The following is a 57,269-nucleotide window of genomic DNA, read 5'->3' on the forward strand; positions in this document are numbered from 1 at the left end:
ATGTCGTCGGCGATGTCAGCGTCGCAACGGATGTCGCTTCCGCCATGGGGGAACTTCTGCCGGAAGGCATTGCCACCAGCTGGTCGCCGCCAGATATGGAAAGCGACATTCCGCAGAAGCTGCGCGATCCGCTCGTTGTCGTTTCGGATCCGCATGTGTGGACCTACAATACCGAGAAATACGACAAATGCCCTGTTACCAACATATGGCAACTGACGGAGCCGCGTTGGAAGGGCAAGCTTGCCATGCTCGATCTGTTCGACAAGCCGCTTTATGCCGACTGGTTCAACCAGATCGAAACCCATCACGATGCCGATGTCGCCAAGGCCTATGAGAACCTTTACGGCAAGAAGCTGGAAACAGGCGAAAAAAGTGCGACGGCCGCCTGGGTGAAGGCCTTTGCAGAAAACGCTCCGCTGCTGACGGATTCGAGCACGGTTGCGGATGCGGCGGGCGCTCCGGGGCAGACCGATCCCTTTTTCGTCATAACCTCGGCAGCGAAATATCGGGACAATGAGGCCAAGGGACTAAAGCTTGGTCTTTGCAGCGGTGTCAAACCGTTTTCCGGTTTCCTCTACCCAGGCTTCGGTCTGATTGCCGGGCAGACCAAAAGCCCGAATGCGGCGAAGCTTTTCCTTCACTATCTGATGACGGAAGAGGGCATTGCGCCACAGACGGTCGACGGCAAAATCTCTGGCAACAAGAAAATCGGCCTGCCGGTAGACGAACCCTCACGGGTGGCCGATCATCTCGACGAGTTGATGGCTTTCGATGCCGCGACGGCGGCCGACGATCTCGACAAGCGCGAAGGCTGGCAGGATTTCTGGCGTGTGAACTACAAAAAATAACGGCAGGGCGGCCGGGAGCCTGCCGTGCCTTTTCCTTGGGAGGGGAACGATGAAAAGAAGCAGCTTTTTACCGATGACGGCGATGGCGATCGCTATTGCTATTGCGGGCTTATCCGCAATGGGCGCTGCAGCTGAAGAAACTTTCGATCTCGATGTAATCTTGGCAGCGGCGAAGCAGGAGAAGCCGATCAATATCTACGACAGCACCGGCAAGATCGTGGAAATGGCCGACAAGTTCAGCGCCAAATACGGGCTGAAGGCGACAGGCGTGAAGGTTTCCGCCAACAGCCAGCTGGAAATGATCATTCGCGAAAGCCAGTCCGGCAACGTGCAGGGCGATGTGGTGCTGATCACCGACGCACCATCGGCGCTCGCGCAGCTTCTGCCGGCGGGATTTGTCAAGAATTACCTGCCGGACGACATGGCGGCGAAAATCCCGGCGCAGTTCCAGAACCCGCTGGCAATCTCCACCAACGCGAATGTCTGGGCCTATAATACGGAAGCCTATGACAAATGCCCGGTGACCAATATCTGGGAACTGACCGAGCCGAAATGGAAAGGCAAGGTCGCCATGGTCGATCCCTTGAGCAAGAGCACCTATACGGACTGGTTCAACCAGCTCGAAGCCCATGGCAACGAAAAAGTGGCCGCGGCCTACAAGGCACATTTCGGCAAAAATATCGAAAAGGACGCGGCCGCAGCCTGGATCAAGGCACTGGCTCAGAACGGCCCTCTTGCTACGGATGGCGACGACCCGGTGGCAGAGGCCGTGGGTGCGCCCGGACAGAAGCAGCCCTTCTTCGGCCTGCTCAGCTCGGCGAAGTTCCGCGACAATGCCGACAAGGGCTACAAGCTCGGCCTCTGCACCGATCTCGATCCGTGGGTGGGCTGGACCTACATCAAGCTTGGGCTGATCGCCTCCAAGACCAAAAGCCCGAACATGGCGAAACTCTTCGTCCACTACATACTGACGGAAGAGGGCATCGCACCGCAGATGAAGGACGGCAAGCTGCCGACCAATATCGACATCAAGATGCCGGCGGACGAGCCGTCGAGGCTGATGAAGGTTGCCGACAAGCTTATGGCCTATGATTCCGCTACCGGGCTCGCTGATTTCGATCGTCGCGAGGAATGGCAGGATGTCTGGCGCGTCAACTACAGGAAATGATCTTGGCTGGCGCGGCGCCAGCCGCGCCTGTCTCTCCTTTGTGAACAAACAGACTGGATACGCTGATGCAAAGCCCTTCTTCGACCGAACATGAACCTGAAAACGAGGAGGCGTTTTCCCGCTCGGTGTGGCTGATGAAAATCGCCGAAGCGGCTGCTCGCGCCGTGCGCGATCCGCTGCTTGCTGCATTCCGCTCCGATATGGCCGTAGACTACAAGGTCGATCTCCACGACATCGTAACCATTCATGACAAACGCGCCGAAGCTGCGATCCGCGCCGTCATTCTCGAACGGGAGCCCAATTCGGCAATAATGGGTGAAGAGGGCGGCCAGATTGGCAGCGGCGAGGTGCAATGGTATGTCGATCCCATTGACGGTACGGCAAATTTTGCCCGTGGCCTTGCCTTCTGGTGCGTGTCAATCGCCGCCGTCATCGGCGGTGAAGCCGTTGCCGGTGTGGTTTACGACCCCGTGACCGACCAGATGTTTTCCGCCGACCTCAAGTCTTCTTATCTCAACGGCGACAGGCTGCGCTCACGCAGCGTTGCCGATGAAACCCGGGCGACACTGATCACAGGCTATCCGGTCTCGCGCGATTTTCGGCTGGATGGACGGGACGCAGCGCTTTCCAATTTCGGTGCGCTTGTCGAAACCTTCTCGACGCTGCGCCGGCCCGGCAGCGCTGCCCTCAGCATTGCCCATGTGGCGGCCGGCCGCACGGATGCCGCCGCCGGTTTCGGCGTCAATGCCTGGGATGTGGCAGCAGCTATCCTCATTCTCAAGAATGCGGGGGGAACATATGAGCCGCTGACCCTCGGAAAAGTGGTGGAGGGTTCGGCCGATTTTCTCTGCCCCGGCTATATCGCCACGGGCGAGGGGGCGAATTACCCGACATTGCAGCGGGTGGCGCGATCCATATCCGCAAGCCGCGTCGCCAAGGCAGCGATCCCGCCAAGCCAGACGGCCGCAAACGCCTGAACAAGCAAAGACATGACGGCCGCCACATCGGCGCCTACGGAGACAAGACATGCCGCAACCGGAAAAGACCTTATCCCGAGAACAGGAAGCCGGCGAATTGCCGAAGCTCAGCCTTATTTATAAGCGGCACCCGCTTTATGGCGTCGATCTTTTCATTTCAGGCAAGGAAGGCGCCAGCGATCTCACGCTTTTGCGTGAAAACGGCATCACAACCGTCGTCAATTGTGCCGTCAATCTCGACTTCAACTTCGTAGAGCAGCCGCAGATCGTTTCCGATCACGAAGGCAGCATCTATGGACCCGGCGAAATCCGTTATTACAAGATCGGTCTGATCGACGGCGACGGAAATCCCGATACCCAGATGGTTGCGGCCCATTACATCCTGCGGGCAGCGCTGGAACAGATTTTGCCCGACAAGCCCTCCTATCCCCGGCGGGAGCGCGGCAATGTGCTGATCAATTGCCGCGGCGGCCGTTCGCGCTCCGTCGCCGTTGTTGCGCTCTTTCTGCACCTGACATTGCCGGTGGAATTCCCGACGCTCGATGATGCCATCAGCTTCGTTCGCGTGAAGCGCGAGTTGCAGGAAAACGAATGGTACAAAGCGCCGAAACCCGTGCTTGCGGACGCCGCCCGCCGTGCCGCCGGCTGGATCTCCGCGATCGATACTGCGAGTTGAAGATGTCATGCATGGCGTCGTGTTGACGCAATTCGCTTGGCAGAGCTTAAGCATCCACACAAGCCCGAGATGATGGAGAAAAGGTCTCTACATTTTGTGAGAAGCCATGCTCCATGGCTTGTCCGGCGCATCACTTCGTCATTCCGAAGTGAGCCCAGCTTTTCCCGGCTCATGTTTCCGGCAGAACACTGTTTCATGCCCGGACCTTTTTCGATGTTCCTGTCCGAACGGGAAACGATCTCGAATTCGACCCGTCCCCCGACCACACGCTCACCCATCTCCGGAAGACGGCTGAGGCGCCAAAGGATGTAGCCCGCAACGGTGGAATAACGATCGGCCTCGTCCACCAGATCGATATTCACGAGATAAGACGTTCTTCTGACATCGACGGTGCCGTTACCGCGATTTCCCACCAATATCCGAGGTCGTCCGTTTATCGACGGCCTTGCCGTCGAGAATGTTTCTCAGAGCATCAAGGCGCTCGTTGATCAGCCATCCATAGTAGTTTTCGACCGGCAGCAGCTTTTTTGCGCCGGCATCTACTGCCACCCGCAGACGTTCGGCACGCCGGCGCGGTTGGCCGACATTGTAGAGGGTTGCGGTGATGCCGGGATTGCCGGAAATATCGAAACCTTTTTCCCTGTAGGCGTCGATGGAATCTCTTAGAATGGCGGCGATGTAGATGATGCTTCGGTCGGGATCCATGACGTCGCGGTAAATTTCCTTCGGCCTGTCTGCGGAGAGTTTCGGCAGGCCGCTGGTCCTGTTCACCAGATCGGTGACCTGCAGGGCCGTCAACGGGCTGATCTGGCCAAGGCCAAAGGTCTGTCCGGCATAGAAAGGCTGAAAGAAGGCCCGCTGGAACGAAAATGCCTCATAGGTCACGCCATCGACGGTCTTGCCCCGAAAACTGGCGTCCCAGACAGTATCTCGGCAGCTCCATTGCTCGGAAGTCGTCGGTAGAGCCTCGCAGGAGCCGAATTCCGGCCGTTCGAGAAATGTCTTCAGGGAAACGCCCTGATAGCTGAATTTTATATCGAGTTCCGCATAGGAAATGGCCTTGACGTAATATGTCTGCAAGCGGTCCACGGCCGTGACGTTGAAAGTGTGTTCCCCGACGATGGCGCCGACAATGTGGATCGGATCGATGCCGTAGGCCGCCGCCGCCTTCCTGATCTTGCCGAGAAGACCCGGCTCGCTGTTTAGAAGGTCGACCGTCTTGCGGAATTTTTCCTCATAGGTCGTGGAGAACGCCCTGGTCCTGATCGCCGAAGCCTGGGGTATTTCCGGTTGTTCGGCCGACCTGTTTCCGGCAGGCACGACGATCATCTGCTGCGCTGCGGCATATGAAGGCAGGCAGGCCAGCGCCAGAATGACAGCGGCCGCGCGGGTGGACTTCGCAAACAGGCTCATGCAGCGTTCTCTATGATGTGGAGTGTTGTTGCGGTGACGGGCCTTTAATAGGCAGGCCGTCCGCGCGTGACAAGTTCACGTCGCTCACTTTCCCGTTGTTGGCCGTTCCAATGCCGCCGCTTCACGCACGATCTTCCGGCAGGGCCACGCTCTGCCGGAACCGTGAGGACCGGAATTATCGGGTTCGTTAAAGGTCGAGCATTTTGTTTCATTGGACCTCAAACCGCCGCCGATAGGTCATGTCGTCAGGAGACGAACATGACCTATCTCATCAAATTGCTGCAAGCATGTTTCATTCTGGCCGTTGCAGGTTTGGCTGCGCCGGCGCAGGCATCTTTTTCGATGCAGACGGGCAAGATCACGTCGCAGCCCATCGGGCACTACGACTTCTGCCAGCGGCATTCGGCTGAATGCCGGCCGATGAAGGCCGTGCCGCCGCTTAATCTTACCCCCGATCTCTGGGCGACCTTCGTTTCGGTCAACAGTTCCGTCAATGTCGAAATCGACCAGCGTACCGACATGGAAGTGTGGGGTTACGAGGACTACTGGGAATACCCTTATAACGGCGCCGGAGACTGCGAGGATCTAGCGCTGGAGAAGCGCAAGCGGCTTATGGAAGCAGGTTTGCCGGTTTCCGACCTCTTGATCACGGTCGTCCGGGACGAACGGGGTGAGGGTCACGCCGTCCTCACGGTCAGGACGGATAGGGGAGATTTCATCCTCGACAATATGAAAACGAAGATTTTTCGCTGGGACGAAACGCCCTATACCTACCTCAAGCGTCAATCCACGGAACATGCCGGTCGGTGGGTGGATATTGATGGCTCCGGTTCGCCCGCCATCGCTGCCCGTGAAGTTGGCCGGGCCACCGCGACCGCCGCGACCGCGCGTCGGAGTATTCTCGACATAGTCATGGGGCGCTGAACCTTTTGCCTCATCGCGGACGCTCACTGGTCCGCGATGAACAATTTGATCGCCTGCGTCCGGCGGTGCAAGGGATCGGCGCTCCGGCCGTAAAACCGGCTCCGATCCGCGTGCCTGGTGTCTTCGGTTCACCGGCCTCCGAGACCGGCCCCCGTTTCTTCATCGAACAAATGCATGTCGGACGGGTTGATATCGAGGCCGATGACTTCACCGGCTCTGACCTCACTGCGTCCCTGTATCGCGATGACCACTTCGGTCGAGGTGCCGAGCGTGAGGAAGGTGGCCGAACCGGTCGTTTCCACTGCCGAAACGGGCAATGTCAGCGCCGCTCCGGTTGCTGTTACGGGCCGGATATGTTCCGGCCTGATGCCGACGATGACGCGTTTGCCGGGTGGCAATGAAGTCGGGCTTTTGATGGGCTGCTCCGGCTCGTTTTCGCCGAAACGCAGCTGAAGCGAAACGCCGTCCGCGCTGGCCGTCGCCGGAATGAAATTCATGGCCGGCGAACCGATGAAGCCTGCGACAAAACGATTGACGGGGCGGTCGTATAGTTCCAGCGGCGTACCCTGCTGCTCGATCACGCCGTCCCGCATGACGACGACGTGATCAGCCATCGTCATCGCCTCTATCTGGTCATGGGTGACATAGACCGAGGTGGCGTGCAGGCGGTCGTGGAGCGCGCGGATTTCCTTGCGCATATGCACGCGCAGCGCCGCATCGAGGTTGGAGAGCGGTTCGTCGAACAGGAATGCCTGCGGATTGCGAATGATCGCCCGGCTCATGGCAACGCGCTGACGCTGGCCGCCGGAAAGTTCGCGCGGGTATCGTTTCATCAGCTTTGAGAGGCCGGTTGTGACGGCAACGTCCTCCGCCGCCTTGCGGGCTTCCGCCTTAGCCACGCCGCGCATGCGCAGCGAATAGGTCAGGTTCTCCTCTACCGTCATATGGGGGTAGAGCGCGTAGGACTGGAACACCATCGCCACATCGCGCTTGCGCGGCGGCACGCCGTTCATCAGCGTGCCTGCAATGCGCATGTCGCCGCTCGATATGGTCTCCAGCCCCGCCAGCGAACGCAACAGGGTGGATTTTCCGCAGCCGGACGGGCCGACCAGGGCGACGAAGGTGCCTTTCTCTATCGAAAGATGGATGTCCTTCAGCGCGTGGAAGGCACCGTAATATTTGTTTACGCCGGAAAGTTCGATCTGAAGGGTCATTTTAGCGCTCCCGAGGTCAGGCCGGAAACGATGCGGCGCTGCAAGAGAATGAACAGGGCAAGAATGGGTGTCACATACATGGTCGCATAGGCCATGATGTTGTTCCATTCGCTGGTGTTGGGGCCCATGAAGGAATTGAGGCCGACGCTGGCAGGCTGTAGTTCAGCCGCTTGGATCATCGATTTCGAATAGACGAATTCCCCGAAAGCCTGCATGAAAATGAGGATGGCGCTGACGAGGATGCCGTTTCTGGCAAGTGGCAGCACGATGTTGAAGAAGGCGCCGACGCGGGAGTTACCATCCACCAGGGCTGCTTCTTCCAGTTCCTGCGGAACCGCCATGAAGGTTGCGCGCACCAGCACCACGAAGAAGGGCATGCTTTTCGCCGCAATGGCAAGGATGACCGACAGGCGGGGATAATCCAGCAGCCCCACTTGCGAGAAGCCGACGAAGATCGGCGTGATCATCAGGGATGCCGGCAGAACCTGCAGCATGAGGATGAGGAACAGGCCGATATCCACCCAGACGTTGCGATACCGCGCCAGCACATAGGCGCAGCCGACGCCGAGCACGGTAATCAGCGCCACCGCACTTGTGGCGATGAGCACCGAGTTCCAAAGATAACGCCCCATATTGCGGCTTTGCCACACATAGGCAAAGGTCTGCCATTGCGGATCGGCCGGCCAGAAGCCTGGCGGGTTGGCGAACATTTCTGAGCCGCTCTTGAGCGAAGTCAGGTACATCCAGTAGAGCGGAAAGAGATAGATGATGGCAAGCGCGATGGCGATCGCCAGCATCAACCGGTTGCGGGTCGCGATACTCATCCGCGCACCTCATGCCGTGTCGAGCGCACATAGACGACGGACGCCAGCATGACGAAAACGATCATGATGACGGAGATCGTCGCACCCCTGCCGAAATCATATTGCCGGAACGACAGATCCCAGGCCCAGTATTGCGCCACGTTTGAACTGTTGTTGGGTCCGCCATCGGTGATGGCGGCGAAAAGATCGAATTGCTGAAGCGTGAAAATCAGGCCGAGCGAAACGATCGCACCGATTGTGGAGCGCATCATCGGCAAGGTGATGGTGTAGAAGCGTTGCCAGGCACTGGCGCCGTCCAGTTCAGCCGCCTCGTAAAGATCGCCAGGAATGGAGGCGAGGCCAACCGAGAGAAGGATCATGTTGAACGAGGTGCCGAGCCAGATATTGGCGATAACGACGGCCCAGAGCGAAAAATTCGCGTCCGATCGCCAGAAGATGTTTGCGGAAATCATGCCGCTTTCGCGCAGGAAGAAGTTCAGCACGCCGAAATCGCCTGACAATATCCAGTTCCAGATTGCACCGACGACGAGCCCGGGCATGACCCAGGAGACGAGGAACAGCCCGCGCAGCCAGCTGGCGCCGGGGAAATTCACCCAGAAGAACAGCGCCAGGCCGAAACCGATGGCGAATTGCCCGGCAATGGAGGCGACAACGAAGGTGACGGTGTTGAACAGGATCGGCAGGGTTTCAGGCTGCCGGAACAGATCGACATAATTGCGGAAACCGACAAACGGGCGCACGAAGGTGCCCAGACTGAACATGTCGACTTCCTGAAAGCTCATGACGATGTTGTAGATGAGCGGCAGCCCCGCCATCACGAACAGGAAGCCCAAAGGAAAAGCGACGAGGATGAGGTCGAAACCACGACCGTCGCTGACGCTGGAAAACAGTTTTTTCATGAAACATCCTCTCAAGCTCCGATCGGGGCCGCCGCTGCATATCACAGCAAGCGGCCCCCCCGGGAGGAACCCCGTGGATGGGAGGCCGGATGAACCCGGCCTTCCGCCCAGATAGATCAGCCTTCGATCAGCTTTATCTTTTCAGCGGCCTGATCAAGCGCGGCCTTCGGTGTCATCTGACCCGACAAGGCGCCCTGGATGGCGTCCTGGATGGCCTTGGAAATCTTCGGCCATTCAGGCGAGGGACCGCGCGGCTGCGCATATTTGAGCTGCTCGATAAAGGTCTTGAGCGCCTCATCCTTCAGTGCATTGCCGGTGGGCGGAACCGGAATATCGGAACGTGCCGGCAACTGGCCGAAGTTCTTGAACATATCCTTGTCCTGCGAGGCGAAGAACTCGATCGCCTTGAAGGCCTCGGCCGGATGTTTGGTCTTGGAGAAGATCGCCCAGTTATAGTCGCCCATGGCCGAAGACCGCGGCGCATCCGGTGTCGGAACCGGCAGCAGCGTAACGCCCCAGTCGAACTTGGCGTCCTTCAGCATGCGGTCGATTTCCCATGGTCCGGAGATCGCCATGGCTGCGTTGCCGGCGTTGAAGGTGGCAGTGGAATCCCACTGGCTGCGCGTCAGCGTGTCCGGCGAGGCCAGTTTCTCGGTCAGCAGAAGCTTCCACGTATCAAGCGCCTTTACCGCGCCATCGGTATTGATGTTCTTGTAGGTGGCGCCGGCCATCTGCGCCCAGGGCAGGAACTGGAAGGTGCCTTCCTCGTTGGCCTTGGCGCTGAAGCTGATGCCGTAAACATTCTTGGCAGGGTTGGTGAGCTTGCGGGCAGCGTCCACCAGCTCCTCCCAGGTCTGCGGCGGTTTTGCCGCATCGAGACCGGCTGCCTTGAACAGGTCCTTGTTGTAGTAGAGGGCAATCGTATTCGTCGCTTTCGGAACGCCGAAATATTTGCCGTCCCAGGTCACGGATTTCAGCGGACCCGGAAAATAGTTTTCGGTCTTGATGACATCCGACTTGGCGATCATATCCGTCACGTCGAGAAAGGCGCCGCGTGCGGCGAACATGGCGTGGTTGGGATTGTCGATGGCGATGATGTCGGGTGCGTTGCCGGTCGAGTAGGCACGCATGGACTCGCTCACCACATCATCGAACTGCAATTGCCTATATTCGATCTTGATGCCGTTATTGAGCTTGTTGAACTCGTTAACGAGGTTCGGCGCCGGCTGGATATCCCTGTCCAGCGACCACAAGGTCAAGGTCACATCTTCCGCATGTGCCGTCATCGCACCGGCGGATACGCTCGCCAGAACAAGCGCACCGGCCATCATGCATTTCGCGATACCCATAATAATCTCCTCCTCTTGGTTATCGTCTCTGCAACTGCTGGAAGCCTTCTCCCAAAGGCTTCCGTTCTTTCAAGTGGGATCGACGACAAATTCGCCGCCCCGGCAATGTTTCAGATAGTTCAGGCCGTGCACCTGTCCCGTCATTTCCAGATCGTCGCGGTAGACCGGGTCATGCCAGCCTTCGATGTCGATCGAGCCGGACCAGCCGGCCAGACGCAGTTCCGATATAACGTCCGTCCAGTTGCTGTCGCCGAAGCCCGGCGTGCGCATGAAAACGAATTTTTCCTTGCCGAAAATACCGTGCTCGCGAATGACATCCCAGCGGATGGTCGCATCCTTGCCGTGCACATGGAAAATCTTGTCGGCCCATTTGCGGATCTGCGGAAGCGGATCGATGAGATAGACCATCTGGTGGCAGGGCTCCCACTCGATACCGATATTGTCATCCGGCGTTTCGTTGAACATCAGTTCCCACGCGTCGGGATTATGGGCGATGTTCCAGTCGCCGGTCTGCCAGTTGCCGTCCATGGCGCAATTTTCAAAAGCGATCTTCACGCCCTTGTCCGCTGCCCTCTTGGCAAGCTCGCTCCAGATTTCCTTATAACGGGGCAGGCTCTCGGGCAGCGGCTTTCCGCGCAGCCGGCCGGTGAAACCCGCAACGCAGGTTGCGCCGAAATGATGGGCGTTGTCGATGCAGTCTTTCCAGCCCTGCAACGTCTGGAGGTCGATCTCGGTCTCCTCCAGCGGGTTGCCGAACATGCCGAGCGTGCCGATGGTGATGTCGCGGTCGCCGATCGCGTCAAGGCAGCGCTTGCCGAGATCGGCAAGGTCCTGACCGTTGGTCGTCTGCCAGAAGAACGGTTCGAAGCTTTCGAAACCGAGATCGGCTATCTGCCCGATGCGTTCAGCCGCCTGCCCTTTGGTGGCGCTGACCATGGTGCCGATGCGGATGGATTTTGCCGGATTGCTCACGTCTGTCGGTCCTTATGCTGCGATGGAAACACGCTGGCCGATGCGGGCGCTTTCGATCGCGCCGATTACCATGGCCAGGCTGTTGATGTTGTCGAATGAGGCCGTTTCCGGCATCTCGCCGGTGCGGATGGATTGAAGAAACGAGAGTATGACGCTGGTGTGCCCGTGCGTATCCTTCTCGGAAATACTATCGGAAACGTTTACGGTCTTGAATCCACGCAGAAGACCGGGCTCTTCGCCGGCCACGGAAGCCGAAAAATTGTCTTCCCCGTCCCAGAGGATCATGCCCTTGGAGCCGATCAGCCGCCAGCGGGCTTCCCAGCTGGTTCTTTCGCCTTCCGCGCACCAGGAGCCGCGATAGGTGAAGATTACATCGTTGGAAAATTCGAATATGGCATTGGCGCTTGCTCCGTGTGCGTACCAGGAGCCGGCCGGATTTTTCTCCACGCAATATACGGAGAGAGGCTTTTCATCGGCAACGAAACGCGCCGCATCGAAGGTGTGGATCGCCATGTCGAGAAGGAGAACGTTCTTCATCTCCTCGCGGAAGCCGCCAAAATGGGGGCCTAAGAAAAAATCGCAATGAACGGCTGTCAAATCGCCAATGACGCCATCTTCCACGGCACGGCGCAACCGTCTGATGCCGGAGATAAAGCGCCGGTTTTGCACCACGGCATGAATCTTACCGGCTTTTTTCGCCAGTTCCACCAGTGTTGCAGCCTCTTCCATCGATGCGGCAAGCGGCTTTTCGCTAAGCACATGGCACCCGGCTTCAAGACCCGCTGCGACAACGGCGAACCGTGCCTGCGGAATGACGATATCGAACAGGATGTCGGCTTTCGTCCGTGCGAGAACGTCGCGAAGATCGGTGCCGGTGATGACATCGGTGAGGGCGAATTCTTCGGCAAGCGCGCGTGCCGTGTCTTCGTTCAGATCGACCAGGCCGACGATCTTGATCGCGCCAAAAATCTCCGGCGTCGAATGAATGGCGCGCAGCCAGCCTTTGGCCATCGCTCCGCATCCGCATAAAACGGCATTGTATATCATCTTCTCTCCCCGGTCTCTGGGCAAAACTCCTCTTTGCGCAGAGCGTCGTAAACGTTTACGACACTAGGCTGAGCATGTTAGATATGTCAATACCGTTATCGGGGACGCAGATTGCGTACCCGGCTCAGGAGGGGGAGTGCATGAAAGGAATTCGTCAGCTTGCCGATTATCTGGAGATATCGATAGGCACCGTTTCCCGTGCCTTGAACGGTAAGCCAGACGTTAACGAGGAAACACGGCGGCGCGTTCTGGAAGCGGCGGAAAAGCTTGGATATGTCGCCAACCAGTCCGGCCGCAGCCTCCGGCAGGGGACCACCAACGTTATCGGCCTGATGACTGGCAGCGACGCGCAGACGGTGGAAAACTCCGACAACTTCTTCATGGGGGTGACGGATGGTTTGCAAAGCGTGTTTTCCGCTCACAATCTTGATCTCATCGTTCTGCCATGCCCAGGCGATGAAGACCCGGACGAATATCTCAAGCGCATGGTGGCGCGCCGCATAGTGGATGCGATGATCATTTCTTCGACCCGCCGTGTCGACAAGCGTATCGATTTCTTAAAACAGACCCGCTTGCCTTTCGTCACGCTCGGTCGCACTTCCTCCAGCGCCGACCATGCCTGGATCGATCTCGACTTCGAAGAGGTTGCGCACAGCGCTGTCAACCGGCTCGCGGCCGCCGGCCATCGCACCATTGCGGTTGCCGCACCCGATAGCGATGTCAATCTCGGTTATGTTTTCATGGAAGGATACAGGCGCGGACTGGAGGAGAACGGCATCGTTTACGATCCGTCTCTGGTCATCCGGGCGAAATCGAGCGAGCAGGGCGGATATCACGCCGCCAGCGAATGGCTGCAGATGCGGCCCCGGCCAACCGCGCTTGTGCTGATCTATGAAATGATGGCGCTCGGCCTTTATCGCCGTCTGGCGGAAGTCGGTCTGAAACCGGGGCGGGATCTCGCGGTTATCGGTTTTCGCGATGGTCCGCGTGGCCAGTTTCTGGAGCCGAGATTGACCAGTTTCCGCATGTCCCTGCATGATCTCGGCGTGACGGTCGCCCAGACCCTTCTATCGACCATGCCGGCTTATGCGCCGTTTTACCCCGATCAGGCGCGCGATTGCATCTGGCCCATGCAGCTTGTGCCGGGAGAGAGCGACCCGGCACCCGCGATAGCCGCAAGCTTCCCCGCGGGGCGTCAAAGCTTATAGTCTTGGATGGTCGCGACACCGAACGGATTGAATTTATACTGGTCTTCCTCGTACCGCGTGTCATCGGACAAGTCGGCATGACGATCCTTCAAGGCCGTTTCAACGCCTTCACGGGTCATTTGATCGGCGATATCATCGATCAGCGCGGCGATCTTCAGCTGCTCGGTGTTGTTTGAGGGCTGCTCTTCATCTTTTCGGATAAAATGTACCTCCACGTCGGGCAACCCGACCAGATGAAAGCCGACGCTCCCCATCCCGTCGGAATCGCCGCCGATGGGGCGCCGTGCGAAAGAGAGACGGCAGGTTCTGGCGAATGCCAGTGCGTCGTTTGCGGCTGCGTCACGGCGCGATTGCTCGAAGAGTTCCTTCCACCGCTGCACGCCATGGGCAACGCCTGCACTTTCACCCTTTACGGCGACTGCGCCGTTATCGAGCATGTACTGCACGAACATCAGGGCTTTCCCGCATGTCGCCACGGCCGTTTCCGTCGCCATTGACGGACCAAGCACATAAAGAACCGAGCCGTGTCCGGCGACTGCCTCCTCGTCACTCTCCTGATAGGCGTTCGGGTCGACACGATCCCAGCAGACATTGAAAGACCGTTCCATCCGGTCGTCCGGCTCATCCTGCGAATAATCCTCGTCGAGGCTGAAATCGGCCGCAAATTTATCGATAGCGGCGCGAGCGCTCTGTTGCAGCGCCGCCAGACCATTTTCCGGGCCGAGAAAACAAAGGACATGGCGGGGTCTGTATTCGGAGCGGGATTCGGCAACTGCCGGGAGGTTATTCGCAGCCTTGCCGACGGACGGCCTTCCCAGCACAAGACCACCTAAAAGCGCGAGAACGCCACGACGCTCCGAATTCATCCCATGCCCCACGGTTTCCATCGACAGGATGAGGATATTTACACCGGGATGCGGAGTTCTGGCTATATCGCGTTCACTTAATTTTTGCGGCATCTGGCCTTTTGGTGGGCAAACAGAACGCACTCAGAGTTGAGGCAACAGCACGCCGACGGCGAACTCCTCGTCGGACGCCGAGTGGCCTATCTGCGTCTTGCGATATTCGCTGGGGCTGAAGCCGCGCTCGGCGCGGAGTGTGCGTGAAAAGTGTGGCGCGTCGCAAAAACCGGTGGCGAGCGCAATCTGGGTGATCGAGTCGCGCGTGGTGCGCAGAAGGGAAAGGGCGCGATCCAGCCGAAGCTCGAGATAGACCTTGGAGGGTGTCGCCTTGAGGTCTCCGAGAAAACGCCGTTCGAGGCTGCGGCGGCCAAGGCCGAGATCGCGCGCGAGTTCCAGCACGGTTCTCGGAACCTCGATGTTCTGCTGCATCCGCAGAATCGCCTTTCTAACCACGGGATCTGTTGCCGTTCTGGCACTCTGCTGGCCGGGCTGGGGCTTTTCGCCGCTCAGCGCACTGTCGATCATCATGATGTTGAGACTCTTGATGGCGGCCGACTGGCCGACATGGCGCTCCACAAGGAACGCCGCCAGATGCGCCGCGCCATGCCCGCCAGAACAGGTCAGGCGATTGCGGTCTATGACGAAAAGCTGGTCGGAGACCATTTGCTCGGCGTGGAAGCGGTCGAGAAAATCCTGATGGTGGAACCAGCTCACGCAGCAGCGATAACCGTCCAGCAGGCCCGCCTCATGCAGAATGAAAACGCCGGTACAGAGCCCGACGATGGGAATGCCGGCCGCCGCGCGGTCTTTCAGGAACCGCAGCGCCTCCGGCGACAGGGCGCTGTGGTCGCTGATCAATCCGCCGACAACCACGATATAGTCGTAATGCGTGGCGTCGATGAGCCTCGTATCCGGCTGGACCTTGACGCCGCAGCTCGATTGCACATTGCCGAGCGTCGCTGACAGCACCGACCATTCGCACAGAATCGGCCGGGAGCGATCGGCCTCGTCGGCGGCAAGGCGCAGGACATCGACAAAATTTGCGAAAGCCGACAGCGTGAACCGGTCGGCAAGCAGGAAGGCGACGCTGAGGCGTTTCTTGGCGCGTTGAGAGACCATGACGCAAATATTCATCCAAAGAGACGCGATTGTCCAGCCCGACCGGGATAAATGTCCGTAGGCTTTTGAATACCGAGATTTTCCAACCAGTAGGCCCGCTCATGACGCGTTTTAATGCCTTCAATCTATTGCGGAATGCCCTGACCGGCCACAAGAACTGGGAAGAGCAATGGCCCGACAGTCAGCCCAAGGCCGAATACGACGTGGTGATCGTTGGGGCGGGTGGCCACGGTCTTGGTGCTGCCTATTATCTGGCCAGCCAGCACGGCATCACCAATGTCGCGGTCATCGACAAGGGCTGGCTCGGCGGCGGCAATACGGGCCGCAACACCACGATCATCCGCTCCAACTATCTCTACGACGAAAGCGCCCGTCTTTACGACCACGCAGTCGATCTGTGGGAGAACCTGAGCCAGGAACTGAACTACAACGTCATGTATTCCCGGCGCGGCGTGCTGATGCTGGCGCATAATGTGCATGACGTGCAAAGCTTCAAGCGTCACATTCATTCCAACCGTTTGAACGGCGTCGACAATCGCTGGCTGACCGCTGAAGAGTGCAAGGAATATTGCCCACCTTTGAGCATTGCGCCGAATGCCCGCTATCCGGTGATGGGCGGTGCACTTCAGGAACGTGCCGGCACGGCGCGCCATGATGCCGTTGCCTGGGGTTATGCGCGCGGTGCCGCCGCCCGTGGCGTCGATATCATCCAGAACTGCCCGGTCACCGCCATTCGCCGCAACGCCGACGGTTCCGTCGCGGGCGTCGAGACGGCGAGGGGCTTCATCAAGGCGAAGAAGGTCGCAGTTTCGGCCGCCGGTCATACATCGGCGGTGATGGATACCGCAGGCGTTCGCCTGCCGCTCGAAAGCTATCCGCTGCAGGCTCTGGTGTCGGAACCGATCAAGCCGATCTTCCCCTGTGTGGTGATGTCGAATGCGGTCCATGCCTATATCAGCCAGTCCGACAAGGGCGAGCTGGTGATCGGTTCGGGCACGGACCAATACACCTCCTATTCTCAGCGCGGCGGCCTGCCGCTGATCGAGCATACGATCGCCGCCATCGTCGAGATTTTTCCGATCTTCAACCGCATGCGGATGTTGCGCAAATGGGGCGGCATCGTCGATGTCACGCCGGATCGCTCGGCCATTCTCGGCAAGACGCCGGTTGACGGGCTTTACGTCAATTGCGGTTGGGGCACGGGCGGCTTCAAGGCCACGCCGGGCGCTGCCCACACCTTCGCCTGGACCATTGCCAAGAACGAACCGCACCCGATCAACGCGCCGTTCACGCTGGAGCGTTTCCGCTCCGGCCGCCTGATCGACGAGGCAGCCGCCGCTGCCGTGGCGCACTGAGGAGCTAACCCATGCTGCTGATCCGTTGCCCCTATTGCCACGAAACGCTGCCCGAGGCCGAGTTCACCTATGCCGGGCAGGCCCACATCACCCGTGTGGCTGATCCGTCGTCGCAGACCGATGCGCAGTGGGAGGAGTTCCTGTTCATCCGGGAAAACGCCAAGGGACCGCATTTCGAACGCTGGCGGCACCTGCATGGCTGCGGCCGCTTCTTCAACGCCGTGCGCGACACGGTGAGTGACCGTTTCCTGACGACCTACCGGGCGGGCGAACCTCGCCCTGAGCTTGCCTCCCTTTCCAATATTGCCAGCTCCGAGGTGTCGAAATGAACTCCTATCGCGTTTCCGGCCGTGGCCGGGTGGATGTCGCCCAGCCGGTGATCTTTACCTTCGATGGCAAGATCTATCGCGGCGTAAAGGGCGATACCGTCGCTTCCGCACTTCTGGCCAACGGCGTACATCTGATGGGCCGCTCGTTCAAATACCACCGCCCGCGCGGCCCTGTAGCGGCGGGTTCCGAGGAGCCGAATGCGCTGATCGGCACCCGTCGCGGTTCCGGCCGCTTCGAGCCGAACACCCGCGCCACAGTGCAGGAAATCTGGAACGGGCTGGAAACCAACTCGCAGAATAAATATCCGAGCCTGAAATTCGACGTGGGCGCGGTCAACGACATGGCCTACATGCTGTTTTCGGCCGGCTTCTACTACAAGACCTTCATGTGGCCGAAGAGCTTCTGGAACAAGGTCTATGAGCCCTTCATCCGCGCGGCGGCGGGTCTCGGCGTTTCGCCAACCGAAGAAGACCCCGATACCTATGCCTCGCGCAACCTGCATTGCGATGTGCTGATCGTCGGCGCCGGTCCTGCAGGTCTTAGCGCAGCGCGCGCGGCGGCGGTCGATGGCCTCAAGGTCGTTCTGGTTGATGAAAATGCAGAAGCCGGCGGCACATTATTGTCCGAACCGCAGGCGCAGATCGACGGCCAGCCGGCATGGAACTGGCTTGCGTACGAGTTGAAGGCGCTGAAGGATCTCGGCGTCAGGATCATGACCCGCACGACGGCGATTGCCTATTACCACCAGAACATGATCGGCCTCTGCGAAAAGCTGACGGACCATCTCGAAACGCTGCCGCAGGATGTGCCGCGCGAACGCCTGTGGCGGGTCCGTGCGCGCCATGTGGTGCTGGCGCAGGGCGCGCTCGAAAAACCGCTGGTCTTCCATGGCAACGACCGGCCGGGCGTGATGCTGGCCGGCTCCGCCCAGACCTATCTGAACCGCTATGGCGTCAGGGTCGGCAACAGTCCGGTGGTGGTGACGAGCCATGACAGTGCATGGTACGCGGCGTTCGATCTGCACAGCGCAGGCGCTCGGGTTCAGGCGATTGTCGATACCCGCACTCAGGTGCGGGAAGAACTGGTGAACGAAGCCCGCGCGCTCGGCATTCCCGCGCGGCTGTCGCACACGGTCACGGCGACCTCGGGGCGGCTACGTGTCAAATCGATCCGCGTTAACCCGGTTAACGGATCCACGGTCGGTGTGGGGCAGGAAATCGCCTGTGACGCGGTGCTGATGTCTGGCGGCTGGACGCCGTCCCTGCATCTGTTTTCCCACACGCAGGGCAAGATTGCCTGGGATGACGAACGGACCACCTTCCTGCCGGCCACGACCAATGAGGATTGCGCCATTGCCGGTGCCGGGCGCGGGCTTTGGGGCATTGCGGCGGCGCTGAAAGATGGTGCCGAGCAAGGCCGGAAGATCGCTGCGGCGCTCGGCAAGTCGGGCGATGTCAGCAATTATTCGGTGGAGCACGACCGCACCGGTAGCGGCGTATCGCTGACGGAACTGCCCAGCGACCGCGATGCCGGCAAGGCCAAGTCTTTCGTCGATTACCAGAACGACGTGACCGCCAAGGATCTGCGGCTGGCCGTGCGCGAGGGCATGCGCTCGATCGAGCACGTCAAGCGCTACACCACCAGCGGCATGGCGACCGATCAGGGCAAGATGTCCAACATCAACGGCCTCAACATCGCGGCAGAGGCGCTCGGCAAGCGCCAGCCGGAAGTGGGTCTGACCACCTTCCGGCCACCCTATACGCCGACGACATTCGGGGCCTTCGCCGGTTATCATCGCGGCCAGCATTTCGAGGCGACCCGCAAGACGCAGATCGACCCGTGGGCGGAAGTGCATGGCGCGGTTTACGAGCCGGTCGGCCAATGGCGTCGCGCCTGGTATTTCCCCAAACCGGGCGAGGATATGGACGCCGCCGTCGGTCGCGAATGCCGCGCGGTGCGGGAAAGCCTCGGCATGTTCGACGCTTCGACGCTCGGCAAGATCGAGGTCGTCGGTCCCGATGCGGTCGAGTTCATGAACCGCATATACACCAACCCATGGTCGAAGCTTGCGCCGGGCCGCTGCCGCTACGGCCTGTTGCTGGGCGATGACGGTTTCATCCGCGACGACGGCGTCATCGGCCGCATGACCGAGGATCGCTTCCACGTGACCACCACCACCGGCGGTGCCGCGCGGGTGATGAACATGATGGAGGATTACCTCCAGACCGAGTGGCCCGATCTCAACGTCTGGCTGACCTCCACCACGGAGCAATGGTCGACCATTGCGCTCAACGGCCCGAATGCGGCAAAGCTGCTCGCGCCGCTGGTCGAAGGCATCGAGCTGACGGAAGAGGCTTTCCCGCACATGTCCTGCGCGGAATGCACGGTGGCCGGAATACCGGCGCGGCTGTTCCGGGTCTCGTTCACCGGCGAGATCGGTTTCGAGGTCAACGTACCGGCCCCGCTTGGCTACAAACTCTGGGAAACCCTGTGGGAAGCCGGCCAGCAATACGGCATCACGCCCTACGGGACCGAGACCATGCACGTGCTGCGCGCCGAAAAGGGTTACATCATCGTCGGTCAGGACACCGACGGCACTGTCACGCCCTATGATGCCGCGATGGGCTGGGCCGTGGGCAAGACCAAGCCGGATTTCGTCGGCAAGCGCGGTCTGGCGCGTCCAGATCTCGTCGCCAAGGGCCGCAGGCATCTCGTTGGCCTTCTGACGGAGGATCGTTCGAAGCTGGAAGAGGGGGCGCAGATCGTCTTTGATCCGAAACAGCCGATCCCGATGAAGATGGTCGGCCATGTCACCTCGTCCTACCATTCGGACGCGGCCGGCCAGCCGATTGCGCTGGCGCTGGTCGAAGGCGGCCACGAGCGGATGGGCGAGACCGTCTACATTCCTATGCCAGAGCGTACCATTGCCGCGAAAATCACCGGCATGGTGTTTGTCGATCCCGAAAACACCCGCCTGAAAATCTGACCCGGAGATGAAAATGAATATGCGCGTTTCCTCCCCCGCTTCCGGGATTCTGGCCGAAAGCAAAGCCGCCCGGGTCAGCATCGTGTCCGCGCAAGGGCGCCTCGCGCTGCGTGCGCGCGGCGATCTGGCACCGCTGAACGCCGCCCTCGGTCTCACCTTGCCGGACCGGATCGGCAACCGTGCCTCTGCTGGCGAAACTGAGGCCGTGTGCCTCGGTCCGGACGAATGGACGATCCTTACGCCTGTCGGTGACGTCGACAGACTGATCGCGGCCTGCGCGGGCGTTTATGCCGGCCACCCGCACAGCCTTGCCGATATTTCCGGGCGGGAGGTGACGTTTCAGATTGAGGGGCCGCAGGCCAGCGAACTTTTGACGCTCGGCTGCGCCCGCGACATCGACACCATTCCGGTTGGGCAAGCGCGCCGAACGATTTTCGACGGCGTGACCGTAGTGCTGTGGCGCGATGCGCCTGACCGGTTCCGCATGGATATCTGGAACAGTTTCGCGCCGCATCTTGGCCATTTGCTTGAAACCGGCTGCAAGGAACTTGCCGCCGAAACCGCCTGATCCTGGAGGAGAAAACAATGCTCAACCGTCTGTCACACAATGCCGTTTCCGATACGGTGATTGCCGATGCCATCGCCGAGGAACTCGACCGTCAGAAGACCCAGATCGAACTGATCGCTTCGGAGAACATCGTTTCCAACGATGTTCTTATCGCTCAAGGCTCGGTGCTGACCAACAAATATGCCGAGGGTTATCCGGGCAAGCGTTATTACGGCGGCTGCGAATTCGTCGACAAGGTCGAGCAGGTCGCCATCGACCGTCTGAAGCAGGTCTTCGGCGCGGAATTTGCCAATGTGCAGCCGCATTCGGGCGCGCAGGCCAATCAGGCGGTGTTTCTGGCGCTTCTTCAGCCCGGCGACCGTATCATGGGGCTTTCCCTGGCCCATGGCGGCCACCTGACCCACGGCTCGCCGGTGACCATGTCGGGCAAGTGGTTCGATGTCGTCTCCTATGAGGTCGATGCCGAGACGCATCTGATCGATATGGAAAAGGTGCGTGCAAAGGCACTGGAAACGAAGCCGAAGCTGATTATCGCAGGTGCCTCGGCCTATCCGCGCCAGATCGATTTCGTCGGTTTCCGCAAAATCGCCGACGAGGTAGGCGCCTGGCTGATGGTCGACATGGCCCACTATGCCGGTCTGATCGCCGGCGGCAAATATCCGAACCCGGTGCCGCATGCCCACGTCGTCACCTCCACCACCCACAAAACCCTGCGCGGCCCGCGTGGCGGCTTTATCCTGACCAATGACGCGGATCTGGCGAAAAAGCTGAACTCGGCCGTTTTCCCCGGCAATCAGGGCGGCCCGCTCATGCATGTCATCGCCGCCAAGGCCGTTGCCTTCGGTGAAGCGCTGCGCCCGGATTTTGCCGATTACGCCGGTCAGGTCATTGCCAACGCACGGGCTCTGGCCAAAGTGCTGGCGGATGGTGGTCTGGGGATCGTTTCGGGCGGCACCGACAGCCACATGGTTCTGGTCGATCTGCGTCCGAAGGGCGTGACCGGCAAGGTGACCGAAATCGCACTGGAGCGGGCGGGCCTTACCTGCAACAAGAACTCCATTCCCAACGATCCTGAAAAGCCCTTCGTCACCTCGGGCGTCCGGCTCGGCAGCTCGGCCGGCACCACGCGCGGTTTCGGTGAAGCCGAATTCGAGAAGATCGGTACGCTGATCCTGCGTGTCATCGACGCGCTTGCCGTCAACGCCGAAGGCGACGCCGCAGTCGAGGCGGAGGTGCGGGCCGAGGTTGCAGCACTTTGCGACGCTTTTCCGATTTACGGCGCGTAACACGCCATTATCGGTCTCGTTAGCCATGATCGGGCAGGGCGGCATCGCCGCCAATCTGCCCGACGCTGATCCATCAAAGGGAGCAGGATTTGAGCAGCTATGTCATGAAAGTCTCGTGCCCGGCACGCAGCGGCATTGTTGCCGCAGTATCCGGATATCTCGCGCGGTCGGGTTGCAACATCAACGACAGTTCGCAATTCACCGATCTGCAGACGGGCCGCTTCTTCATGCGGCTGAGCTTCGTCTCGGAAGAGGGGCTGGAGCCCGCTGCTCTGGTTGCCGGGTTCGCTTCCACCGCCGCCGACTTCGACATGGAATACGACATCCACGATCTCTCGCGGAAAACGAAAGTCGTGATCATGGTGTCACGCTTCGGCCATTGTCTGAACGATCTGCTGTATCGCTCCCACATCGGTGCGCTGCCCGTTGAGATCGTCGCGGTAATTTCCAATCACCTCGAATACCAGAAGCAGGTAGTGAACGAGGATATTCCCTTTCACCACATCCGTGTCACGCCGGAGACGAAACCGGAGGCCGAGGCGGCCATCCTGCAGGTGGTGCGCGATGCAGGCGCGGAACTCGTCGTGCTGGCGCGTTACATGCAGGTTCTGTCGGACCGGCTCTGCCAGGAAATGTCCGGCCGTATCATCAACATCCATCACTCCTTCCTGCCTTCCTTCAAGGGTGCCAACCCTTACAAGCAGGCCTATGAGCGCGGCGTGCGGCTGATCGGCGCGACCGCCCACTACGTCACCGCCGATCTTGATGAAGGCCCGATTATCGAGCAGGACACGATCCGCGTCACCCATGCCCAGAGCGGTATGGATTATGTGAGCCTTGGGCGCGACGTTGAAAGCCAGGTTCTTGCACGCGCCATTCATGCCCATATTCACCACCGGGTCTTCCTCAACGGAAACCGGACCGTGGTGTTTCCCGCTTCGCCGGGAGAATATGTGTCCGAGCGGATGGGTTAAGGTTAGGTCGCGATTGCGGGTATCACAACCGATCCGGTGAAGAGATGGTGTAGAATTCGGCCCTGTGATTGATAATCTCCGGTGGCGCGATGCGGCACTTCCGCGATACCGGAAAACGAAGTCTCGACATGGCCTGTTACGCAAAACGCCGTGCACCCCTTCAGGCGCACGGCGCTCTCAATCGTGAAACCGAATTGCCGTTATGCCGCAACCCGGTTCCGTTTGTGCCGATACGTCAGCCGATCTGCGCGTTGTCGTCACGCTTGATGGCGATGAGGGCGGAGCGCGGCAGCTTGCCCTCGCCGTCCGGGAAGGGGGCGTCGGGGTGCTGGATGCCGACGAAGTGGGTGCGCTTGTCGCCGGACCATGTCTGGCCGGTAACTTCGGAGCCCTTCGGCGCGGTCAGGAAGCGCTCGATACGGCCGGTGGCCGGATCGCCTGCCAGCATCTGGTTGTTGCCCTGGCCGGCGAAGTTGCCTTCATTGCTGTCTTCGCCGTCGGTCTGGATCCAGAGGAGACCGGTACTGTCGAACATCATGCCATCAGGCGAGTTGAACATGTTGCCTTCGTTGATGTTTGCGGAGCCGGCGAAGGCGTCCTTGTGAACGGAAGGATTGCCTGCCATGCAGAACAGGTCCCACTTGAATTTGCCGTCCGCATGGTCGTCGTTTTCCGGATACCAGCGCACGATTTGGCCGTATTCGTTCTTCTCGCGCGGGTTGGCGGCATTGATGGCCATGGCGTCACCGCCGGCATTGGCGCGCAGCTTGCCGTCCTTGACTTCGCCGCGACGGCTATTGTTGGTCAGCGCACAATAGGCCTCGATGGCGACGGGATTGATGGCGACCCATTCCGGGCGGTCCATCGTCGTTGCACCCACCTTGGAAGCCGCCTGACGGGTGAAGACGTAGATCTCGTCGATCTTCATGCCCGTGGTTTCAGGCGTCAGAGCCAGCCATTCACCGGCGCCGTCGTCCGAGAACTTCGCAACGTGGAGCGTGCCTTCGTCGAGCAGCTTCGAGGTGTCGCCACCTGGAACATAGATGCCGTTGGAGACGAATTTGTAGAGGAATTCGCCACGCTCGTCGTCACCCATGTAAACGACCACGCGGCCGTCACGGGCCACCACCACTGCGGCGTTTTCGTGCTTGATGCGGCCAAGTGCGGTGCGCTTGATCGGGGTGGAGGAGGCGTCTGAAGGGTCGATCTCGACCACATAACCTGCGCGGCGCGGCTCGTTCGGGTTCTTGGCGACGTCGAAGCGTTCGTCGAACTTCTCATAGGCGTAACGGGTCTCGGCGACGATGCCGTAGCGCTTGTAGTCATCCGGCAGCTTGAAGGCGGCGTCGGTGGTTCCGAAATAGCCGTTGAAGTTTTCTTCACAGGTGAGGTAGGTGCCCCACGGCGTGCGGCCGGCGCCGCAATTGTTGAAAGTCCCGAGACAGTCGATGCCCTTTGGGTCTGCGGCGGTCTTGACGAGGTCGGAGCCTGCGGCCGGGCCGGAAAGCCTCATCGGCGTGTTGTGATGGATGCGGCGGTTGAACGGGCTGTCGAGAACGATTTTCCAGCCTTCGGTGCCTTCCGCGACTTCCATGACGGTGACGCCCTGCATGTTCTGCAGGATCTTCACGTCTTCGGCCGTCTTCGGATTGCCCTTTTCCGTGTGCGGCAGGTTGATTTCCGGGTTCACATATTCGTGGTTGACGGCGATCAGCTGGTGGCCGCCAACCATGAACAGTTCCATGCCATCGGTGTTTTCGCCGAAGACCTTGTCGGAATTTTCAACGCTGACGCCCTTGGCGGGGTCAAGATCGGGAACGTTGGAGAAAAGCGGCTGACCCCATTTGGCCACCGGTTTCCAGCTGTAGCCTTCCGGCACATGGATGGTGTGGTCGGTCGCGGCAGCAACCGGCTTGAAGGGGAAGCGGCCGGCGGCGGCTTCCTGCGCCTCAGCCGAAGTGCTGGTCATCAGGTTGCCGAGCGTGCCCAGGGCTGCTGCAGCCGAGCCGAAGGCAAGCACGCCGCCGAGAAAGCCGCGTCGGGAAATGGCGGCTTCGACCACACGGTCGAAATCGGTTTCGGCCGGCGGCGGGTTTTGCAACTCGTCCCACTCGTCCCAGGAAAGCTTGCTCGTATCGATGTCGGTCATATTTGTATCTCCACCGTTGCGTGTCTGGAATCATTCCAACAAGCTGCGTACCGTTTCTGTGTTGCACTCGGATGACGGGAAGAAGGCTCTAATTTTCATTTTCGGCGGACCGTATGCGGTGGAGGCTGACCGGTGGTCCGGGCGTTGGCGTCAGGGATACATTTTGAGCCATTACCTGAGTTGGAAAGCAAAGAGGCCTCCGAAACGATATTCGGAGGCCTCAGACTTCTGGCAAACTTGCCTCACACTCGTCGTCATCTTCGGGCCTGTTCCGAAGATTCAGCCAGCCTCAGAAAAACGCCTGAATGCCCGTCTGCGCCCGGCCGAGGATCAGCGCGTGGACGTCATGCGTGCCCTCATAGGTATTGACCGTTTCGAGGTTCTGGGCGTGGCGCATGACGTGATATTCGATCTGGATGCCGTTGCCGCCGTGCATGTCGCGGGCCTGACGGGCGATATCCAGCGCTTTGCCGCAATTGTTGCGCTTGATGATGGAGATCATTTCCGGCGCCATCCTGTGCTCGTCCATCAGCCGGCCGACCCGCAGGGAGGCCTGAAGGCCAAGCGCGATTTCGGTCTGCATGTCGGCGAGCTTCTTCTGGTAAAGCTGCATGCCGGCCAGCGGCTTGCCGAACTGCTTGCGGTCGAGACCATATTGCAGGGCGCGGAACCAGCAATCTTCCGCCGCGCCCATCACGCCCCAGGAAATGCCGTAGCGGGCGCGGTTGAGGCAGCCGAACGGGCCTTTCAGGCCGGAAACATTCGGCAGCAGCGCATCTTCACCCACTTCCACGCCGTCCATGACGATTTCGCCTGTTATGGAGGCGCGCAGCGAAAGCTTGCCGCCGATCTTGGGGGCGGAGAGACCCTTCATGCCCTTTTCCAGCACGAAACCCCGGATCTGGTTGTCATGGGCTTCCGATTTGGCCCAGACGACGAAGACGTCGGCGATCGGCGCGTTGGAAATCCACATCTTCGAACCGCGCAGGCGATATCCGCCCGCGATCTTTTCAGCGCGGGTCTTCATGCCGCCCGGATCGGAGCCGGCATCCGGCTCCGTCAGGCCGAAACAGCCGATCAATTCGCCGGAGACGAGGCCGGGCAGATATTTTTTCTTCTGCTCGTCCGAGCCATAGGCGAAGATCGGGTGGATCACGAGTGAGGACTGCACGCTCATCATCGAGCGGTAACCGCTGTCGATGCGCTCCACCTCGCGGGCGACGAGACCATAGGCCACGTAGCTGGCGTTGGCCGCGCCATATTCTTCCGGTAGCGTAATGCCGAGAAGGCCGGTTCGGCCCATCAGGCGAAACAGCTCCGGTTCGGTGGTTTCGGAGAGATAGGCCTCGGAGATGCGCGGCAAAAGTTCGGATTTGCCAAAGGCGGCGGCGGCGTCGCGGATCATCCGCTCGTCGTCGGTCAGTTGGTCTTCCAGCAGAAAAGGGTCCTGCCAATTGAATGCTGCGCGTTCGCTCACGTTATGCCTCCAGATTTGCTGGCCGGATTATTCGTACTCAACCCTGATAGCACAAGCCATGTTTACTCATTTTTGCATTACATATAGTAATGGCTCATGACGTCTCTCAGCCGCAAACTCCTGCCTTCCACCAGTGCGCTCGCCGCTTTCGATTCCGTTGCGCGGCTTGGCAGCTTCTCTGCCGCTGCCGAGGAACTGGCGCTGACGCAAGGGGCGATCAGCCGGCAGGTTATGTCATTGGAAGAACAGCTTGGCGTGCGCCTGTTCGAACGTGGCGCGCGCGGCGTGGCGTTGACGACCGAGGGGCGTGCTTACGCAAAATCGATTGCCACAGCCCTTGGAGAAATACGTTCCGCCTCATTGCAGATCATGACCAAAACGCATGGCAACACGCTCAACCTTGCCATGCTGCCCACATTCGGCACCCGCTGGCTTTTGCCGCGCATTCCCGATTTCGTCTCCAGCCACCCGGAAATCACCATCAACTTCGCCACCCGCATCGGGCAATTCGATTTTGAGCGCGAGCAACTGGATATGGCGATCCATATCGGCCAGGCGGACTGGCCGGGGGCGGAAAGCACCTTTCTGATGCATGAGATGGTTGCGCCGGTGTGCAGTCCCGAATTCCTGAAATTGCATCCGGTCGAAAAGGGTGAGGATATTGCCGCCCTGCCGCTTCTGCACATGGCCTCGCGGCCGGGTGCATGGGGCCATTGGTTCGAGAGCCTCGGTCTGTCGCTCGCTCTGCCGCAGGGCATGCGGTTCGAGCAGTTTTCCAGCGTGGCGCAGGCCTGCATCGCCGGGCTTGGCGTGGCGCTGATGCCGCTTTTCCTGATCGACAACGAACTGAAATCGCGGCAACTGGTCAAGCCCTTCGATCATCAGGCCCGAAGCCCAAGCTCCTATTATGCCGTCGCACCACTTTCTCGCGCCAACCATGTTCCCGTCGTGCTGTTTCGCGACTGGCTGGTGCGGCAGGTGGAGGCATATCGTGCGTCGGGTAATCCACAGCTCTAAAAAATAATCGCACTTTTTTCGGGCATTTAGACCTTGTGCCTCGGTTTTCGCCCTGTTTTCCCTTTACCCGGACTCGACAGGAGAGTTTCGCTCGACTATCGTGATTAAACGTTTAATCAGCCCTTTCGGACCAACATGGCGTCTTCACGGCCTGCCACCAATCTGAGCGCGATAGCAGCGGCACTCGGCGTGTCGGTAGCAACCGCGTCCAATGCGCTGTCGGGCAAGGGCCGCGTTTCGCCGGAACTGGTGGAGCGCATCCGTAAAACCGCGAGCGAACTCGGTTATGTGCCGAGTTCGGCGGGCAGGGCGCTGCGCACCGGCAAAAGCGGTGTTCTGGGGCTGGTTCTGCCTGACATTGCCAATCCGCTCTTTCCACAGATCGCGCAGGCCATCGAAAAGGCGGCCGTCAATGCCGGTTACGGTGTTCTGATCGCCGACTCGCGCGGCGAGATCGCCATGCAGACGGACGCCATCAACCGGCTGATCGAGCGTGGGGTGGATGGCATGGTGATCGTTCCCCGTCGTGGCACACGTATCGCGGATGTCGATTGTCCTGTCGCTGTTATCGACAGCCCCTCGACACCCGGAAACACTGTTGCCGCCGACCATTGGGATGGCGGTCGGCAGATCGGCGAATATCTGGCAGCCCTTGGCCACGACAAGGTGGTGCTTATCGGCAAGAACCGGGATTCCAACGTGCAGAACGACCGCCTCGGCGGCATTCGCGACGGTCTCGGCAAGGCCTGCGTAACGGAGACGCTGTGGGTGGACGCCATTGAAAAGGCTGATGGCGCGGGTTGCCGGCTTGGCCTTGCCGACAGGGTCACCGAGGGTTTCACCGCTTTCGCCGCCGTGTCCGACCTGCATGCGTTGCGCGCGCTCACCGAGTTGCAGCGCGAGGGCATCGAGGTGCCGGAAGAGGCGAGTGTCACCGGCTTTGACGATCTGATTTTTTCGGCCGTTGTGACGCCGCCGCTGACGACTATGCGCATGGATATGGGCCGCATCGCCGATCTGGCCGTGGATGCGCTGTTGCGCGCGATCGATGGTGATTCCGGTTTCGAAAACGGCTTAGCGGCCGAGGTAACAGCAGAAATCTCGAAAGTACCGATGGCGCTGATCATGCGCGGCTCCACGGCCAAAAAAAAGCATGATGCGATTGAAGCCAAAAACACGACAGTAGGAGAACTCATACCATGAAAAAAATCATTCTTGCATCGGGCGCCGCCCTGATGCTGACAGTGGGTGCAGCACAGGCGCAGGACAAGACGCTGACGATCTCGGTCTACGCCTTCGCGCAGGACGAATTCAAGGAACTGGTCTATACGCCGTTCGAGAAGCAATGTGGCTGCAAGCTGGTTGTCGAGACCGGCAACAGCGTCGAGCGTCTGGCCAAAATGGAGGCCAACAAGGCCAATCCGGTGGTCGATCTCGCCATCGTCTCCATGGCGGATGCGCTTTCCGCCACCCGCAAGGACCTGATCCAGAAGATCGACGCCTCCAAGGTTGCGAATATCGACAAGCTCTATGACATCGCCAAGGATCCGAACGGCGACGGCATGAGCGTCGGCGTCAACTTCTACGCCACCTCCATCGTCTATCGCACCGACAAGATGAAGATCGATAGCTGGGCCGATCTGCTGAAGGAAGGCGTCGTCGATCACGTCGCCTTCCCGAATGTCACCACCAATCAGGGACCGCCCGCGCTCTACATGCTCGGCAAGGCCATCGGCAAGGACACGCCGGATCTTGCCGGGGCCATCGAGGCTGTGGGCGAAAAGAAGGACGATATCGTCACTTTCTACGTCAAGTCCTCGCAGCTTGTGCAGTTGATGCAGCAGGAGGAAATCTGGGCCGCCCCGATTGGTCGCTTCTCGTGGGCCCCCTTCACCAAGCTCGACCTGCCACTTGCCTGGGCGACACCCAAGGAAGGCCAGACCGGCGGCATGAACGTGCTCGTGGTGCCGAAGGGCACGAAGAACGAGGAGCTTGCGCTGCAATTCATGGATTTCTGGCTTTCGACCGACGTTCAGAAGGCGCTGGCCGAAAAGCTGGTGGACAGCCCGACCAATAAAGAGGTCAAGGTTTCCGACGAGGTGGCAAACAACATAACCTATGGCGACGAAACCGCAAAAAGCCTGCAACTCATTCCTTCCGACGTGACGCTTGATAACCGCGACAAGTGGCTGTCGGAGTGGAACGCGAAGGTCGGGCAGTAATCCTTATCAAGGTTTGGAATGGGGCATTTAAACCGTCTAAAGGGCGGCTCTATTCCCGGAAAAGCGGTTCGGTCGTCCCCTGACCGCTTTTCCACCTCTTAATTCCGCAAGCTGGCCCTGGCCGGCTGCAGTAACAATCGGCCGCAGGCCGTTCAGGGAATAAAGCGATGTTTCAGAACCGGGCCGAAGCGCTGGCGCTTGCCTTGCCCGCCGCGATTTTTGCGGCGGCGGTCTTTCTTGTACCGGTCTTCATGCTTCTGTCGGAGGGCTTTCACACCACTGACGGCTGGACATTGTCCGCTTACGCCGATTTCTTTTCCGATCCGCTGAACCGGGCGGTTTTCCTGCGCACCCTGAAGCTCGGCGCGATGGTGACAGCTGTCTCGGCGGTGGTGGGCTATGCGGCGGCGTTCGCTATCGTTAACCTGCCGTCGGGGTGGAAAGGCCATGTCGTCAATCTGGTCGTGCTGCCGTTGATGATCTCGCCGGTTGCCCGCACCTATGCCTGGATTGTCATTCTGGGCAGAACCGGCATCGTCAATCAGGCGCTTCAGGCGGTCGGCCTGAGCGACGCACCGATCCGCATCCTGTTTTCCGAAACGGCTGTTTTTATCGGCCTTCTGCAATTGTTCCTGCCGCTGATGATCATCTCGCTCATCAGCGCGCTGGAGAACATGCCGAAGGATACGATCGCGGCTGCCCGTGTTCTCGGCGCAAACTGGTTTCAAGTGTTCTGGAAGGTCATTCTGCCGCTCACAAAAGAAGGGCTGGTCGTCGGCGGCACGCTGGTCTTCACCGGATCGCTCACGGCCTATATCACGCCCGCCATTCTTGGCGGCTCCAAGGTGCTGATGCTGGAAACCCTGCTTTACCAGCAGGTGACGGTCTCCAACAATTTTGTCGCCGCCAGCGTCATCGCCTTCATCCTGATCGTCATGAGCTTTGCCGCCAATATCCTGCTGAAGCGCATCGCCACCGCGAGGAACAAGAAATGACCCGGCAGCTCTTCATTCCACTCACGCTCCTTCTTGTCGTCGGTTTCCTCATCGGACCGTTCCTTATCATCGTCGCGGCTTCCTTTTCGGCCGGCGATACGCTTGCCTTTCCGCCACAGGGCTTTTCGCTGAAATGGATCGCGAAGGTCTTCACCGTGGAAAGTTTCCGCGAAAGCTTTGCGATGTCGATGTTCCTTGCCATCGGCGGCACGTTCACGGCGCTCATCCTTGGCATTCCGGCGGCCTACGCCATGTCGCGCTACAAGCTGCCTTTTGCGGAAACCGTGCGTACCATCGTTTCCGCGCCGATCATCGTGCCTGGTATCATTGTCGGTCTGGCACTGTTGCGTTATTTCGTCGTGCCCTTCGGCATAGGCATTACGCTTGCCCTGTTTCTCGCTCACACCGCGCTCATCCTGCCCTATGCGGTGCGGGTGGTTTCGGCCAGCCTCAACAATCTGCGCTCGGATATCGAGGAGGCGGCGGTGCTGCTCGGCTCGTCACGCTTTGGCGCATTTTTCCGTGTGGTGTTGCCCAACATTCGCGGCGGCATCCTGTCGGCCTTCATTCTCGGTTTCGTGACGAGTTTCAATCAGGTGCCGGTGTCGCTGTTCCTGTCGGGTCCGGGCGTGCGTACACTGCCAATCGACATGTTGGGCTACATGGAAATCGTCTTCGATCCGTCTGTTGCCGCACTTTCCTCGCTGCTCGCCTTCCTTTCCATCGGCATTGTCTTTATGGCCGAACGTTTTCTGGGGTTCTCCCGTTATGTCTGACGCAAATTACCTTTCGCTCCAAAAAGTCTCGCTCGCCTATGGCAGCAGCATTGCCGTCAGGGATCTCGACCTTGACATCCGTAAGGGCGAACTTCTCGCCCTGCTGGGTCCTTCCGGCTGCGGCAAGACCACCACGATGCGCGCGATTGCCGGGCTGATGCCGGTGGCGGGCGGTCGCATCGATCTCGATGGCGCGGATATCACCCGTGTCGCGGCCAACAAACGCGCTGTCGGGCTGGTGTTCCAGTCCTATGCGCTTTTCCCGCATCTGACGGTCTACGAAAACGTCGCCTTCGGCCTGAAACTCAAGGGCATGAGCGGCAAGGCGCTGGACGACAAGGTGGCCTCTGGCCTCAAGTCGGTCGGGTTGTCGAGCTTCGCTTCGCGCAGGCCGGCAGAGCTTTCCGGCGGGCAGCAGCAGCGTGTGGCGCTGGCGCGCTCAATGGTGATGGAGCCGAAGGTGCTGCTACTGGATGAGCCGTTGTCCAATCTCGATGCGCGGCTGCGGCTTGAAATGCGCACCGAATTGCAGCGTGTGCAGAAGGAAACCGGCGTGACGATGATCTTCGTCACCCATGATCAGATCGAGGCTCTGGCGCTGGCAGATCGCATTGTCGTCATGAAGGGCGGCAAGATCGAGCAGATCGGCACACCGGAAGACATCTACAATGCACCGGTTTCCGCCTTCGTGGCGGATTTCGTCGGCTTTGAAAACATCTTCGCGCTGGAAGGCGGCGCGCTGAAAACCGCAAACGGTACAACACCGCTTACCGGACCAGTCCCTTCAGCATCTGGACTGGCCTGGCGGCCGCGCATGGTGACTCTTGGTTCAGGTCCTTTCCAGGGAACCGTGCGCGGCACATCCTTTGCCGGCAACACCCGCGAATATCTGCTCGATACGCCGCTTGGCGCCATCAAGGCGGAAACCGATGCTGCGCTGACTGCCCATACGATCGGTGATACGCTCGCCTTCGACCTGCCGGTTGCAAAGGCGGCAAGCCTGAAGGTGTTTGGCTGATCATGGGTGTATGGATCGATACCGATATGGGCTTTGACGATATCGCCGCCATCATGGTGGTGCAGTCGTCCGGCCTTGCCATTGACGGCATCTCGCTGGTCTTCGGCAATGCGACGCTGGATGCTGTCTGCCGCAACGCCGCCGGGGCAGTCGCTGCCTTCGGCTGGTCGATGCCCATCCATCAGGGTCGTGACATGCCGGTTCTCGGCGCGCTCGAAACCGCTCAGTCTATCCTCGGCGATAGCGGTATTCCGACCGTTGGCCGCAACCTGCCGGATGCGGCACCCTTGCAAAAGAGCGATGCCTTTGTTGCCCTCTGTAATTGGCTGTCGGATGGAACAGGCGAGAAGCGCATCCTCACGCTCGGCCCGCTTACCAATATCGCCACACTTTGCCTTGCCCGGCCTGATCTTGCCGCCAGAATTTCCGACCTCACCTGGATGGGTGGCGGTGTGACCAGCGGTAACCACACGGCATCCGCCGAATTCAACGCCTTCGCCGATCCGGAAGCGCTGGCCATTGTGCTTTCCCACGGCCTGCCGCTGCGCATGGTCGATCTGGATGCCTGCCGCGCGGTCACCGCCGCGCCTGCCGATGTGCTGCCGATCCGCGATGCCGGTGGCAAAAATGCCGACCTGATTGCCGATCTGCTGGAAGGCTTCATCGGCATCGCCACAAGGCGCGGCAGACCCGCCATGGCGTTTTATGATCCCGTCGCCGCTATCGGCTTTACCTCCGACCTCCTCGGCTGGCGGCAAGCGCGGATCGATGTCGAACTTCACGCTTCGCTGACGCGCGGGCGAACCGTGGTGGAGACGCGCGCGGAAAAGGTTGCCGCCTTCAACGGACATTTTGCCGAAACGGTGGATGCCGAAGGTGCAAAAACGGTAATCCTTGATATGCTGCGCCGGGAGGCCTCCCGATGAATGCACAATTCCCGATGCGCGAGCCGGCCGATCTCACCGACGATACGCTCCGTACCCGCGCCGTTGCCGCTGCGCGCGGCGATGCGCCTTTCGATGTTCTTATTACCGGTGGAACACTGGTGGATGTGGTGACAGGAGAGCTTCGCGCCGCCGATATCGGCATCGTCGGCCCGCTGATCGCCAGCGTGCACGAACCGGCAAGCCGCAGCGACGCTGTGCGCAGCATCGATGCGGCCAACGCCTTTGTCTCCCCCGGCCTGATCGACACGCATATGCACATCGAAAGCTCGATGGTCACGCCGGCGGCCTATGCGGCGGCGGTGGTCGCCCGCGGTGTCACCACCATCGTCTGGGACCCGCATGAATTCGGCAATGTGCATGGCGTCGATGGTGTTCGCTGGGCGGCGAAATCTGTCGAAAATCTGCCCCTGCGTGCCATTCTGCTTGCGCCTTCCTCGGTGCCTTCCGCACCGGGACTGGAGCGCAGCGGTGCGGATTTCGACGCCGCCGCTCTTACCGATATCCTGTCCTGGCCGCAGGTTGGCGGTGTTGCGGAAATCATGAACATGCGCGGCGTCATCGAGCGCGATCCGCGCATGAGCGGCATCGTTCAGGCCGGGCTCGTTTCGGAAAAGCTGGTCTGCGGCCATGCGCGCGGACTTGATGGTGCCGATCTCAACGCCTTCCTGGCGGCGGGCGTTTCTTCCGATCACGAACTGGTCTCCAGCGAAGACCTGATGACGAAACTCAGGGCCGGACTGACCATCGAGCTGCGAGGCTCGCACGATCATCTGCTGCCGGAATTCGTGGCGGCGCTCAATGCGCTCGGCCATCTGCCGCAAACGGTGACGCTCTGCACCGACGATGTTTTCCCTGACGATCTGTTGCGGGGCGGTGGGCTGGATGATGTGGTGCGCCGCCTTGTCGGTTACAGCCTGAGGCCAGAATGGGCGCTGCGCGCCGCTACCCTCAATGCCGCACAGCGGCTTGGCCGTCCCGATCTCGGCCTTATCGCCGCCGGTCGTCGTGCCGATATCGTCATTTTCGAGGATTTGAGCGGCTTTTCGGCTCGTCATGTCCTGGTCGGGGGCAGGGCGGTTGCGGAAGGCGGGCGTATGCTCGTCGACGTTCCGGCCCACGATGGGGCCGCGCTCGAAGGCTCGATGAAGCTTTTACCGCGTAACGCCGGTGATTTCCGGGTCACATCCGAAGGGGTAAGAGTACGCCTCGCCACCATCGATCGCCCGCGCTTCACACAGTGGGGCGAGACGGAGGCCGAAGTGAAGGCCGGTTTCGTGGTTCCGCCTGAAGGGGCGACGATGATTTCCGTCACCCACCGCCACGGCAAGGCGGATCCGGTCACGAAAATCGGCTTCCTCACTGGTTGGGGAAGCTGGAACGGCGCCTTCGCCACCACCGTCTCGCATGACAGCCACAACCTCACAGTGTTTGGCGGCAATGCGGAGGATATGGCGCTGGCCGCCAATGCGGTGATTGCTGCTGGCGGCGGCATGGCGGTCGCCTCGCAGGGTAAGGTCACCGCGCTGCTCCCGCTGCCGCTCTCCGGCCTCGTTTCCGATGCGTCGCTTGAAGAAGTGGCAAGGGGCTTTGAAAAACTGCGTGCCGCCGTCGGCGAGGTGGTCGAATGGCAGCCGCCCTATCTCGTCTTCAAGGCCTGCTTTGGCGCCACGCTCGCCTGCAATATCGGCCCGCACCAGACGGATATGGGCATCGCCGACGTGCTGACGGGAGGGGTGATGGAAAGTCCGGTGCTTGCTGTGGTCGGATAGACCAGGGCCAAGCGTTGCCAAAAAACCGATATATTGCTAAATCAAACCCCTGTTTGCCTGTCGCTATATATGGATGTTGAACATGGGTGCCTCGAAGTCATCAGATAAATAAGCCGCAACGACGATATTTTCGTTGTTGCGGCGTTCTGTCGAGCAATCCCTGTTCCATCAGGCAGACGCCGCCCAAATGTCCTCATTTGAGCGGATCAATTCTCATGTCTATTCCAACTCCCGTTTGGGGGAGATCGCTCTTGGCAGCAATGCTGCTCATGGCTCCTTTTGATATTCTTGCATCGCTGGCCATGGATATTTACCTGCCAGTCATTCCCGTCATGCCGGAAGCTCTCGGCACGACGCCGGTGGTGGTTCAACTCACGCTTTCCATTTACATGGTGATGCTCGGAGTTGGGCAAATCGTGTTCGGCCCCATCTCCGACCGCATTGGTCGTCGGCCGGTCTTGATCGGCGGCGCCCTGCTGTTTGTCCTGGCCTCGTTCTGCCTCGCAGCTGTGACGACCGCGAGCGCATTCATCGTTTTCCGGTTCCTTCAGTCGGCTGGCGCGGCGGCGGCATTGGTCGCTACTTTCGCCACCGTTCGGGACGTCTATGCGGATCGTCCGGAAGCAACGACGATATATGGAACGTTCAGCTCCATTCTCGCCTTCGTACCGGCCCTCGGCCCGCTTGCCGGAGCGGTCATCGCCCATGAATTCGGATGGCGTGCCATCTTCGTGACCTTGGGTGCGGCGGCTCTCATCGCAACGGTTGGCGCCGTGGTGAGGTGGAGCGAAACGCGGCCGGTGACGGCGGCCATTTCGCGCCCCTCGCCTTTACGCATGCTGGGCAGCGGTCGCTTCTGGGCCTATACGCTGGGTTTCAGTGCTGCCATGGGGACGTTTTTCGTGTTTTTCTCCACCGCTCCGCGCGTCATGATCGGCAGGGCAGGTCTCTCCGAGATGGAGTTCAGCCTGCTTTTTGCAACAGTGGCCATCGCCATGATTGTCACCACCCGTTTTGCGATGGTTTTCGTCGGCAGATGGGGCGTGCGAGGCAGCCTCGTCAGAGGTATGGCCCTGTTGCTGGTGGGAGCCTTTCTGTTCACCGCAGGCGAAGTCGGGGCGACCCCGTCATTTTTGACGTTTATCGTGCCGATGTGGGTCATGGCGGTCGGGATCGTTTTTACGGTCTCGGTCACCGCCAACGGCGCGCTGGAGGAGTTCGGGCATATGGCAGGTACTGCCGTCGCCTTCTATTTCTGCATTCAAAGTCTGTGTGTGGGAATAGCGGGCACGCTTTCGGTCGTCATCCTGCCGGGTGATACGGCATGGCCGGTGGTCGCTTATTCGTCGATCATGGCCTGCCTTGTCCTGGGAGCGCTGTATTCGCTCCACCGCAGGAGCGTTTGAGACAGAAAGCCGGGCAGCACGACTGCTGCTGCCCGACTTTTCAGTATTGGGAAAGCGGCTTGCCACCTCACTCCGCCGCCAGTTCCTGCTCCACCAGTGTTGCCCAGAAGGCCACACCGGGGACGATTGCGGCGTCGTTGAAGTCGTAGGAGGTGTTGTGGTGCAGCGCGCCGTCCACCGCCGGGCCGTTGCCGAGCCAGACGTAGCAGCCGGGGGCTTCGCCCGCGAAGAAGGCGAAGTCGTCGCCGGCGGTCGAGGGCGGGAAGGCGGTGCGGGCTTTGTTGCCGAACACCGTTTTTGCGGCTCGGAGCGCCCGTTTCGTGGCATCCGCCTCGTTGATGACGGGCGGTATGCGGCGAATGAACTCGTAGCTTGCCTCGATGCCGAACATCGCCGCCGTGCCTTTGGCCAGCCTGGCGATTTCCGCTTCAAGCTGGTTGCGAACATCCGCCGCATAGGCGCGCGCGGTGCCGCCGATCTCGACGAGATCGGGAATGACGTTGAGCGCCTTCGGGTCGCCCGCCTGCACCGAGCAGGCGCTGACCACGGCGGGTTGAAGCGGATCGACGACGCGGCCGACGATGGTTTGCAGCGAGGAAAGGAAGGTGCCGGCGGCCGTTACCGGGTCGCGGCCGAGATGCGGCTTGGCGCCGTGGGTGCCGACGCCCTTGAAGGTGACGCGCCAGCTATCGGAAGAGGCGAGCTGCGGTCCTTCGACCACCGCCATCTCGTCGATGCCCAGCCCCGGCATATTATGCAGGCCATAGACCGCGTCGCAGGGAAACAGCGTGAAAAGCCCGTCTTCCACCATCTTCTTCGCACCACCTCGACCTTCCTCGGCGGGCTGGAAGATGAAGTGCACGGTGCCGGAAAAATCGCGGCTGCGTGCGAGATAACGCACAGCACCGAGCAGCATGGCGGTGTGGCCATCATGGCCGCAGGCGTGCATCTTGCCGGGAAACTTCGACTTATAAGGTCTTTCGGCGAGTTCAGGCATGGCCAGTGCGTCCATGTCGGCGCGAAGACCGATGCTGCGCGTGCCGTTGCCCACCTGCAGGGTGCCGACGACGCCGGTGCCGCCGAGACCGCGATGCACCTTCAGCCCCGCCCTTTCGAGAAGATCGGCGACGATGGCGCTCGTTCTCTCCTCCTCAAAGCCCAGTTCCGGGTGCGCGTGCAGATCGTGGCGAAGCTCCGTCAGGAATGGCAGGTCTTCGCCGATGCGGTCCAGCAGTCTCATGGGCAGCTTGTCCTTGAATATGGGAAAAACCCGCGTCATAGGTGGGCTTATCCGAATGCCTGTTGCTTTGTTCCCTTCTAGCTGAAAAAGCCAATGAAATGAACCCGCCGCATGTTTGCGGTTGTTGAAATGCCGAATGCGAAGAACCGGATTGGTGTGGCTGAAAATGCGACTGCTTTTCTCCACCCGCTCCTGAAAGGAAAACCGATGCCGCAATCCGCGTCGCCCGCCGCCTCATCCCCCGCCGCTCCGCATGAGTTCTGGCAGGATGTTCTGCCGCCCGGTACATTCGAAACGGTAGGTCCGCATTCAGGGTTCTTTCCGGCGGAACTGGATGATGGACGACAGATTTGCCTGCCGATCCGGCCTTTGGCGGATGGCGAGCATGCGCTGGCCTCGCTCATCGTCAATCAGGCCTCTTTTGACGTTCTGGAAGCGCTGGCTGCCGACCTTGCCCGGAAGCTTGCCCCTTTACAGCCGGATGTGGTGATCGGCCTGCCGACGCTTGGGCTGACACTTGCCGCTGCCGTTGCCCGCCACCTCGGCCATTCGCGTTACGTCCCGCTCGGCACCTCGCGCAAATTCTGGTATCTGGAGGAACTGTCGGTGCCCATGTCCTCCATCACCACCAGTCAGGAAAAGCGGCTTTATATCGATCCGCGCATGTTGCCACTCATCGAGGGCAGGCGAGTGGCGCTGGTGGATGACGTGATCTCCAGCGGCAGTTCCATCGTGTCAGGTCTTTCGCTTCTCGCCTCATCCGGCATCCGGCCGGTGGTGATCGGTGCGGCCATGCTGCAATCGGATCGCTGGCGAGAAAAAATCGGCGCTTTCGGGCCGGAATGGCCGGAGCGGGTGAGGGGTGTTTTCGCCACGCCGCTGCTCAAAAAAGCAGAAAGTGGCTGGCGGACTTGACGTTGCGCAAATCCCGGCGAAGCGCAAGTGGTGATAATTTCACCATTGCCTAATTTGTGTCTTGCGAAGCCGCGAGAGATCGTCCTAAGATCGTTTCCGACAGATTACAGCGGTCGGCGAAAAATGCGCCGGTTTGCTTTTGCGCGGTGTTATTCCGGCGTCTGCCCGCCCCTTTTTATCTTGCCGCTTACTGGAATTTTCTCCCATGCATGCAGTTTTCGACGGTCATAATGATGTGCTGCTTCGGTTGTGGCGCAACAGCAAGGTCGGAGCTGATCCGGTGGCTGAATTCAGGAACGGCACGCGTGAAGGCCATATTGATGGCCCCCGCGCAAGGGCCGGCGGTCTCGGCGGCGGCATCTGCGCCATCTACATCCCATCCGGCGATCTGATCCTGCAGGAGCCGGACGAAAACGGCCATTACGACACGCCGCTCGCCTCCCCGCTCGAACGTCAGTCCTCGCTCGATATCGCCATGGAAAAGGCTGCGATCGCGCTCAGGCTCGATCATGCCGGCGCCTGGCGGCTCTGCCGCTCGACGGCCGACATCCGCAGGGCCTTTGCCGAGGATATTTTCGCGGCCGTGCTGCACATGGAAGGCTGTGAGGCGATCGGCCCCGAACTCGACGCGCTGGAGGTGTTTTACGCCGCTGGCCTGCGCTCGCTCGGCCCGGTCTGGAGCCGACACAATATTTTCGGCCACGGTGTTCCCTTCTCCTATCCCATGTCGCCCGACACCGCGCCCGGCATTACCGATGCCGGATTTCAGCTGGTGAAGGAATGTAACCGGCTCGGCATTCTCATTGATCTCGCCCATATCACCGAAAAGGGCTTCTGGGATGTGGCGAAGACCACGGACCAGCCGCTGATCGCCAGCCATTCCAACGCGCATGCGCTGACCCCCGTCGCCCGCAATCTCACCGACAGGCAGATGGATGCCATCAAGGAGAGCAGAGGGCTGGTCGGCCTCAACTATGCCGTGACCATGCTGCGGGCGGATGCGCGCGACATTGCCGAGACGCCGCTTTCCGACATGGTGCGCCACATCGACTACATGGTGGAGCGCATGGGCATCGACTGCGTGGCGCTCGGTTCCGATTTCGACGGCGCAACTGTACCCGTCGGCGTTGCCGATGCGAGCGGCAACCACAATCTGGTTGCGGCGCTGAAATCTGCGGGCTACGGTGATGCAGAACTTGCTAAAATATGCCGGGAAAACTGGCTGCGCGTCTTATCCCAGGCCTGGCACGAGCCGGCCTGAAGATAGATAAAGCGAACTAAATCAAACTCATAACAAAAGGGGAGATCCTATGATCAAATCGCTCAACAAATCCATGCGTATCCTTAGCACCAGCGCCGCTCTGTCGCTGATGATGCTGTCTGCGCCCCACGCTTTTGCCGCCACGCCAGCCGATACGCTGGTCGAAGGTTTCGCCATCGACGACATCATCACGCTCGATCCGGGTGAGGCATTCGAGCTGTCGGCGGCCGAAGTCACCGGCAACACCTACAGCAAGCTTGTCTCCATCGATCTCAACGACACCTCAAAGGTCATCGGCGATCTGGCCGAGAGCTGGACGACCTCCGAAGACGGTCTCACCTACACTTTCAAGCTGAAATCCGGTCTGAAATTCGCTTCCGGCAATCCGATCACGGCTGATGACGTTGCCTTTTCCTTCGAGCGGGCCATCAAGCTCGACAAGTCGCCGGCATTCCTTCTGACGCAGTTCGGTCTCAACGGCGATAACGTTGCCGAAACGGCGAAGGCTACGGATGCAAACACCTTCGTACTGACGGTAGACAAGCCCTATGCCCCAAGCTTCGTGCTGAACGTCCTGACCGCGACCGTTGCCGCAGTTGTCGACAAGAAGCTGGTGACCGAAAAGGCCAAGCCCGTTACCCCGAGCGCCGATTACAAATACGACACCGATTTTGGCAATGCGTTCCTGAAGACCGGTTATGCCGGTTCCGGCCCTTACAAAATTCTCGGCTGGAAGGCCAACGAAGCCGTCATCCTTGAGGAGAACCCAAATTATTACGGCGAAAAGCCGAAGCTGAAGCGGGTCGTCTACCGCCATATGAAGGAAAGCTCCGGCCAGCGTCTGGCGCTTGAAAATGGCGATATCGACGTGGCGCGCAACCTTGAACCCGGCGACATGGAAGCGGTCTCCAAGAAGGACGGCCTTGCCATCACCTCTGCGCCGAAGGGCACCGTCTATTACTTCAGCCTCAACCAGAAGAACGAGAACCTGAAGAAGCCTGAGGTCATCGAGGCCTTCAAATATCTCGTGGATTATGACGCGATCGGCGAAACGATCATCAAGGGCATCGGCGAAGTTCACCAGACCTTCCTGCCGAAGGGCCAGCTGGGCGCGCTCGACGAAAACCCCTACAAGCTCGACGTCGCCAAGGCCAAGGAACTGCTGGCGAAGGCCGGTCTGAAGGACGGCTTTACCGTAACCATGGACGTGCGCAACACGCAGCCGGTGACGGGCATTGCCGAAAGCGTGCAGCAGACGCTGGCGCAGGCTGGCATCAAGCTGGAAATCATTCCGGGCGACGGCAAGCAGACGCTGACCAAGTACCGCGCCCGCACCCATGATATCTATATCGGTCAGTGGGGTTCGGACTATTTCGATCCGAACTCGAATGCCGAAACCTTCACGATCAACTACGACAATTCCGAAGAAGGCAAGAACAAGACACTTGCCTGGCGCAACGCCTGGGACGTTCCGGAGCTGACGAAGGAAACGCAGTCGGCGCTTCTGGAGAAGGACAGCGCCAAGCGCGCCGCCATCTATCAGAACCTTCAGAAGGAAGTTCTCGAAAAAGGCCCGTTCATCATCATCTTCCAGCAGACGGAAGTGGCGGGATATTCCGCCAAGCTGAAGGGCCTGAAGCTCGGACCGAGCTTCGACACCAACTTCGTTTCGCCCATCTCCAAGGAATGATCCGGAAGGATTGATCCCTTGAGCACCGTTGAAGCAAACAGCAAGGCGAGGCACGGCAAACGCCGTGCCAACGCCCGCGTAAAAGCCGTTCTCGGCTTCGCCATTACCGTCATCACCACCTTTCTGGGTCTGATGGCGGTCACATTTTTTATTGGCCGTGTCATTCCGATCGATCCCGCGCTGGCGATCGTCGGCGACCGTGCGCCTGCCCATGTGGTGGAGCGCGTGCGCGAGCAGCTCGGCCTCAACCTGCCGCTCTGGCAGCAGTTCTTTTATTACCTGAAGCAGGCGCTTTCGGGTGATTTCGGCATCTCCGTCCTCACCACCAACCCGGTGATGGAGGATATCAAGCGGGTTTTCCCGGCCACGATCGAGCTTGCCACACTCGGCACCATCATCGGGGCCATCTTCGGCATTCCGCTCGGCGTTCTCGCCGCCGTCAAGCGCGGCAGCTTTGCCGACCAGGTCGTGCGCGTCATCGGCCTTATCGGTTATTCCGTGCCGATCTTCTGGCTCGGGCTGCTCGCACTCCTGGTGTTTTACGCCCGGCTGCAATGGGTCGCCTATCCCGGCCGGATGGATATCGTCTACGAATTCACCTTCACGCCGATCACGGGTTTCTTCCTGATCGACGCGATCTGGCAGCGGCAATGGGACGTATTGTGGGATCTGTTCCGCCACATCATTCTGCCCGCCTCCCTGCTCGGTTATTTTTCGCTGGCCTATATCAGCCGCATGACGCGTTCCTTCATGCTGAACGAGCTTAGCCAGGAATATATCGTCGCGGCGCGCGCCAAGGGGCTTTCGGAAACGCGCATCATTTGGTTCCACGCGCTGCGCAACGCCGCCGTGCCGCTGGTGACTGTGATCGCGCTGTCTTACGCCGGTCTGCTGGAAGGTTCGGTGCTGACCGAAACCATCTTCGCTTGGCCGGGGCTTGGCCTCTACATCACCAATTCCCTGCAGAATGCGGATATGAATGCCGTTCTCGGCGGCACGATCGTGATCGGTGCCATCTTCGTCGGCATCAATCTTTTCTCCGATCTGCTTTACCGGACGCTCGACCCAAGGACGCGCAGCCGATGACGATTTCGACCGACACACTAAAACCCTACAGCCGTGAATGGCTGCTCTCCGACCGGCCGGCCTCGCGCAGGCAGGCGCGCCTCGGCCGTGCCTACGTCATCTGGCGGCGGTTTTCGGAAAACCGGCTGGCGCTGCTTGGCCTTGGCATCATCATCGCGTTGCTGTTCGTCGCGCTGTTTGCCAATGTGCTGGCGCCGCATAATCCGGTGCAGGGCGATCTGCGCAATGCGCGGCTTCTGCCGCCCGGTACCGCAGGTTATCTGCTCGGCACCGACGATCAGGGCCGCGATATTCTCTCGCGCCTCATCCACGGTTCGCGGCTGACCCTGTTTGTGGTGCTTCTGGTGGCCATCATCGCCGCACCCGTCGGGCTCATCGTCGGCACAGTCTCGGGTTATGCTGGCGGCTGGGTGGATGCCGTTCTGATGCGCATCACCGATATCTTCCTTGCCTTTCCGAAGCTGGTTCTGGCGCTGGCGCTGGTGGCGGCACTGGGTCCGGGCATCGAAAACGCGGTGCTTGCCATCGCGGTTACTTCGTGGCCGCCCTATGCGCGCATCGCGCGCGCCGAAACCATGACCTTCCGAAACTCCGATTTCATCGCAGCGGTCAAGCTCATGGGGGCGTCGCCCTTCCGCATCGTCCTGAAACACGTCATGCCGCTTTGCATGTCGTCGCTCATCGTGCGTGTCACGCTCGATATGGCGGGTATTATCCTTACCGCCGCCGGTCTCGGTTTCCTTGGTCTTGGCGCGCAGCCGCCGCTGCCGGAATGGGGCGCGATGATCGCCTCCGGCCGCCGGTTCATTCTCGATCAATGGTGGGTTGCGGCCATGCCGGGCGTGGCGATCCTGATCGTCAGCCTCGGGTTCAACCTCCTGGGCGACGGCCTGCGCGATGCGCTGGACCCGAAGGAGGCAAACCAATGAGTGCGCCGCTTCTGACCGTCCAGAATCTCCGCGTTTCCTTCCCCACCCGCACCGGGCTGGTTGAGGCCGTGCGCGGCGTCTCCTTCACGCTGGGACGCGAACGCCTGGGTATTGTCGGCGAATCCGGCTCCGGAAAATCGCAGACCGGCCGCGCCATCATGGGGCTGACGCCGAAGAGCGCTCGCATCGAAGCCGATGTGTTGCGTTTCGGCGATATCAATCTTCTCAGCGCTTCGGCCAAGGAAAGGCGGCTCATGCGCGGCAAGCGCATGGCCATGATCCTGCAGGATCCGAAATATTCGCTGAACCCGGTCATGCCCATCGGCCGCCAGATCATGGAAACGCTGCGCACCCATGAAAACATCGGCTCCAGCGAGGCGCGCCAGCGCACGCTCGCGATGCTGGAGGCGGTGCAGATCCGCGATCCCGAGCGGGTGTTCGATCTTTATCCGCACGAGGTTTCCGGCGGCATGGGCCAGCGTGTCATGATTGCCATGATGCTGGTCTGCGGCCCGGAACTGCTGATCGCCGACGAGCCGACTTCGGCGCTCGACGTGACCGTTCAGCTCGAAGTGCTCGACATTCTCGACAAGCTGGTGCGCGATCGCGGCATGGGGCTGATCTTCGTCAGCCACGATCTGCGGCTGGTATCGTCCTTCTGCGACCGCGTTCTGGTCATGTATGCGGGCAAGGTGGTGGAGGAGCTGTCGTCGGCCAATCTGAAGGAGGCGAAGCATCCCTATACGCAGGGCTTGCTGAACTGCCTGCCGGAAATCGGCGGCCACCGGCATCCGCTGCCGGTTCTGGAACGCAAGGCGGAGTGGCGCGCATGAGTACGGTTCTTTCTATCGGAGACATGGTGGTCGATTTCGACGGTTACATCGCGCTTGATAGTGTCAGCATCGATGTGGACGAGGGCGAATCCTTCGGTATCGTCGGCGAATCCGGCTCCGGCAAGTCGACGCTGCTCAGGGCCGTTGCCGGCCTCAACCATTTCGATGAAGGTTCGTTGATGGTGGCCGGGCGTTCCTATTCGAGCAAACACCGCGACAAAAGCTTCTATAGCGATGTGCAGATGGTGTTTCAGGATCCTTACGGTTCCCTTCACCCCCGCCAGACGGTGGATGCGCTGCTGCTCGAGCCATTGGTCATCCATGGTCTCGACAATCGCGAGCAGCGAATTGCCCGCGCGCTGGACGAGGTGGGTCTTGGCACCGGTTTCCGCTTCCGGTATTCGCACCAGCTTTCCGGTGGCCAGCGGCAGCGCATCGCCATTGCCCGCGCGCTGATCGTGGAGCCGAAAATCCTGCTGCTGGACGAGCCGACTTCGGCGCTCGATGCCTCCATTCAGGCGGAAATTCTCAACCTGCTGGAACAGGCGCGTAGGGATCGCAATCTCACCTTCGTCATGGTCAGCCACGATCTCGGCGTCATCAGCCACATGTGCGATCGTCTCGCGGTGATGAAAAGCGGCAAGGTGGTGGAAATGCTGGAGGCCGAGGCACTGGAAAGCCGTGAGTTTACGGCTGATTATACCAGGCAGTTGCTGGTGGCGAGCGAGGGCTTCAAGCGCGCTTGAGGGCGGCGTTGCGGCATGTTTCTTCTCCCCGCGGGGCGAAGATGGCCCGAAGGGTCAGATGAGGGGGCAAGCTTGCCGTATCTCACGACCCTTGTCCCCTCATCCCGCTGCCGCGACCTTCTCCCCGGCGGGGAGAAGAAACAAGCTGCATACGCTCGATATGTAATGCCTTGCTGTGTTCTTAAGGCTTGCTACACGTAGTGATATGGTGGCCGCCACGCAGGCATATCCGAACAAGGTATCCAGACCATGCAATTGCGCGCATTGATGTATTTCGACGAACTGGTCCGAACCAATTCCATGCGCGCTGCGGCGGAAAACCTGAATGTCGCGCCGACGGCTGTCAGCCGCCAGATCGAGAACCTCGAATATTATTTCGGCTCGCCGCTGGTGGAGCGATCCAGCCGTGGCGTGAAGCTGACGGCGGCGGGAGAATTGCTCGCCGCGCGGGCCGGAAAGACGCTGCGCGAACTCGACCACGTTCATCAACTGATCGACGATTTGAAGGGGCTGCAGCGCGGCCGGGTCACCGTTTATGCCAATGGTGCGACGGTGGCGAACCTTCTGGCGCCGGTGCTGGCGCAGTTCAGCCTCAAATATCCGCAGCTGCGTTTCGAGGTCCATATCACCAGCGCACGCCAGGCGATGGAAGCACTGGGTGCAGCCGAAGCGGATCTGGTCGTCAGCCTTTTCGCCCCGAAGGTCTCCGGGGTGAAGGTACGCTCGCGCACCCGCATCAGCTACGATGCGATTTTCCCCGCCGGCCATGCGCTTGCCGCGCAGGCGGAAGTCTCGTTGAAGGAATTGGCCAGCCTGCCGCTTGCCCTGCCGGACAAGAGCTTCGCGGCACGCCAGGCTTTCGATACGCTGTTTACCGATGCCGGCATCGAGCTTGATCCCGTCTTCATCACAAGTTCGCTGGAAATGCTGAAGGAGCTGGTGCTGGGCCACGCTGCCGCCACACTGCTGCCGGCGCTTTCGGTCGCGCGCGAAATCCGCAGCGGCCAGATGGTCGCCGTTCCGCTTTCCGGCAAGAAAGGTATCCACACCCAGATCGATCTTTGCATCGCGCCCGACAGGCAATTGTCTTTCGCTGCCACCAAGCTTGCGGATTTCATCGAGCGTTTCATGCGTGAGGCGACAGCGGGATAGGGGGAACTCGCCCGCCTGGAGAATTGTCCGTCCAGGTTGATTTCCATCCGCATTTCCGTGTAGCCATTTCAGCTACACGGAGCACACAAAAATCAAGATTGTGTGTGCGCCTGCAACATGACACTCTTTTTGCAACGGGTGGTCTTCGAAGGGCAAAAATGCCTCGGCCGCCAGACAGGGGACAATGATGCCACGCACTTATTTTTCGCAGCCGCTGAAAGTGACGCGGCGCGCCGCGCTCATGCTTGCACTGGGAACGGCGCTTTGGCTGCCGCTTTCGATGACGGGTGCCGAGGCTGCGCCGAAGACCGCCCTGACGCTTGGCATGACGGTGGAGCCCACCGGTCTTGATCCGACCATTGCGGCACCCGTCGCCATCGGTCAGGTGACCTGGCAGAACATATTTGAAGGCCTCGTCACCATCGGCCATGACGGCAAGGTGAGACCGCAGCTTGCCGAAAGCTGGGAAATTTCAGCCGATGGCAAGACCTATACCTTCAAGCTGCGCAACGGTGTCACCTTCCATGACGGCGAGGTTTTCGATTCCTCCGTCGCGAAATTTGCGCTCGACCGGGCGCGCGGCGAAGCGTCCGTAAACCCGCAAAAACGTTTCTTTACCGCCATAGACAGCATCGAGACGCCGGATGTGGCGACGCTGGTGCTGAAACTGAAGCAGCCAGCGGGTAGCCTGATTTACTGGCTCGGCTGGCCGGCTTCCGTCATGGTCGCGCCGAAGAGCGCCGACAATAACCGCACCACACCAATCGGCACCGGCCCGTTCAAATTCGCAAGCTGGGCCAAGGGCGACAAGGTGGAGATGGAGAAGAACGCGGCCTATTGGGACAAGGCGGTCGCGGTGAGGCTTGAGAAGGCGACCTTCCGTTTCGTTTCAGATCCGCAGGCGCAGGCCGCCGCGCTGAAATCCGGTGATATCGATGCCTTTCCCGAATTCGGCGCTCCGGAACTGATGACCTCCTTCGACGGCGATGCCCGCCTTGGAACGTTCGTCGGCAATACCGAACTGAAGGTGGTGGCCGGCATGAACAATGCCCGCAAACCCTTCAACGACAAGCGCGTGCGCCAGGCGCTGATGATGGCGGTGGATCGCGGCACCGTGATCGAAGGCGCATGGTCCGGCTTCGGCACTGCCATTGGCAGCCATTACACCCCGAACGACCGTGGTTACGTCGATATGACTGGCGTGCATCCTTACGATATCGACAAGGCAAAGGCGCTTCTTACCGAGGCCGGTTATCCTGACGGATTCAGCTTCACCATCAAGGCGCCGCAGATGGCCTATGCTCAGCGCACCTCGCAAATCCTGCAGGCGATGCTGGCCGAAATCGGCGTGACGATGACCATCGATACCACGGAATTTCCGGCGAAATGGGTGGCAGATGTTCTCAAAGGCGCGGATTACGACATGACCATCATCGCTCACGCCGAGCCGATGGATATCGATATCTATGCGCGCGATCCCTATTATTTCAACTACAAGAACCCGGCCTTCAACGAGGTCATCGCCAGCGTCGAAAAAACAGCTGATGCTGCCGAGCAGGAAGCGCTTTATGGTGACGCCCAGAAAATCCTCGCGGAAGACGTACCCGCGCTTTACCTTTTCGTCATGCCGAAGCTTGGCGTGTGGGACAAGAAGCTGAAGGGGTTGTGGGAAAACGAGCCTATTCCCTCCAATGTGCTGACGGATGTGCATTGGGAAGAGTGACGTTTGTCGATAGCCGCTTCTTCCGTCATGCCGGACTTGATCCGGCATCCAGCCGACGCGCGTCTGCGCGGCGAGAAGAGCCCTTTCAGCCCGAGGACTTGGGCTGGCTGGGTACCGGCTCAAGGCCGGCATGACGGACGAGTGTGGTGCCGCCGTTCTGCCACCAACGAAACAACGCAAGGAAAGAATGCCAGATGTTAGCCGTTCTCATCCGGCGCCTTGCCAGCCTCGTCGTCACGCTGTTTGCGGTCTCGCTCATCATATACATCATCATGGGGCTGCTGCCGGGTGATCCGGCGGCCATCATGCTCGGCACGTCGGCAAGCCCCGATACGCTGGCCGCGCTGCAAAAGCAGATGGGTCTCGATCAGCCCTTGCCATTGCGGTATATTCGCTGGCTTGCGGGCGTATTCCGGGGCGATCTCGGGCAATCCTATACCTATGGCGTGCCGGTGGCGGGGCTGATTGTCGAACGGCTTGCCGTCACCCTGCCGCTCGCGCTACTCGCAGTCTGCCTTTCGGTCGCCATCGCCATTCCGCTTGGCGTGGCGGCAGCGAGAAGTCGCAACGGGCCGGTGGATTTCGCAGCCGGGCTGTTTTCCCATGTCGGCATCGCCGTGCCCGGTTTCTGGGTCGGACTGCTGCTCATCATCGTCTTTTCCACCACGCTCGGCTGGATGCCCGGCGGCGGTTTTCCCGGCTGGCGGCCAAGTTTCTCGGCGGGGCTTGTGGCGCTCATTCTTCCTGCCGTCGCCCTTGCGCTGTCGCAGGCCGGTGTTCTCACCCGCGTCTGCCGTTCGGCAGTACTTGAGGTAATGAACGAGGATTTTGTGCGCACCGCCCGGGCCAAGGGCTTGAGCGAACGGGTGGCGCTGTGGCGGCATGCGGTGCCGAACGCGATGATCCCCGTCGTCACCATGATCGGTCTGCAATTCACCTTCCTGATTGCCGGGGCAGTTCTGGTGGAAAATGTCTTCAACCTGCCGGGTCTTGGGCGGCTCGCTTTTCAGGCGCTGACGCAGCGGGATATCGTCGTCATGCAGTCCGTCGTACTGTTCTTCTCGGCGCTCGTCATCGTCATGAATTTTCTGGTCGACATCGCCTATCTCTTCATTGATCCGAGACTGCGGGCAGGTGCACGATGATGCGACTGATCCGCCGCCACCCAGCCTTCGTCCTTGGCATCGCCGTCACCGCTTTCCTGGTCGCTGTCGCGTTGATCTCGCTGGTCTGGACGCCCGTGTCACCCACAAAGATGCAGATCGTCCAGAAGCTGAAATCGCCATTTGTTTATGGCGGTCTCGGTACTGACCATTTCGGCCGCGACGTTCTCTCCATGCTGATGGCCGGGGCGTGGAATTCGCTCTCCACCTCCATTGCTGCCGTCGCCATCGGTGCTCTCATCGGTACTGCCGTCGGTGTTTCCGTCGCAGCCTTGCGGGGGTTCACCGAAACCGTGGTGATGCGCATCTGCGATATCATTTTCGCCATGCCGCCGATCCTGTCGGCTATGATGCTCGGCGCCTTCATCGGCACAGGGCGGTTTACGGCCATCATCGCTATCGCCACCTTCATGGTGCCTGTCTTTGCCCGGCTGACGCTGGGGGCGGCCCTGCAGATATGGTCGCGGGAATATATCACCGCTGCCACCAGCATCGGCCAGAACCGCACGAAGATCACGCTTTTCCATATCGTGCCGAATATTTCCAACCAGATCATCGTGCAGGTGACGATCCAGCTCGGGCTTGCGATCCTCACCGAAGCGGGGCTTTCGTTTCTCGGTCTCGGCATGCCGCCTCCGGCTGCCACATGGGGGCGGATGCTTGCGGATGCGCAGACCTATCTCGGTACAGCGCCGTGGCTCGCCATCATGCCCGGCCTTGCGATTGCACTCGCTGTCTTCGGCCTCAATCTTCTTGGCGACGGCCTGCGCGATCTGCTCGATCCGCGCGATACCAGCTGATCCCCAAGGGAACCAGCCACCCATATTTCCTGTTTTCTGACGAGACGAAGCCGATGACCGATCTCATACACCTCAATACGCTCGAAATTCTGGCGCTTTACCGCGATAAAAAACTGTCGCCATCGGAATATTGGCAGGCGGTGGAGGCGCGGATCGACGCTTTCGAGCCAACGGTGAACGCGCTTTACGCCTATGATCCGGAGGATGCCCGCAAGCAAGCGCTGGCTTCCACTGCACGCTGGCAAAAAGGTGAAACCCTTGGGACTCTCGATGGGATTCCGGTGTCGCTGAAGGAACTGATCGCCACCAAAGGCCTGCCGGTTCCGCTCGGTACCAAGGCGGTGGAACTGGTGCCGGCTCTGGAAGACGCGCCGGTGGCCGCCCGCTGCCGCGAGGACGGCGCGATCCTTTATGCCAAAACGACCTGCCCTGATTACGGCATGTTATCATCGGGCCTTTCCAGTTTCCACAAGCTCAGCCGCAACCCGTGGGACCCGACACAGAACCCCGGCGGCTCTAGCGCCGGTGCTGCCTCTGCCGGTGCTGCCGGTTACGGCACGCTGCATATAGGCACCGATATTGGCGGTTCGGTGCGGCTTCCGGCCGGATGGACGGGGCTGTTCGGCTTCAAACCCAGCCAGGGCCGCATACCCGTCGATCCCTATTATACCGGCCGCTGCGCCGGGCCGATGACCCGTACCGTTGTCGACGCCGCCTATGCGATGGCCACACTTTCCCGCCCGGACTGGCGTGACGGCACCGCTCTGCCGCCGAACGATATAGACTGGATGGACCTGGATATCGACATGAAAGGCCTGAAGATCGGCCTGATGCTGGATGCGGGCTGCGGCTTGGCTCTGGAGGAGGAAGTGCGCGACGCTGTGCTCTCCGCCGCGAAACTGTTTGAGGAGGCAGGCGCGATCGTCATCCCGGTCGAGCCGGTGCTGACGCGGGACATGCTGGACGGGCTGGACGATTTCTGGCGTGCGAAATTCTGGGGCGATATGGCGGCATTGAGCGCGGATCGCCGTGCCGCGATCCTTCCCTATATTCACGAATGGGCGGAAAAGGGTGCGAATGTCTCCGGCGCGCGTGCCGCTTTCGGTTTCAACCAGACCATGGAAATGCGCAAGGCCTGCGGGCGGTTGATGCAAACAGTTGATGTGGTGATTTCACCCGTCAATCCCATCGTTTCCTATCCCGCCGACTGGGCCTCGCCGACCAACGATCCCGAGCGGCCCTTCGAACATATAGCCTTCACCGTCCCGTGGAACATGTCCGAGCAGCCGGCATCCTCGATCAATTGCGGCTTTTCGAAATCCGGAATGCCCATCGGCTTGCAGATCGTCGGTCCGCGTTACGCGGATCTGCTCGTCCTGAAGTTTTCCAAGGCCTTCGAGGATTGGGGCGGCGGTGTACGGCGCTGGCCGGAGCCGTCGCAAGAGCATTGATCCCGCCTTTATCGACCTTGTAGTATTGCCATAATACCTGCGTCTCCACCTGCCCTGCTACGGTGCCCAAGGCATTCAAAAACGGGAGGAGCAAACATGCCGAAGAAGATTTTGATGATCACCGGCGATTTCGCCGAGGATTACGAGACGATGGTGCCGTTCCAGGCCCTGCTTGCGGTCGGTCACACGGTGCATGCCGTCTGTCCCGGCAAGAAGGCTGGCCAGACCATTGCCACTGCGATCCATGATTTCGAGGGCGACCAGACCTATTCGGAAAAACGCGGCCACAACTTCGCGCTCAACGCTACTTTCGCCGACATAAAAGTTGCGGATTACGATGCGCTGGTCATTCCGGGCGGGCGGGCGCCGGAATATCTGCGGCTCAATGCGGATGTACTTGCCACCGTGAAGCACTTTTTCGAGGCCGACAAGCCTGTGGCGGCCGTCTGCCACGGTGCGCAATTGCTGGCCGCTGCCGGTGTTCTGAAGGGCCGCACCTGCTCGGCCTATCCGGCCTGCCGCCCCGAGGTGGAACAGGCGGGCGGCACCTATGCCGATATCGCCATCGATGCGGCCGTTACCGACGGCAAGCTGGTGACGGCGCCCGCATGGCCAGCCCATCCAGCATGGCTCTCACAATTCATGGCGGTGCTCGGCAAATAAGGCCGGCGGAATGGGGCTTTTACCGGCCCCGTTTCCCGTCTATCCTTTAAGCGTGGTGAGGGAGGAAACCATGTGCAAGCTTTTCATCAAGGCAGACCCAACGCTTTGGGAAAGCCATACGCGGTCTTTGCGGATCGACGGCATGGTCACAAGTGTCCGGCTTGAAAACTTCTTCTGGACCACGCTCGACGAAATCGCGCGCCGCGACGGTATGAACAGCGTGCAGCTTATCGCCAAGCTTTATAATGAATCGATCGATGCCGGGCACGATCTCGGCAACTTCACCTCGTTTTTGCGGGTCTGCTGCGGACGTTATCTGGCCCTGCAGCTTTCCGGCGATATTCCCGCGCGCAGCGATATTCCGATTGCGGCACTGGATGCAGACAGCATTCTCGATGCGGAAAAGGTGAATTATCACTAGGAGTGCGCGCTGTTTTTTACGTGCCGATGCATCCCCCTCCACCTCATTCCTGTGCTCGTCACAGGAAGCCAGCCGACGCACGTCTGCGCGACGGGAGGAGTCTTTTCAGTCCAGGGACTTGGGCTGACTGGATCCCTGTGACAAGCACAGGGATGAGGGAGGGGAGAGCTCACGTTTTCAGCGCCCTTGGATCAAGCGCATCGCGCACGGCGTCGCCGATGTAGTTGACGCTCAGAACCGTCAGCGAGATCGCCAGTCCGGGCCACAGAACGCGTGAGGGTGTCAGTTGCAGGAAGTTGGCGCCGTCGAACAGTAGCCGCCCCCAGGTCGGGAAGTCGGATGGAAAACCAAGACCGAGGAAGGACAGCGCCGATTCCGTGATGATCGCAGAGGCGATGCCGAGCGTGGCCGAAACCATGATCGAACTCAGAACATTCGGCAGGATGTGCCTGATGATGATGCGGTACTCACGCATGCCGCTCGATTTCGCCGCCATGATGAATTCCTGGCTTTTGATCGTCAGCACATCGCCGCGCACGATGCGCGCGGTATGCATCCAGCTGGTTATCCCGATCACGAAGACGATGAGGATGAAGATGCCGGTTTCCGGCCCGAAGGTTGCGCGCAGCGTATCGCGGAACAGCAAGAGGATGACTAGCAGCAGCGGCAGCAGCGGCAGGGCCAGGAACAGATCCGTCAGCCGCATCAGTGGCCCGTCCAGCCGGCGGAAATAGCCTGATAGTACCCCCACCAGCGTGCCGAGAAACAGCGCCAGCAGCATGGCGGTAATGCCGACGGCAAGCGAGATACGGCCCCCCGCCAGCACCTGCGCCAGCATGTCCTTGCCCAGATTGTCGGTGCCGAAGGGATGCGTCAGCGACGGCCACTGGTTGCGTTCCTTCACGTTGATGACGTTTGGCGCAACTGTGTGGATATAGGGGCCGACATAGACGGCAAAGAGAATGAAGACAAAAACGATCAGTCCCACCACGCCACCCTTGTGGACGCGGAACTGCTTCCAGATATCGGCAAGTGCCGATTGCACGGGCGTGGCGGCAACGGTTGGCGCTGCGAGGGTGGCGTCAGTCATAGCGGATCCTCGGGTCGAGAATGCCGTAAAGCACGTCGGCAATCAGGTTGAAGAGCACGATAAGCACCGCGAAAATGAAGGTCAGCGTCTGTACCAGCGGAATGTCCGCACCCTGAACGGCTGTTATCAGCAATTGGCCAAGTCCGTTCACACGGAATATCTGCTCGGTGATGATGGCGCCTGAAAAGATCGTCGGCACGCCGAGCGCAATCACGGTGACGACCGGGATGAGGCTGTTGCGCAGGACGTGAACGAGCAGTACGGATTTTTCCTTCACGCCTTTTGCACGTGCGGTGCGCACATAGTCCTGATGCAGATTGTCCAGCATGGAGGCGCGCACGAAGCGGCTGATCTGCGAGACGTTGTAGAGGGTCAGCACCAGCACCGGCAGAAACATCTGTTTGATCTGCGCCACGAAGCTTCCCCAGTCCCTCACCTGCAGATTGGTGTCGTAGACGGAAGGGAACCATTGCAGCCAGGAGCTGAAGACGACGACCAGCAGCACGCCGGTGAAGAAGGTCGGAACCGAATAACCGACCATCGAGACGAAGGTGCCGATCTGGTCGAAGATCGAATATTGCTTGTAGGCGGAGATGACGCCGATCGGGATCGCCAGAAGCGCACCGAAAAGATAGGCGAGGCCGACCACCCAGAGCGTCTGCGGCATGCGCTGGACGACCAGATCGACCACCGGGCTGCGCGTCGCCCATGACAGGACGCGCATGCGATTACCATCGCCGATCTGCCAGCCGGTCAGCCGTTCGAACAGGTTCAGAGGCTCGTTGATGAAGAATTGCTGCAGCCACATCAGGTAACGGATGAAGAAGGGCTGGTCGAGACCGAGGGAGGCGCGGATCTGCTCACGAACTTCGGGCGGAATGGTCAGCGGCAGGTCGCCGGTCGGATCGTTCGGCGCAAGATCGAGCAGGGCGAAGATGACGAAGCTGATGACGAGCAACGTCGGTACGGCAAAGGCAAGCCGCCGGAGCGTAAAGGTAAACATCGGAAAGTCTCCAGACCGTCAGAGTCTCGCAAAACATGCGCGGTCGTCCGTCAGGGGCGACCGCGCATTTGCGTGTTACTTCTTGCGGGACCAGTCCGCGACGTTCCAGAGTTCAGAATCCCAGGCATTCATGCGTACGCCTTCCAGCGTCAGCGAATGCGAGGAAACGTTACCGCGGTGGATGAGCGGAATATGCGCGCCTTCCTCCGTCAGCATGTCGTTCAACTGTTTGGCAATTTCCCCACGCTTGGCGAAATCCGTCGTCTTGGAAAGTACGCCCACCAGCTTGTCGAATTCCGGGTTGCAATAACGCGGAACATTCTGACCCTGCCAGCCGTTTGCGGGGGCGGGGATCTTATCGCACAGCCATTCCGCCAGATATTTTTCCGGGTCGGTGCCGTCGAAATTGTTGGTGTACATTTCAACGTCGGCATAAAATTTCTGGAAAGTATCCGGGCTTGCCGGATCGCCGCCGAAGAACACCGAGGCGCTGACATTGCGCAGTTCGGACGCAACGCCGATCTGCGACCACATGTCCTTCACCAGTTCCTGTGCTGCCTGGCGAACAGAGTTGGTGGAGGTCTGGTAGAGGAAGGAGAGCTTCACGCCGTTCTTGGCGCGGATGCCATCTGCGCCCTTCACCCAGCCTGCGTCGTCCAGCAGCTTGTTTGCACCTTCCAGATCCTGCTTCAGGCACCAGCTGTCGTTTTTCGTTGAAGCGACAGCCTCCGGGGCCGGCACGATGTTGCAGGTCGGCTTGCCCGCCTCGCCATAACCCGTCTCATCGATAATGTCGCGGTCGATGGCGAGCGAGAGAGCGCGGCGCACGGCCGGGTCTGAAAGGGCCGGATGCGGACCGCCCTCCTTGGTGGAGCGCTTGTCGCCCAGTGAAGGATCGGGATTGTACCAGTTGAGATTGATACGCTCGACCTGTGTGCCGAAGGCGGTTTCCAGCTTGCCCTTGCCCGCGGCCATCATGGTGGCCAGAATTTCCGGCTCCACCTGCATGTTCCAGGCGTAGTCGAATTCGCCCGTTTCAAGAACGGCACGCGCAGCGGAGGCCGCATCGCCGCCGCCCTTCAGGGTCGCCGTGGCGAAAGCCGGCTTGGCCGGATCACGATAATTGGGGTTGGCGACGTAGCTGATGACGTCGTTCGGCTTGAAATCCTTGACCACGAAGGGGCCGGTGCCGATGGGGCCGAAATTGGCGGATGTGCAGCCAGGGGCGGCAGCACCGATGCATTTTTCAAACTGTTTTTTCTGGATGACCGGCGATTGCGCGCCGACAAATGCGGAATAGGGGTAGGGCTTCGGTTCGGTGAAGCTGACCTTGACGGTATGGGCGTCGATGGCCTCGACGTTTTTCACGCCTTCATATTGCGCCGCCTGCGCGCAGCCGCCATCTGGTGCGGTGCAATATTTCCAGGTGAAGATCACGTCGTCAGCGGTAAGGGGCGTGCCGTCGGACCATTTGACGTCGCTCTTCAGCTTCCACGTCATGCTGAGCAGATCCTTCGCGACGCCGCCATTGTCGACCGTCGGAATTTCGCTCACCAGCATCGGCACCAGCTCGCCTTTTTCGTCGTAGCGCGCCAGCGGCTCGATCACCATGGACGAGCTGTAGATTTCCTTCGTGCCGCCCGAAAGATAAGGATTGAGTGTTGATACCGCCTGCCAGAACAGGATTTTCAGTTCGCCGTCACTGCCGCGCTCGGCATGGGCGGCAGAGCCTGCCAAAGCCAAGGCCGCCATCGTGCTGGCAAAGAGAACGCTGCGCTTCTTCATTATGGTTTTCCCCTTTTTTGATTTTATCTATTTGAATGTTTGACGCTTTTCCTGTCGTCATTCGCAAGGTCTATTATTGTAACTATTTGACTTTGCTAAGGAATACTCCTCCATTCCCGGTGATGCTATTGTCAGTTTTTTTGAAAAGCAAGCCCCAAACTTTTATTGATGAACAAAATTTGTGCCATTCGCCTTTAGGCCTATTTTTCGCTCAGGCAGCAAAATTCATACTTGCAAAAGCAGAAATTCCAAACGCAATATGGCTCCGACAACCCGGCGGGGAACAAAAAAAGGAAAAATGGGAATGCCGATATTGAACCGTGTGGCTGAGATGCAGGAAGACGTTGCCGGCTGGAGGCGCCACCTGCACGAGACGCCGGAGCTGCTCTACGACGTCTTCGAAACCTCGAAATTTGTGGCCGAGAAACTCAAATCCTTCGGATGCGATATCGTCGAGACCGGCATTGGCAAGACCGGCGTGGTCGGCATCATCAAGGGCAGGC

The 57,269-nt window shown here is 60.0% G+C and carries 52 protein-coding genes (2 of these 52 only partly in view); 36 read left to right on the plus strand and 16 right to left on the minus strand.

Going from position 1 to position 57,269, the window contains the following annotated elements; genetic code table 11:
* The 4 genes from QSK43_RS20655 to QSK43_RS20670 form a co-directional block, all read left to right on the plus strand.
* A protein-coding gene (locus tag QSK43_RS20655) for an ABC transporter substrate-binding protein (RefSeq protein WP_442967868.1) crosses the window boundary here: on the plus strand, positions 1-848 show its 3' portion. Its footprint begins 253 nt before the window's first position; only the last 848 of its 1,101 coding nucleotides appear in the window; its start codon lies beyond the left edge, outside the window; it ends in the stop codon at positions 846-848.
* Between the two features lie 82 nt (positions 849-930).
* A complete protein-coding gene (locus QSK43_RS20660; protein WP_442967869.1) occupies positions 931-2,016 on the plus strand; it encodes an ABC transporter substrate-binding protein in 1,086 nt (361 codons plus the stop codon).
* Positions 2,017-2,150: 134 nt separating this feature from the next.
* On the plus strand, positions 2,151-2,993 hold the full coding sequence (locus tag QSK43_RS20665) for an inositol monophosphatase family protein (protein WP_332305098.1): 843 nt from the start codon (positions 2,151-2,153) through the stop codon (positions 2,991-2,993).
* A 49-nt stretch (positions 2,994-3,042) separates the two neighbouring features.
* Entirely contained in the window at positions 3,043-3,669 is a 627-nt protein-coding gene (locus QSK43_RS20670) for a dual specificity protein phosphatase family protein (RefSeq protein WP_332305044.1), read from the plus strand.
* A gap of 5 nt (positions 3,670-3,674) precedes the next feature.
* Here QSK43_RS20670 and QSK43_RS20675 read toward each other — a convergent pair whose 3' ends face one another.
* Positions 3,675-4,082, minus strand: coding sequence for a transporter associated domain-containing protein (locus QSK43_RS20675; protein WP_442967870.1), 408 nt, complete (start codon positions 4,080-4,082; stop codon positions 3,675-3,677).
* Complete coding sequence (locus QSK43_RS20680) at positions 4,066-5,082, minus strand: DUF1402 family protein (protein ID WP_332305046.1); 1,017 nt, start codon at positions 5,080-5,082, stop codon at positions 4,066-4,068. The genes QSK43_RS20675 and QSK43_RS20680 overlap by 17 nt, the downstream gene beginning before the upstream one ends.
* A gap of 258 nt (positions 5,083-5,340) precedes the next feature.
* Here QSK43_RS20680 and QSK43_RS20685 point away from each other — a divergent pair, with 258 nt between their 5' ends.
* The gene (locus QSK43_RS20685; protein ID WP_332305047.1) at positions 5,341-6,006 is read left to right on the plus strand and encodes a transglutaminase-like cysteine peptidase; all 666 of its coding nucleotides are present in this window, start codon (positions 5,341-5,343) and stop codon (positions 6,004-6,006) included.
* Between the two features lie 128 nt (positions 6,007-6,134).
* Here QSK43_RS20685 and QSK43_RS20690 read toward each other — a convergent pair whose 3' ends face one another.
* The 6 genes from QSK43_RS20690 to QSK43_RS20715 form a co-directional block, all read right to left on the minus strand.
* Positions 6,135-7,220 carry an ABC transporter ATP-binding protein gene (locus tag QSK43_RS20690; protein WP_332305048.1) on the minus strand — a complete coding sequence of 362 codons (1,086 nt, stop codon included), beginning with the start codon at positions 7,218-7,220 and terminating at the stop codon, positions 6,135-6,137.
* A complete protein-coding gene (locus tag QSK43_RS20695) occupies positions 7,217-8,044 on the minus strand; it encodes a carbohydrate ABC transporter permease (protein WP_332305049.1) in 828 nt (275 codons plus the stop codon). The genes QSK43_RS20690 and QSK43_RS20695 overlap by 4 nt, the downstream gene beginning before the upstream one ends.
* Entirely contained in the window at positions 8,041-8,943 is a 903-nt protein-coding gene (locus tag QSK43_RS20700) for a carbohydrate ABC transporter permease (protein ID WP_045019971.1), read from the minus strand. Before QSK43_RS20700 ends, QSK43_RS20695 begins: the two co-directional genes overlap by 4 nt.
* Positions 8,944-9,059: 116 nt before the next feature.
* Positions 9,060-10,292, minus strand: a complete 1,233-nt coding sequence (locus QSK43_RS20705; protein ID WP_045020208.1) for an ABC transporter substrate-binding protein — start codon at positions 10,290-10,292, stop codon at positions 9,060-9,062.
* A 69-nt stretch (positions 10,293-10,361) separates the two neighbouring features.
* Positions 10,362-11,264: a sugar phosphate isomerase/epimerase family protein gene (locus QSK43_RS20710; RefSeq protein ID WP_332305050.1), complete on the minus strand. Its 903-nt coding sequence runs from the start codon at positions 11,262-11,264 to the stop codon at positions 10,362-10,364.
* 12 nt (positions 11,265-11,276) lie between these two features.
* Positions 11,277-12,311, minus strand: a complete 1,035-nt coding sequence (locus QSK43_RS20715; RefSeq protein WP_332305051.1) for a Gfo/Idh/MocA family protein — start codon at positions 12,309-12,311, stop codon at positions 11,277-11,279.
* A gap of 140 nt (positions 12,312-12,451) precedes the next feature.
* Here QSK43_RS20715 and QSK43_RS20720 point away from each other — a divergent pair, with 140 nt between their 5' ends.
* Positions 12,452-13,519 (plus strand): LacI family DNA-binding transcriptional regulator, encoded by a 1,068-nt coding sequence (locus QSK43_RS20720; protein WP_332305052.1) that lies wholly within the window; start codon positions 12,452-12,454, stop codon positions 13,517-13,519.
* Here QSK43_RS20720 and QSK43_RS20725 read toward each other — a convergent pair.
* Positions 13,507-14,385, minus strand: coding sequence for a hypothetical protein (locus QSK43_RS20725; RefSeq protein ID WP_332305099.1), 879 nt, complete (start codon positions 14,383-14,385; stop codon positions 13,507-13,509). The two genes, QSK43_RS20720 and QSK43_RS20725, sit on opposite strands and share 13 nt — an antisense overlap.
* 123 nt (positions 14,386-14,508) lie before the next feature.
* Positions 14,509-15,555: a GlxA family transcriptional regulator gene (locus QSK43_RS20730; RefSeq protein WP_332305053.1), complete on the minus strand. Its 1,047-nt coding sequence runs from the start codon at positions 15,553-15,555 to the stop codon at positions 14,509-14,511.
* An 86-nt stretch (positions 15,556-15,641) separates the two neighbouring features.
* On the opposite strand from QSK43_RS20730, the gene QSK43_RS20735 reads away from it, so the two are divergent.
* From QSK43_RS20735 to purU, 6 genes are all read left to right on the plus strand, one after another.
* Positions 15,642-16,895: a sarcosine oxidase subunit beta family protein gene (locus tag QSK43_RS20735; RefSeq protein ID WP_332305054.1), complete on the plus strand. Its 1,254-nt coding sequence runs from the start codon at positions 15,642-15,644 to the stop codon at positions 16,893-16,895.
* Between the two features lie 11 nt (positions 16,896-16,906).
* Positions 16,907-17,224 (plus strand): sarcosine oxidase subunit delta, encoded by a 318-nt coding sequence (locus QSK43_RS20740; RefSeq protein ID WP_332305055.1) that lies wholly within the window; start codon positions 16,907-16,909, stop codon positions 17,222-17,224.
* Positions 17,221-20,211, plus strand: coding sequence for a sarcosine oxidase subunit alpha (locus tag QSK43_RS20745; protein ID WP_332305056.1), 2,991 nt, complete (start codon positions 17,221-17,223; stop codon positions 20,209-20,211). The genes QSK43_RS20740 and QSK43_RS20745 overlap by 4 nt, the downstream gene beginning before the upstream one ends.
* Before the next feature lie 13 nt (positions 20,212-20,224).
* Positions 20,225-20,779: a sarcosine oxidase subunit gamma gene (locus QSK43_RS20750; protein WP_332305057.1), complete on the plus strand. Its 555-nt coding sequence runs from the start codon at positions 20,225-20,227 to the stop codon at positions 20,777-20,779.
* Positions 20,780-20,796: 17 nt separating this feature from the next.
* The gene (gene glyA, locus QSK43_RS20755) at positions 20,797-22,065 is read left to right on the plus strand and encodes a serine hydroxymethyltransferase (RefSeq protein ID WP_332305058.1); all 1,269 of its coding nucleotides are present in this window, start codon (positions 20,797-20,799) and stop codon (positions 22,063-22,065) included.
* Between the two features lie 104 nt (positions 22,066-22,169).
* On the plus strand, positions 22,170-23,039 hold the full coding sequence (gene purU / locus QSK43_RS20760) for a formyltetrahydrofolate deformylase (RefSeq protein WP_442967871.1): 870 nt from the start codon (positions 22,170-22,172) through the stop codon (positions 23,037-23,039).
* Between the two features lie 235 nt (positions 23,040-23,274).
* Here purU and QSK43_RS20765 read toward each other — a convergent pair whose 3' ends face one another.
* Positions 23,275-25,188, minus strand: a complete 1,914-nt coding sequence (locus tag QSK43_RS20765; RefSeq protein ID WP_332305060.1) for a PhoX family protein — start codon at positions 25,186-25,188, stop codon at positions 23,275-23,277.
* A 289-nt stretch (positions 25,189-25,477) separates the two neighbouring features.
* On the minus strand, positions 25,478-26,665 hold the full coding sequence (locus QSK43_RS20770; RefSeq protein ID WP_332305061.1) for an acyl-CoA dehydrogenase: 1,188 nt from the start codon (positions 26,663-26,665) through the stop codon (positions 25,478-25,480).
* A 96-nt stretch (positions 26,666-26,761) separates the two neighbouring features.
* Between QSK43_RS20770 and QSK43_RS20775 the strand changes: the two genes are divergently transcribed.
* From QSK43_RS20775 to cml, 9 genes are all read left to right on the plus strand, one after another.
* Entirely contained in the window at positions 26,762-27,682 is a 921-nt protein-coding gene (locus QSK43_RS20775; RefSeq protein WP_332305062.1) for a LysR family transcriptional regulator, read from the plus strand.
* Positions 27,683-27,817: 135 nt separating this feature from the next.
* Positions 27,818-28,885 (plus strand): LacI family DNA-binding transcriptional regulator, encoded by a 1,068-nt coding sequence (locus tag QSK43_RS20780; protein ID WP_332305063.1) that lies wholly within the window; start codon positions 27,818-27,820, stop codon positions 28,883-28,885.
* The gene (locus QSK43_RS20785; protein ID WP_332305064.1) at positions 28,882-29,904 is read left to right on the plus strand and encodes an ABC transporter substrate-binding protein; all 1,023 of its coding nucleotides are present in this window, start codon (positions 28,882-28,884) and stop codon (positions 29,902-29,904) included. The genes QSK43_RS20780 and QSK43_RS20785 overlap by 4 nt, the downstream gene beginning before the upstream one ends.
* Positions 29,905-30,071: 167 nt before the next feature.
* Entirely contained in the window at positions 30,072-30,899 is an 828-nt protein-coding gene (locus QSK43_RS20790) for an ABC transporter permease (RefSeq protein WP_332305065.1), read from the plus strand.
* Positions 30,896-31,675, plus strand: coding sequence for an ABC transporter permease (locus QSK43_RS20795; RefSeq protein WP_111784718.1), 780 nt, complete (start codon positions 30,896-30,898; stop codon positions 31,673-31,675). Before QSK43_RS20790 ends, QSK43_RS20795 begins: the two co-directional genes overlap by 4 nt.
* Positions 31,668-32,693, plus strand: a complete 1,026-nt coding sequence (locus tag QSK43_RS20800) for an ABC transporter ATP-binding protein (protein ID WP_045019938.1) — start codon at positions 31,668-31,670, stop codon at positions 32,691-32,693. Before QSK43_RS20795 ends, QSK43_RS20800 begins: the two co-directional genes overlap by 8 nt.
* 2 nt (positions 32,694-32,695) lie before the next feature.
* Positions 32,696-33,619: a nucleoside hydrolase gene (locus tag QSK43_RS20805; protein WP_332305066.1), complete on the plus strand. Its 924-nt coding sequence runs from the start codon at positions 32,696-32,698 to the stop codon at positions 33,617-33,619.
* Complete coding sequence (locus tag QSK43_RS20810; RefSeq protein WP_332305067.1) at positions 33,616-35,409, plus strand: adenine deaminase; 1,794 nt, start codon at positions 33,616-33,618, stop codon at positions 35,407-35,409. Before QSK43_RS20805 ends, QSK43_RS20810 begins: the two co-directional genes overlap by 4 nt.
* Before the next feature lie 215 nt (positions 35,410-35,624).
* Positions 35,625-36,815: a CmlA/FloR family chloramphenicol efflux MFS transporter gene (gene cml / locus QSK43_RS20815; protein WP_332305068.1), complete on the plus strand. Its 1,191-nt coding sequence runs from the start codon at positions 35,625-35,627 to the stop codon at positions 36,813-36,815.
* A gap of 67 nt (positions 36,816-36,882) precedes the next feature.
* Here cml and QSK43_RS20820 read toward each other — a convergent pair whose 3' ends face one another.
* Positions 36,883-38,055 carry a M20 aminoacylase family protein gene (locus tag QSK43_RS20820; protein WP_332305069.1) on the minus strand — a complete coding sequence of 391 codons (1,173 nt, stop codon included), beginning with the start codon at positions 38,053-38,055 and terminating at the stop codon, positions 36,883-36,885.
* A 207-nt stretch (positions 38,056-38,262) separates the two neighbouring features.
* Between QSK43_RS20820 and QSK43_RS20825 the strand changes: the two genes are divergently transcribed.
* From QSK43_RS20825 to QSK43_RS20890, 14 genes are all read left to right on the plus strand, one after another.
* Positions 38,263-38,970 carry a phosphoribosyltransferase gene (locus QSK43_RS20825; RefSeq protein WP_332305070.1) on the plus strand — a complete coding sequence of 236 codons (708 nt, stop codon included), beginning with the start codon at positions 38,263-38,265 and terminating at the stop codon, positions 38,968-38,970.
* A gap of 205 nt (positions 38,971-39,175) precedes the next feature.
* Positions 39,176-40,231, plus strand: a complete 1,056-nt coding sequence (locus QSK43_RS20830; RefSeq protein WP_332305071.1) for a dipeptidase — start codon at positions 39,176-39,178, stop codon at positions 40,229-40,231.
* Between the two features lie 49 nt (positions 40,232-40,280).
* Positions 40,281-41,921 (plus strand): ABC transporter substrate-binding protein, encoded by a 1,641-nt coding sequence (locus QSK43_RS20835; protein ID WP_332305072.1) that lies wholly within the window; start codon positions 40,281-40,283, stop codon positions 41,919-41,921.
* Positions 41,922-41,939: 18 nt separating this feature from the next.
* Entirely contained in the window at positions 41,940-43,007 is a 1,068-nt protein-coding gene (locus tag QSK43_RS20840) for an ABC transporter permease (RefSeq protein ID WP_332305073.1), read from the plus strand.
* Complete coding sequence (locus QSK43_RS20845) at positions 43,004-43,936, plus strand: ABC transporter permease (protein WP_332305074.1); 933 nt, start codon at positions 43,004-43,006, stop codon at positions 43,934-43,936. The genes QSK43_RS20840 and QSK43_RS20845 overlap by 4 nt, the downstream gene beginning before the upstream one ends.
* A complete protein-coding gene (locus QSK43_RS20850; RefSeq protein ID WP_332305075.1) occupies positions 43,933-44,769 on the plus strand; it encodes an ABC transporter ATP-binding protein in 837 nt (278 codons plus the stop codon). Before QSK43_RS20845 ends, QSK43_RS20850 begins: the two co-directional genes overlap by 4 nt.
* Positions 44,766-45,515, plus strand: coding sequence for an ABC transporter ATP-binding protein (locus QSK43_RS20855; RefSeq protein ID WP_332305076.1), 750 nt, complete (start codon positions 44,766-44,768; stop codon positions 45,513-45,515). The genes QSK43_RS20850 and QSK43_RS20855 overlap by 4 nt, the downstream gene beginning before the upstream one ends.
* Before the next feature lie 249 nt (positions 45,516-45,764).
* The gene (locus tag QSK43_RS20860) at positions 45,765-46,667 is read left to right on the plus strand and encodes a LysR family transcriptional regulator (protein ID WP_332305077.1); all 903 of its coding nucleotides are present in this window, start codon (positions 45,765-45,767) and stop codon (positions 46,665-46,667) included.
* Between the two features lie 187 nt (positions 46,668-46,854).
* Complete coding sequence (locus QSK43_RS20865) at positions 46,855-48,390, plus strand: ABC transporter substrate-binding protein (RefSeq protein ID WP_332305078.1); 1,536 nt, start codon at positions 46,855-46,857, stop codon at positions 48,388-48,390.
* A 194-nt stretch (positions 48,391-48,584) separates the two neighbouring features.
* Complete coding sequence (locus QSK43_RS20870) at positions 48,585-49,535, plus strand: ABC transporter permease (protein WP_332305079.1); 951 nt, start codon at positions 48,585-48,587, stop codon at positions 49,533-49,535.
* Positions 49,532-50,353 (plus strand): ABC transporter permease, encoded by an 822-nt coding sequence (locus tag QSK43_RS20875; RefSeq protein WP_332305080.1) that lies wholly within the window; start codon positions 49,532-49,534, stop codon positions 50,351-50,353. Before QSK43_RS20870 ends, QSK43_RS20875 begins: the two co-directional genes overlap by 4 nt.
* A gap of 53 nt (positions 50,354-50,406) precedes the next feature.
* Positions 50,407-51,804, plus strand: a complete 1,398-nt coding sequence (locus QSK43_RS20880; RefSeq protein WP_332305081.1) for an amidase — start codon at positions 50,407-50,409, stop codon at positions 51,802-51,804.
* Positions 51,805-51,900: 96 nt separating this feature from the next.
* Entirely contained in the window at positions 51,901-52,467 is a 567-nt protein-coding gene (locus QSK43_RS20885; protein WP_332305082.1) for a DJ-1/PfpI family protein, read from the plus strand.
* A gap of 70 nt (positions 52,468-52,537) precedes the next feature.
* The gene (locus tag QSK43_RS20890) at positions 52,538-52,888 is read left to right on the plus strand and encodes a ribbon-helix-helix domain-containing protein (RefSeq protein WP_110758388.1); all 351 of its coding nucleotides are present in this window, start codon (positions 52,538-52,540) and stop codon (positions 52,886-52,888) included.
* Positions 52,889-53,057: 169 nt separating this feature from the next.
* On the opposite strand, the gene QSK43_RS20895 is transcribed toward QSK43_RS20890, so the two are convergent.
* From QSK43_RS20895 to QSK43_RS20905, 3 genes are all read right to left on the minus strand, one after another.
* Positions 53,058-53,978 (minus strand): ABC transporter permease, encoded by a 921-nt coding sequence (locus QSK43_RS20895; RefSeq protein ID WP_332305083.1) that lies wholly within the window; start codon positions 53,976-53,978, stop codon positions 53,058-53,060.
* Positions 53,971-54,981, minus strand: coding sequence for an ABC transporter permease (locus tag QSK43_RS20900; protein WP_332305084.1), 1,011 nt, complete (start codon positions 54,979-54,981; stop codon positions 53,971-53,973). Before QSK43_RS20900 ends, QSK43_RS20895 begins: the two co-directional genes overlap by 8 nt.
* Positions 54,982-55,056: 75 nt before the next feature.
* Positions 55,057-56,766, minus strand: a complete 1,710-nt coding sequence (locus tag QSK43_RS20905) for a peptide ABC transporter substrate-binding protein (protein WP_332305085.1) — start codon at positions 56,764-56,766, stop codon at positions 55,057-55,059.
* A 304-nt stretch (positions 56,767-57,070) separates the two neighbouring features.
* Here QSK43_RS20905 and QSK43_RS20910 point away from each other — a divergent pair, with 304 nt between their 5' ends.
* Positions 57,071-57,269: the start of a M20 aminoacylase family protein gene (locus QSK43_RS20910; RefSeq protein WP_332305086.1), read on the plus strand. 965 nt of this gene lie beyond the right edge of the window; the window shows 199 of its 1,164 coding nt (coding positions 1-199); the start codon lies at positions 57,071-57,073; its stop codon lies off the right edge, out of view.

The organism is Rhizobium sp. GR12 (assembly GCF_036596185.1).
In the GTDB taxonomy this organism is placed as follows: domain Bacteria; phylum Pseudomonadota; class Alphaproteobacteria; order Rhizobiales; family Rhizobiaceae; genus Agrobacterium; species Agrobacterium nepotum.

What these genes read in the sequence shown, in the direction of transcription:
- QSK43_RS20860 (WP_332305077.1), top strand. Translation starts at nt 45,765, where the DNA reads ATGCAATTGCGCGCATTGATGTATTTCGACGAACTGGTCCGAACCAAT.
- QSK43_RS20725 (WP_332305099.1), bottom strand. Translation starts at nt 14,385, where the DNA reads ATGAATTCGGAGCGTCGTGGCGTTCTCGCGCTTTTAGGTGGTCTTGTG.
- QSK43_RS20820 (WP_332305069.1), bottom strand. Translation starts at nt 38,055, where the DNA reads ATGAGACTGCTGGACCGCATCGGCGAAGACCTGCCATTCCTGACGGAG.
- QSK43_RS20665 (WP_332305098.1), top strand. Translation starts at nt 2,151, where the DNA reads ATGAAAATCGCCGAAGCGGCTGCTCGCGCCGTGCGCGATCCGCTGCTT.
- QSK43_RS20730 (WP_332305053.1), bottom strand. Translation starts at nt 15,555, where the DNA reads ATGAATATTTGCGTCATGGTCTCTCAACGCGCCAAGAAACGCCTCAGC.
- QSK43_RS20900 (WP_332305084.1), bottom strand. Translation starts at nt 54,981, where the DNA reads ATGTTTACCTTTACGCTCCGGCGGCTTGCCTTTGCCGTACCGACGTTG.
- QSK43_RS20670 (WP_332305044.1), top strand. Translation starts at nt 3,043, where the DNA reads ATGCCGCAACCGGAAAAGACCTTATCCCGAGAACAGGAAGCCGGCGAA.
- QSK43_RS20780 (WP_332305063.1), top strand. Translation starts at nt 27,818, where the DNA reads ATGGCGTCTTCACGGCCTGCCACCAATCTGAGCGCGATAGCAGCGGCA.
- QSK43_RS20775 (WP_332305062.1), top strand. Translation starts at nt 26,762, where the DNA reads ATGACGTCTCTCAGCCGCAAACTCCTGCCTTCCACCAGTGCGCTCGCC.
- QSK43_RS20685 (WP_332305047.1), top strand. Translation starts at nt 5,341, where the DNA reads ATGACCTATCTCATCAAATTGCTGCAAGCATGTTTCATTCTGGCCGTT.
- QSK43_RS20795 (WP_111784718.1), top strand. Translation starts at nt 30,896, where the DNA reads ATGACCCGGCAGCTCTTCATTCCACTCACGCTCCTTCTTGTCGTCGGT.
- QSK43_RS20875 (WP_332305080.1), top strand. Translation starts at nt 49,532, where the DNA reads ATGATGCGACTGATCCGCCGCCACCCAGCCTTCGTCCTTGGCATCGCC.
- QSK43_RS20880 (WP_332305081.1), top strand. Translation starts at nt 50,407, where the DNA reads ATGACCGATCTCATACACCTCAATACGCTCGAAATTCTGGCGCTTTAC.
- QSK43_RS20695 (WP_332305049.1), bottom strand. Translation starts at nt 8,044, where the DNA reads ATGAGTATCGCGACCCGCAACCGGTTGATGCTGGCGATCGCCATCGCG.
- QSK43_RS20750 (WP_332305057.1), top strand. Translation starts at nt 20,225, where the DNA reads ATGAATATGCGCGTTTCCTCCCCCGCTTCCGGGATTCTGGCCGAAAGC.
- QSK43_RS20765 (WP_332305060.1), bottom strand. Translation starts at nt 25,188, where the DNA reads ATGACCGACATCGATACGAGCAAGCTTTCCTGGGACGAGTGGGACGAG.
- QSK43_RS20740 (WP_332305055.1), top strand. Translation starts at nt 16,907, where the DNA reads ATGCTGCTGATCCGTTGCCCCTATTGCCACGAAACGCTGCCCGAGGCC.
- QSK43_RS20705 (WP_045020208.1), bottom strand. Translation starts at nt 10,292, where the DNA reads ATGGGTATCGCGAAATGCATGATGGCCGGTGCGCTTGTTCTGGCGAGC.
- QSK43_RS20785 (WP_332305064.1), top strand. Translation starts at nt 28,882, where the DNA reads ATGAAAAAAATCATTCTTGCATCGGGCGCCGCCCTGATGCTGACAGTG.
- cml (WP_332305068.1), top strand. Translation starts at nt 35,625, where the DNA reads ATGTCTATTCCAACTCCCGTTTGGGGGAGATCGCTCTTGGCAGCAATG.
- QSK43_RS20715 (WP_332305051.1), bottom strand. Translation starts at nt 12,311, where the DNA reads ATGATATACAATGCCGTTTTATGCGGATGCGGAGCGATGGCCAAAGGC.
- QSK43_RS20680 (WP_332305046.1), bottom strand. Translation starts at nt 5,082, where the DNA reads ATGAGCCTGTTTGCGAAGTCCACCCGCGCGGCCGCTGTCATTCTGGCG.
- QSK43_RS20890 (WP_110758388.1), top strand. Translation starts at nt 52,538, where the DNA reads ATGTGCAAGCTTTTCATCAAGGCAGACCCAACGCTTTGGGAAAGCCAT.
- QSK43_RS20735 (WP_332305054.1), top strand. Translation starts at nt 15,642, where the DNA reads ATGACGCGTTTTAATGCCTTCAATCTATTGCGGAATGCCCTGACCGGC.
- QSK43_RS20830 (WP_332305071.1), top strand. Translation starts at nt 39,176, where the DNA reads ATGCATGCAGTTTTCGACGGTCATAATGATGTGCTGCTTCGGTTGTGG.
- QSK43_RS20745 (WP_332305056.1), top strand. Translation starts at nt 17,221, where the DNA reads ATGAACTCCTATCGCGTTTCCGGCCGTGGCCGGGTGGATGTCGCCCAG.
- QSK43_RS20835 (WP_332305072.1), top strand. Translation starts at nt 40,281, where the DNA reads ATGATCAAATCGCTCAACAAATCCATGCGTATCCTTAGCACCAGCGCC.
- QSK43_RS20660 (WP_442967869.1), top strand. Translation starts at nt 931, where the DNA reads ATGGCGATCGCTATTGCTATTGCGGGCTTATCCGCAATGGGCGCTGCA.
- QSK43_RS20720 (WP_332305052.1), top strand. Translation starts at nt 12,452, where the DNA reads ATGAAAGGAATTCGTCAGCTTGCCGATTATCTGGAGATATCGATAGGC.
- QSK43_RS20800 (WP_045019938.1), top strand. Translation starts at nt 31,668, where the DNA reads ATGTCTGACGCAAATTACCTTTCGCTCCAAAAAGTCTCGCTCGCCTAT.
- QSK43_RS20855 (WP_332305076.1), top strand. Translation starts at nt 44,766, where the DNA reads ATGAGTACGGTTCTTTCTATCGGAGACATGGTGGTCGATTTCGACGGT.
- QSK43_RS20700 (WP_045019971.1), bottom strand. Translation starts at nt 8,943, where the DNA reads ATGAAAAAACTGTTTTCCAGCGTCAGCGACGGTCGTGGTTTCGACCTC.
- QSK43_RS20870 (WP_332305079.1), top strand. Translation starts at nt 48,585, where the DNA reads ATGTTAGCCGTTCTCATCCGGCGCCTTGCCAGCCTCGTCGTCACGCTG.
- QSK43_RS20895 (WP_332305083.1), bottom strand. Translation starts at nt 53,978, where the DNA reads ATGACTGACGCCACCCTCGCAGCGCCAACCGTTGCCGCCACGCCCGTG.
- QSK43_RS20825 (WP_332305070.1), top strand. Translation starts at nt 38,263, where the DNA reads ATGCCGCAATCCGCGTCGCCCGCCGCCTCATCCCCCGCCGCTCCGCAT.
- QSK43_RS20845 (WP_332305074.1), top strand. Translation starts at nt 43,004, where the DNA reads ATGACGATTTCGACCGACACACTAAAACCCTACAGCCGTGAATGGCTG.
- QSK43_RS20690 (WP_332305048.1), bottom strand. Translation starts at nt 7,220, where the DNA reads ATGACCCTTCAGATCGAACTTTCCGGCGTAAACAAATATTACGGTGCC.
- QSK43_RS20790 (WP_332305065.1), top strand. Translation starts at nt 30,072, where the DNA reads ATGTTTCAGAACCGGGCCGAAGCGCTGGCGCTTGCCTTGCCCGCCGCG.
- glyA (WP_332305058.1), top strand. Translation starts at nt 20,797, where the DNA reads ATGCTCAACCGTCTGTCACACAATGCCGTTTCCGATACGGTGATTGCC.
- QSK43_RS20865 (WP_332305078.1), top strand. Translation starts at nt 46,855, where the DNA reads ATGCCACGCACTTATTTTTCGCAGCCGCTGAAAGTGACGCGGCGCGCC.
- purU (WP_442967871.1), top strand. Translation starts at nt 22,170, where the DNA reads ATGAAAGTCTCGTGCCCGGCACGCAGCGGCATTGTTGCCGCAGTATCC.
- QSK43_RS20885 (WP_332305082.1), top strand. Translation starts at nt 51,901, where the DNA reads ATGCCGAAGAAGATTTTGATGATCACCGGCGATTTCGCCGAGGATTAC.
- QSK43_RS20810 (WP_332305067.1), top strand. Translation starts at nt 33,616, where the DNA reads ATGAATGCACAATTCCCGATGCGCGAGCCGGCCGATCTCACCGACGAT.
- QSK43_RS20905 (WP_332305085.1), bottom strand. Translation starts at nt 56,766, where the DNA reads ATGAAGAAGCGCAGCGTTCTCTTTGCCAGCACGATGGCGGCCTTGGCT.
- QSK43_RS20805 (WP_332305066.1), top strand. Translation starts at nt 32,696, where the DNA reads ATGGGTGTATGGATCGATACCGATATGGGCTTTGACGATATCGCCGCC.
- QSK43_RS20850 (WP_332305075.1), top strand. Translation starts at nt 43,933, where the DNA reads ATGAGTGCGCCGCTTCTGACCGTCCAGAATCTCCGCGTTTCCTTCCCC.